This is a genomic window from uncultured Bacteroides sp. (assembly GCF_958445495.1).
Lineage (GTDB): Bacteria > Bacteroidota > Bacteroidia > Bacteroidales > Bacteroidaceae > Bacteroides.
Window position 1 is genome coordinate 57,672 of record NZ_CAUCSQ010000006.1, and the last position, 57,671, is coordinate 115,342.

General features: G+C 44.1%; 35 protein-coding genes (2 of these 35 cut by a window edge). 18 read left to right on the forward strand and 17 right to left on the reverse strand.

Going from position 1 to position 57,671, the window contains the following annotated elements; genetic code table 11:
* Window positions 1-752 carry the 5' portion of a VapE domain-containing protein gene (locus Q5076_RS03585; RefSeq protein WP_303010881.1) on the reverse strand. 538 nt of this gene lie to the left of the window's left edge, so 752 of the gene's 1,290 nt are visible here — the first part of the coding sequence; it begins with the start codon at window positions 750-752; the stop codon falls past the left edge of the window.
* A 324-nt stretch (window positions 753-1,076) separates the two neighbouring features.
* Here Q5076_RS03585 and Q5076_RS03590 point away from each other — a divergent pair, with 324 nt between their 5' ends.
* Window positions 1,077-1,721, forward strand: coding sequence for an HU family DNA-binding protein (locus Q5076_RS03590; RefSeq protein WP_303010882.1), 645 nt, complete (start codon window positions 1,077-1,079; stop codon window positions 1,719-1,721).
* Between the two features lie 118 nt (window positions 1,722-1,839).
* On the opposite strand, the gene Q5076_RS03595 is transcribed toward Q5076_RS03590, so the two are convergent.
* The 14 genes from Q5076_RS03595 to Q5076_RS03660 form a co-directional block, all read right to left on the reverse strand.
* Window positions 1,840-3,969, reverse strand: coding sequence for an alkaline phosphatase family protein (locus Q5076_RS03595; RefSeq protein ID WP_303010883.1), 2,130 nt, complete (start codon window positions 3,967-3,969; stop codon window positions 1,840-1,842).
* A 13-nt stretch (window positions 3,970-3,982) separates the two neighbouring features.
* Window positions 3,983-6,466 (reverse strand): M60 family peptidase N-terminal accessory domain-containing protein, encoded by a 2,484-nt coding sequence (locus tag Q5076_RS03600; protein WP_303010885.1) that lies wholly within the window; start codon window positions 6,464-6,466, stop codon window positions 3,983-3,985.
* A 22-nt stretch (window positions 6,467-6,488) separates the two neighbouring features.
* Window positions 6,489-8,468 carry a LamG-like jellyroll fold domain-containing protein gene (locus Q5076_RS03605; protein WP_303010886.1) on the reverse strand — a complete coding sequence of 660 codons (1,980 nt, stop codon included), beginning with the start codon at window positions 8,466-8,468 and terminating at the stop codon, window positions 6,489-6,491.
* A 21-nt stretch (window positions 8,469-8,489) separates the two neighbouring features.
* A complete protein-coding gene (locus tag Q5076_RS03610; RefSeq protein WP_303010888.1) occupies window positions 8,490-10,379 on the reverse strand; it encodes a DUF5008 domain-containing protein in 1,890 nt (629 codons plus the stop codon).
* Complete coding sequence (locus Q5076_RS03615; RefSeq protein ID WP_303010889.1) at window positions 10,372-11,151, reverse strand: fasciclin domain-containing protein; 780 nt, start codon at window positions 11,149-11,151, stop codon at window positions 10,372-10,374. Before Q5076_RS03615 ends, Q5076_RS03610 begins: the two co-directional genes overlap by 8 nt.
* Window positions 11,152-11,193: 42 nt before the next feature.
* Complete coding sequence (locus Q5076_RS03620; RefSeq protein ID WP_303010890.1) at window positions 11,194-12,726, reverse strand: RagB/SusD family nutrient uptake outer membrane protein; 1,533 nt, start codon at window positions 12,724-12,726, stop codon at window positions 11,194-11,196.
* 25 nt (window positions 12,727-12,751) lie between these two features.
* Window positions 12,752-15,967, reverse strand: coding sequence for a SusC/RagA family TonB-linked outer membrane protein (locus tag Q5076_RS03625; protein ID WP_303010891.1), 3,216 nt, complete (start codon window positions 15,965-15,967; stop codon window positions 12,752-12,754).
* An 18-nt stretch (window positions 15,968-15,985) separates the two neighbouring features.
* Window positions 15,986-17,101 (reverse strand): DUF5007 domain-containing protein, encoded by a 1,116-nt coding sequence (locus Q5076_RS03630; RefSeq protein ID WP_303010893.1) that lies wholly within the window; start codon window positions 17,099-17,101, stop codon window positions 15,986-15,988.
* Entirely contained in the window at window positions 17,091-17,954 is an 864-nt protein-coding gene (locus Q5076_RS03635; RefSeq protein ID WP_303010896.1) for a hypothetical protein, read from the reverse strand. Before Q5076_RS03635 ends, Q5076_RS03630 begins: the two co-directional genes overlap by 11 nt.
* A 13-nt stretch (window positions 17,955-17,967) precedes the next feature.
* Window positions 17,968-19,545 (reverse strand): RagB/SusD family nutrient uptake outer membrane protein, encoded by a 1,578-nt coding sequence (locus Q5076_RS03640; protein WP_303010897.1) that lies wholly within the window; start codon window positions 19,543-19,545, stop codon window positions 17,968-17,970.
* A gap of 28 nt (window positions 19,546-19,573) precedes the next feature.
* On the reverse strand, window positions 19,574-22,543 hold the full coding sequence (locus Q5076_RS03645; RefSeq protein WP_303010899.1) for a SusC/RagA family TonB-linked outer membrane protein: 2,970 nt from the start codon (window positions 22,541-22,543) through the stop codon (window positions 19,574-19,576).
* Window positions 22,544-22,776: 233 nt separating this feature from the next.
* Entirely contained in the window at window positions 22,777-25,629 is a 2,853-nt protein-coding gene (locus tag Q5076_RS03650; protein ID WP_303010901.1) for an MG2 domain-containing protein, read from the reverse strand.
* Window positions 25,629-26,924: a hypothetical protein gene (locus tag Q5076_RS03655; protein ID WP_303010903.1), complete on the reverse strand. Its 1,296-nt coding sequence runs from the start codon at window positions 26,922-26,924 to the stop codon at window positions 25,629-25,631. Before Q5076_RS03655 ends, Q5076_RS03650 begins: the two co-directional genes overlap by 1 nt.
* Before the next feature lie 286 nt (window positions 26,925-27,210).
* Complete coding sequence (locus tag Q5076_RS03660) at window positions 27,211-31,287, reverse strand: hybrid sensor histidine kinase/response regulator transcription factor (RefSeq protein WP_303010919.1); 4,077 nt, start codon at window positions 31,285-31,287, stop codon at window positions 27,211-27,213.
* 255 nt (window positions 31,288-31,542) lie between these two features.
* Here Q5076_RS03660 and Q5076_RS03665 point away from each other — a divergent pair, with 255 nt between their 5' ends.
* The 11 genes from Q5076_RS03665 to Q5076_RS03715 all read left to right on the forward strand — a co-directional run bounded on the left by Q5076_RS03665 (window position 31,543) and on the right by Q5076_RS03715 (window position 46,297).
* On the forward strand, window positions 31,543-33,051 hold the full coding sequence (locus Q5076_RS03665; RefSeq protein ID WP_303010920.1) for a carbohydrate binding domain-containing protein: 1,509 nt from the start codon (window positions 31,543-31,545) through the stop codon (window positions 33,049-33,051).
* Between the two features lie 11 nt (window positions 33,052-33,062).
* A complete protein-coding gene (locus Q5076_RS03670; RefSeq protein WP_303010921.1) occupies window positions 33,063-34,547 on the forward strand; it encodes a family 43 glycosylhydrolase in 1,485 nt (494 codons plus the stop codon).
* Between the two features lie 132 nt (window positions 34,548-34,679).
* A complete protein-coding gene (locus Q5076_RS03675) occupies window positions 34,680-36,422 on the forward strand; it encodes a family 43 glycosylhydrolase (protein WP_303010962.1) in 1,743 nt (580 codons plus the stop codon).
* Window positions 36,423-36,709: 287 nt separating this feature from the next.
* On the forward strand, window positions 36,710-36,979 hold the full coding sequence (locus tag Q5076_RS03680; RefSeq protein WP_303010923.1) for a hypothetical protein: 270 nt from the start codon (window positions 36,710-36,712) through the stop codon (window positions 36,977-36,979).
* Between the two features lie 7 nt (window positions 36,980-36,986).
* Window positions 36,987-37,541, forward strand: coding sequence for a lysophospholipid acyltransferase family protein (locus Q5076_RS03685; RefSeq protein WP_303010924.1), 555 nt, complete (start codon window positions 36,987-36,989; stop codon window positions 37,539-37,541).
* 95 nt (window positions 37,542-37,636) lie between these two features.
* Window positions 37,637-38,413, forward strand: a complete 777-nt coding sequence (locus Q5076_RS03690) for an amidohydrolase (RefSeq protein WP_303010925.1) — start codon at window positions 37,637-37,639, stop codon at window positions 38,411-38,413.
* A gap of 148 nt (window positions 38,414-38,561) precedes the next feature.
* A complete protein-coding gene (locus Q5076_RS03695; protein ID WP_303010926.1) occupies window positions 38,562-40,553 on the forward strand; it encodes a glucosamine-6-phosphate deaminase in 1,992 nt (663 codons plus the stop codon).
* 188 nt (window positions 40,554-40,741) lie between these two features.
* Window positions 40,742-43,648, forward strand: coding sequence for a xanthan lyase (locus tag Q5076_RS03700; RefSeq protein WP_303010928.1), 2,907 nt, complete (start codon window positions 40,742-40,744; stop codon window positions 43,646-43,648).
* Between the two features lie 167 nt (window positions 43,649-43,815).
* The gene (locus tag Q5076_RS03705; RefSeq protein WP_303010929.1) at window positions 43,816-44,133 is read left to right on the forward strand and encodes a hypothetical protein; all 318 of its coding nucleotides are present in this window, start codon (window positions 43,816-43,818) and stop codon (window positions 44,131-44,133) included.
* Window positions 44,130-44,375: a sulfurtransferase TusA family protein gene (locus Q5076_RS03710; RefSeq protein ID WP_303010931.1), complete on the forward strand. Its 246-nt coding sequence runs from the start codon at window positions 44,130-44,132 to the stop codon at window positions 44,373-44,375. Before Q5076_RS03705 ends, Q5076_RS03710 begins: the two co-directional genes overlap by 4 nt.
* 86 nt (window positions 44,376-44,461) lie before the next feature.
* On the forward strand, window positions 44,462-46,297 hold the full coding sequence (locus Q5076_RS03715; RefSeq protein WP_303010933.1) for a YgiQ family radical SAM protein: 1,836 nt from the start codon (window positions 44,462-44,464) through the stop codon (window positions 46,295-46,297).
* Between the two features lie 301 nt (window positions 46,298-46,598).
* On the opposite strand, the gene mfd is transcribed toward Q5076_RS03715, so the two are convergent.
* Complete coding sequence (gene mfd, locus Q5076_RS03720; RefSeq protein ID WP_303010935.1) at window positions 46,599-49,970, reverse strand: transcription-repair coupling factor; 3,372 nt, start codon at window positions 49,968-49,970, stop codon at window positions 46,599-46,601.
* Between the two features lie 196 nt (window positions 49,971-50,166).
* Between mfd and Q5076_RS03725 the strand changes: the two genes are divergently transcribed.
* From Q5076_RS03725 to Q5076_RS03750, 6 genes are all read left to right on the forward strand, one after another.
* On the forward strand, window positions 50,167-50,907 hold the full coding sequence (locus tag Q5076_RS03725; RefSeq protein WP_303010936.1) for a polyprenol monophosphomannose synthase: 741 nt from the start codon (window positions 50,167-50,169) through the stop codon (window positions 50,905-50,907).
* Window positions 50,904-52,241, forward strand: a complete 1,338-nt coding sequence (locus Q5076_RS03730; RefSeq protein ID WP_303010937.1) for a dihydroorotase — start codon at window positions 50,904-50,906, stop codon at window positions 52,239-52,241. Before Q5076_RS03725 ends, Q5076_RS03730 begins: the two co-directional genes overlap by 4 nt.
* 25 nt (window positions 52,242-52,266) lie before the next feature.
* Window positions 52,267-53,175, forward strand: coding sequence for a vitamin B12 dependent-methionine synthase activation domain-containing protein (locus Q5076_RS03735; protein WP_303010938.1), 909 nt, complete (start codon window positions 52,267-52,269; stop codon window positions 53,173-53,175).
* A gap of 67 nt (window positions 53,176-53,242) precedes the next feature.
* On the forward strand, window positions 53,243-53,755 hold the full coding sequence (locus Q5076_RS03740) for an RNA polymerase sigma factor (protein WP_303010939.1): 513 nt from the start codon (window positions 53,243-53,245) through the stop codon (window positions 53,753-53,755).
* A 5-nt stretch (window positions 53,756-53,760) separates the two neighbouring features.
* Window positions 53,761-54,342, forward strand: coding sequence for a hypothetical protein (locus Q5076_RS03745; protein WP_303010940.1), 582 nt, complete (start codon window positions 53,761-53,763; stop codon window positions 54,340-54,342).
* A 95-nt stretch (window positions 54,343-54,437) separates the two neighbouring features.
* Window positions 54,438-55,604: a metallophosphoesterase gene (locus Q5076_RS03750; RefSeq protein ID WP_303010941.1), complete on the forward strand. Its 1,167-nt coding sequence runs from the start codon at window positions 54,438-54,440 to the stop codon at window positions 55,602-55,604.
* Here Q5076_RS03750 and Q5076_RS03755 read toward each other — a convergent pair.
* Window positions 55,588-57,671, reverse strand: the 3' portion of a protein-coding gene (locus tag Q5076_RS03755; protein ID WP_303010942.1) for an AAA family ATPase. The gene runs 784 nt beyond the window's last position; 2,084 of the gene's 2,868 nt are visible here — the last part of the coding sequence; its start codon lies off the right edge, out of view — the gene reads right to left on this strand; the stop codon is at window positions 55,588-55,590. The two genes, Q5076_RS03750 and Q5076_RS03755, sit on opposite strands and share 17 nt — an antisense overlap.

Consider the following 57,671-nt stretch of genomic DNA (forward strand, 5'->3'; position numbering starts at 1 on the left):
TTCGACGGAGCATATTTATCAAATTCATCCAAATTGAGAAGTCCCATCTCCGCCAGTCTGCGTTCCACATTTCCCTGACTTGTCAAATCCACCTTATCCATATAATAACGCCGAAGTACAGGAGGGAGTAAAGACTTACAAAAGGTAGATTTAAAATATCCCTGTTCTGTACTAATGAGCAAGGGAGCTACACTATTCGCATGGTTGCCCATTACCCCCATCCATTGTGCCGTCATCCCCAACATCCAAATACGGAATCCTTTTTCCCACAACGGGGTTTCCGAAACCCGTCGTGCCAAGGCAGACACACGGTCCATGCCATCCCATTCCGGCAATTCATCCAGATAAAGCCTGAAAGGATGATACTCCGCAATACGGGTGGAATAAATGCAACGCGACAAATCACGGTCCCAGCAAGCAATCCCTGATTCATGCGCCTCCAGACAGATTGTATTCAATACACGCTGATTTACAGGTTGAAAACCGTTATTCGTTCTGCCTAGCAGACGGAACTCCGTCTCTTCCGTCAGCATATTATAACGGAAATCATAACGAGACTTCAAGAAATCTTCCACACCCGCCGTCAAATCTTTCATTTTGGATGAAACATCCTTTCTTTTACCTTCCCCGGCTTTTATCGGACTTACCGAAGACTCCGGCGCACACATCATCAACGCCTTGCTCTTTCCACCTTTACGACAGTGATTTACAAATTTCCGCCACAATGCCGTCAACACATTTTTCATTTTCATACTTTTTCGTTTTTAGTATTTAACAGGTGCGAATATAATATCCGGCAGATGGGATTTGCAAGCTTTTAACCTCCTCATTTTCATAAAAATAAACTTATCGTTTTATCCGGTTGTTTCTTGTTTTTCTCCTAATTAAACTTTATCTTTGATGCTGATATTTATGAGTTATCACAGTTATGATAAGATATTATCATAACTGTGATAAAATAGTTTCATTGCAATGATAATTGTTTATCATTATAATGATAAATAATAAATGTCCGGAAGAAAATCAAGAAACATCAGGAAGATAATCTATAAACATCTAAAGAAAAAAGAAAGGCCATGTCAGTAAAATTCGAATTATACAAAACTCCCATGCCGAAGGAGAGAAAAAACAAGGTGAGATACCATGCGCGCCCTATCAGTTACGAAACGGTAGACACAGAAGATTTGATTTACCGGATTCATAGCCGGTGTTCGCTGAGCCCGTCGGACATCATAGCCACGCTGGAAGAATTGAAATATGAAGTAGCCCAATGCCTCAAAGAGGGAAAGAAAGTACATATTGACGGACTGGGATACCTGCAAGTCACCCTTAGTTGCGAAGAGGAAATACGCGACCCCAAAGCCAAACGGGTGCACAAAGTCAAACTGAAAGCCGTCAAGTTCAAGGCTGACAAAGAACTTAAAGCGGAACTCTCCGACATGCATTTCCAACGTTCGAAATACAAGCCGCACTCCGCCGGGCTTTCCGAAATAGAGATAGATATGGAGCTGACGAAATACTTTGCAGAGAATCAGATTATCACCCGGAAAGACTTCCAGCATCTCTGCGGAATGACACAGATTACCGCATACCGCCACATAAAAAGACTGATTGCGGAAAAGAAACTCCAAAACAAAGGGACTACCCATCAACCTATTTACACGCCAGTGCCGGGCAATTACAGAGTTTCCACGGATGTCAAATACAAGGATAAGAAATAGGATAATTATTTGAATGAAGCCCCTGGTGAAAGAACAGCCCTTCACCTGCTATCTCCCGTCAACAAGGGATATCAGAGCAAAGGTGAAGGGCTGCTATTATATTATAACTTTCCCGGAGCTACTCACGGTCACGCCATTCCAAATCACGCGAGTAGTCACCCAAAATCATGCCGCGCCATACTTTTGAATTCGTTTCCCCGTCCAGCGTATATGCAACTCCGTCCAATTTAGAAGTCTTAAAAGCACTGGCTCCCTGGTCACGAGTAGATTCCAGAGGAAAACTGATTCCCAACCATTGAAGAAGAGCAGGCACAGGAAGTACACTCTCCATCATTCTCCCTTCATTTTCCATTGTCTGATAGCAAGTATTGCATAAAGTCGTGTATTTCATCTCACTTAGAAGAACCTGTTGCTGCTTCTCCACATTTTTGCCGTTTTCATTTACAGTTTCCACTGTACAGATTTGAAGTCCTTCCGTAGGCAATTCCCGTTCTACCCGGTTACCTTCTTCATCCAATACGTATTTTTTCACTTTCTTTACCTGGTTTTTCACGATTGTAACAGGATTGCCGAGTTCGTCTACCGTCTCTTCCAACTGCCCCTTATAGAATTTCCAATAACCTATCAGGTTCGGATGTTCTTCTGCCGACAAATTCAACCGGTTACTATACGCTTTTACCTCATCGTCCGTCATGGTCTTGTTCCATATCCGTAATTCCAGAATGTAACGTCCCGCATTTCTTAATTTGTTGCTAAGTACCAAATTCGTATTATCAATGCAGTCGGCGGTCTTTTTGTCAATGTCGGTATCCGTGACTTTCTTTGACGAGGTCTTCCTCAATCCGTCATAATAGGTATAACTGGCGAGTTTGCCCCTTACCCGATATTCTTTTTTCCGGCTTGCCGGAGTCACATTCCCCCACTCGTCTTCTTTCTCGTCGACCGTCACCTCATTCTGGAACAATTCCGAATCATAAAATTTCATGGTAGACGTCAACGTATGAATCATCGGATTAAGGAAGTTCGACCATTGGACATTCGAAGTTCCGTCATCCACTCCCCAGAAGTTGCCGGTAGCCGATGCATAAGTATGGTCGGTCCTCATTTTCCAGGATGACTTAGAAAGGAATTCCAGTCCGTCCTGGTTGGAAGGTACATAACTGCAACTCGCAGAAGGACGGGCCGCCATGATATATTCCACTGTCATCCCATTATTCAATGTATCAATCGAATAAATCTGGCGCATGGTTTTCACTCCTTTCAAGTCAGAAGTCCGGGTGATGGAATCAACGACAATTCCCTTATATGATTTATCGAACCATAATACCTCATCTTCTATCAATCCCGGATTCATTTCCTTGGATACTGAAAAATGCTCGTAATGGAAAATACCGAACATATTACGTTCTTCCAGGCTGTTTCCGCCATATTGCCCGTCGGCCGTGCCTCCGTGGTTGGAAGTAATGATAATCAGCCAGTCCTCATAATAATAATTAGTCCGCGCCCTGACTGCCTCAAGCAACTGCCCGATATAACCATCCATTTTTTTCATCGCTTCTTTATAGCCGCCATTGCTTTCATTCCACCCTCCGCCACTGACCGCAGCATCCAGCACGCCGCGGAAAGAGAGATAGATGACACGGTTACTTTCTTCGTCAATCTGTTGCAGCGCAGTTGCCAGCGTCTCCTCGTCGGAAGCGGTGGTGACATTAGTCGTAGCTTTATCCAACAACTTCTCATTCTGTATCTTCCACGGCGTAACAGCCAACGTATGCATGGATTTGTCATAATCGGTAATATACTGGAAGAAGCCGGGATATGCCTTGATGGACTCATCAAAATCCGGGTCAAAAATCTGGTTGGTGAGATAGTCGTTATCCTGGATGCCGTGACGCATCGGAATGTTCCCCGTCAACATCGACGCACAGGCAACCGCATTCTCTTCTCCGGCCGACGGACGATAATTGTCATCTTTATGCTCTGCCTCCAATCCGCTCCAGGCGTAATAGCTATGGGACAACAATCCTTTCACGGTTCCGTCATCCGGAAATGCATTTTTCGCCAAATCCCCTCCGCCTGCACCTTCCAGATTAATCCAAAGGACATAATTCTTCGTTTCAGCACGGCCTCCCACGTCGTCAAGTCCTTCTTCTACCGATATAGGCGTATCATACTTAGTGCATGCGGGCAGCAGGTTCCCCAACAACATTGCCAGAAAAACCCATTTCGTTATCATTCGTGTCTTCATCTCTGTCTTCATTTTAATAATAATAGGTTCCAAATTCTGCGATTTTCTGTATTCTGTCCAACTCTTTATTGGCCTTTTCCGGACGGTTCGGCTTCTCCTCTACAGGAAATCCCGCCGGCCGGTCTTTAGCCACATGGCTCACACGGTCAAACCGCAAACGTATGCCGCGTACACCGGATATCGTGGAGGGAAGATCGATATAAAACAGGTTCTTACGGTCAGGCCAATACTGTTTCTGTCCCACATATTCCAAATCCCGGTCCGAATCATAGATTGTTGTCCATCCGGAAGTTTCCATTTGCGGATAATTGACAAAAACGGAATCCACATCATTATATTCCAGAGAAGCAGAAGTAACTTCCACTATCACATGCTTAGGCGTAAATGTAAAATTGTCGTAATTTTTCCAGTCTTTATTATAAATGCCTTCTTCTTTCGAATCCCCGAAACCGAAATACACGCCGTCTATATCGAGACTTGCCGTACCTGGCTTGATAACCACCGTATAGGGGAACCGGGGAGTAGTAGCTTTATAGTAAAGGCTGTCTTTCTTATAAGGGAAATGCTCTTCGCCGTCATCGGTCTTATAAGATTTGTAATCATCATGATAAGATATCCACATCGTGGAAATATCACCGTCAAACAGATTGAAAGGCGTTCCGTCCTTTGCCGCCGGACTGAAAGTCTTATTTTCATCAAGATATTTATAATTTCCGGACTTTAAGCCGTCGCCTTCCCCTGAATAAGCGGCCGCTTCCCACCCTTTACGAACATGCAGGAACGGAGTTTTACCGGAATGCGTATAAAACACCTTGCCGTCATAATCGTCTACCTCGTTATATGCCAACGGATTATACTTCCATATCTGTTTTTCCAAATGAGCCTTTTCTATCGATTTATTTTTCACATCGTCTGACACCGTTAATCCCCAACGGTCAAAAACCGGCATAAAATCCCGGTCGAAATATTCAGTCAATGCGGTAAGAAGGGCATCCGTCATACTCAGCCGATTTACAACACTTTTCTGACTTTCCTCCGCCAAAAAGCGATTAAAATAGCCAAAAAACTTCCAGCCGTCTTTCTTCGTCCCCGAAGCGTCGGCCTCTTGTTGTTCATAACCGATAATGGAAGAAAACAAAGCAAACAAGGCTTGCGAGAAAGCAGGATCGTTTTTTGTCGGGATTTCCGACATTTTCATTTTAGCATCCGGGTTATAAACCTTACAGGAATCCTGAGATGCAAACCGGATAGCCTCATCAAAACCAGCCTCCTCCATCACGTAAATGGAAGAGAAATTCATTACATAAGATGCTCCCCATCCCGTAACTTTATAAGAAGGAACCTGTTTGTTGGCCCCGGACATCCACTTATTTTTATACAGGAAATAAAAATTGGGCAATACTTTATAAATGGTAGAAAAACTATTCGGAGTATTTTCCCCCGAAGGGACATAAGACTGCTCATACATCTCCAGGAACAGCCATCCAATCACATGAACGGTATATTCATCACCGGACTTCACCCGTTCGGGGTCAGTAATCACATCAAACATTTCCTGCGAAGACAGCAATTCGATATTGGTATTGTTATAGTATGAATACCGTTCGGTGATAAGATGCACGTCCATCACCGCCCGCAAAGGGAATCCCAGTTTCGGGAAATTGCTGTCCGCCCCGTCCAGGCCGTAGAACTGGTTATAACACTCTACCCAATCGTCCCACAAATCCAGGGCTTCTTTCATCTTATTAACAAATGCGATTCCTTCCGATTCCACTTTTAACTTCAGGAGATTGAGGGGTACGGAGAAAGCGATGTTCGTACCTCTTAATTCTATCCAAGGAACCGTTGTCTTTTTTATTTTTTCCATCCATTCGCCCGGCTCCGTTTCATCCAGCACGAAATCCGGGGCCTCATAGACGTTTTGTATCCTTAGGGTTACCGTCTGCCCGTCTGCTTCACCATTTCCGGAACGTTTAATCCAGAGATATCCTCCATAAGGGTTGCGCAACTCATTAATGCCTTTAAAAAGCGGGACCATCGTCGTAACTTTCGGGTCACGTTCCAAATACGTGTTTCCCGACAAATCGGACAAATCAGTAGTATGTATTCCTATCTGCGCCGTCAGCCCTTTTATATCATCATCCAGGACAATCGTCACTTTCTCGCCCGCACCCGCATACAGTCCTGTACTATAGATGGGAGAAGGAGTAATTTTTAAGTTTACGCTGGATGCGTCTACCGAAAGGCGCGACATCTCTACGGGAAACATTACTTCCGCTTTACGTTCCTCCGTCAACGTATCTACCAAACCGGGAAATATACGCGCACGGCTGTAAAGGCTGACGTCAATTCCTTCTCCTTCATAATAATCGCCTCCCGTCTCCTCTACATAATCATCGGTAGCCGAAACAATTCCTTCGAAGTCTTTATCTTCACATGCGACTGCCCCCCATGCCAATCCGGCAACAAAGAGCATATAAATCAATTTCTTTTTCATCGTAATCAAAAATTAAGGCGTTTCAGTTATTCTCGTTCGAAAAGTTTTTATAGGTAAATTCCCATGCCTTTCCTTCCATATTCCAATCCCACTGTACAAACTTTCCCAGCCACAAGAATATCTGACGGGAGATATCTACCGTATTGAATGTCTTACTGTAATAATTGGGGTCTGCATCAGGTGAAGGATGGAGGGCAGGCGACTGTTCATTGCCGGAAGTCCAGGCGCCATAAGAGCCACGGTCTATTATAAAATCATCCGACTCGTCATCTAACGCTCCTTTCGCATAGTTTTTCATTACTTTCCCCATCATCTCGTCTTCCAAATCACACGGCCAATAACCGACCAGATGTTCCCAAAGTATAAAATCCTCACCCAACTTATGCAAATTAGGAATACCCGCGGACGACTTTACTTCTTCCGCTGTCAACGCTTTGTCATAAAGCTGTAGGTTGGATACATAAAAGTAATTCTTGAACGACACGTTTTTCGTATTCCTCTGCGTTTTTTGTGACTCTGCATCCTCTGTTTCCCCGATACGCAACGGCGCCGTCGTAGAAGGATAGGATGAATTCTGGGCATTGTACTTTTTCATGTCGCTGTTGCTATAATCCGTCTTATTGTTCTCTTCTCCGTCCAAATAAAAGATAATCTGGGTCCGTCCGCTTTTATCCGGATGGGGGGCAAGCGTCACCGTAAGCACATGCCATTGTGCCCAGTCTAGATTGAGCTTGTCCTCATTTTGCGTCTGTAACAGCCAGCGTTTACCGCCGGAACCGAAACAGATGCGCCGTCCGCTGTTGTCGCTATTAAAATGGAAAAACCAGCCGCTCCCTATTTTTGAGTTCTCATTCATGTTGGCGCTTTTCGACAAGATTACATATTTCCTGTTGTCTTGACTGACGCTCGATTTCAGAAAGAACTGAATCGTAATCGGGACTATCTTTCCTTCCTCGTCAAAACGCAATTCACCCGTTTCCGTATTCCCCAACCGGGCGGACTTTACGTAAGTTGTCGGATTATCCACCTTATAGTCATAAGCATACATAGGCGTATTGTATGAATAGGACAAATCCATGTCTCCGGGAGCGACCTGGACTTCCGGCATCAGATTCACGTTATATATCATCGTGAAAGTATTCCTTGTCCGGTCCTTATAATGCGTATCCGGTCTTTCTTCCGTCTCATAGACCCAGTATCCGCCATAATTGGAGGTGACTACAATCATCCAGTTTTCAGCCGCATAATTAGGACGGCTCTTCAACGCATCCCATATTTCACCGATATAACCGTCTAACGTCCGGATGGCTTCTTTTACGGAATTGGCTGGTTCCGCCGTTTCCGTATAATCCGTATAATATGTTCCGTCAACACCTCCCGCCGCTTCAACGACTCCTTTAAACTGCGCCACAATCAAATCCGGGACAACTGAAAGCTGCAACTCTTCCAGCACCCGCTCTTTCACCTCCATGTCCGTATTCACATCTTCCGGAGCATTTATCTTTTCCGAAGCAAAAGTCTGCCGGAAAACGTCGTTTGCCGCATACATGCTGACGGCAGCCCCCGAATCGGCCAGACGGGATGCAAAATTCTCCATAAACCCTTTCGATTCCAGTTCTTCATCCGACTTGATGCCGTGGGTGGTGTTGCCGACCATCAAATTTGCCCAACCGCGGCCATTAGTCAGTTGTTCGTCCTCTTCTTCCCTTATGCGGAGAGTCCCGTCTCCCAATCCGGCATCGGTGTACATGGCATGGGAAATCATAGCTTTCAAATTCGGCGCCATATTGGCATTCCGGACCGTCTGAACCGACTTGCCCGCCGCACCGTCCATCACCACCAGCATCACATGGTTTGACTTATAGTGTGAACCCGACTCCGGATAATCATATTTCAAAGAATCCTCTATCGTATCATTACATGCCGTCATTGCAAACACCAGCATCGTAACGGCACAGCCTTTCAGCAAACCTTTCCCGATTTTATCATATCCTGTTTTCATATCATTTCTACTCATTTAAGGTTATTCTCCTTCCGTTTCTTCTACCACATTCTGTAATTCGATCTTCAGCATCACGATATTATTCATTTCCTTTCCGTCAAAAGAGAAAAAATTTCCCGTCAACAGCAAACCATTGGCATTGTCGGAAGTCAATGAATATTGCGCATCATGCAACTGTCCGGAAAACCTGCCCGGTACATTGAATTTCTGAATGGCATTGCCTTCCATATCAAGGATAAGGAATCCTTGCCGGGTAACTCCGTCATATTTGTCGAACGTTCCGGTAACGACCAAATACGGACTGTGTTGTGCCGAATAGGGAGTAAGGTCCACTATTTTCGCGAAGTTGGCCATCCCTCCTTCCAGCCTGGGTTGTCCGTCTTCTTTGTGAAGCACAAAATCCGGGTCAAGCGTGCCGTCGGGGTTCAGAACGACAAGCCCGCTGACCTTCTGCCCATTGAAAGAAGTAAAATTACCGGTTATAACGATACGTTCCTGTTCCTCTCCGTTTACATCGGTATAGACGGTATGGGTGATTTTACTAATTTCAGAATCGGTTCCGGCATTCACATTTGCAAGAAAGGCCGGCTCTATATTGCCCTGCGCATCGATTTTCACCAGATTATGAACTGTCTGCCCGTCGAACTGCGTAATTTCCCCCACCATGATTACCGACTCGTCTTTCAGCAGGCAGGCGTCGTTGATATGGCCGACAGCGCCTTCTTTCGATTTCGTCTCCGGAGAGGCCGCGTCACGCCGGTAGGTCATATCCAACTCGCCGTTTTCATCCATACGCATCACGGACTTGGCTTCCGTATATACGTCTGAGGCAATGAGCTTATCCTTGTCCACATTGCAAGTAGAATTATCGTAATCCGTTTTGCAATGAGAATCGAAATTCCCTACTGCAATTATCTTTTTTCCTTGAACGGCAAAAGCGCGCACAATCTCATAGCCCAGCCCCGTGCCTCCTACAAATACCGGAACATTTATCTCCTGCAAGGTTCCGTTGGAATCGGAAAATTTCTTCTTCTCTGTTTTTACAGACAAATCGCTATTGAGCAGAAGCAAATTCTTGCAAGTAAACTGTCCTCCCAGATTCGTATAATATTTTTCATAATCGGAAAACAAACCGTACATTATCACCCGCGGCGCTGTTTCTTCATTATCTTCTTTCCAATAATCTAACCCGTTTACCTTACAATACAGGAACTCACCCATATTTTCCACATAATAAGAGCCTGCGTATATCCCGTTATTGACTTTGAACTTATCGGCTGTTCCATAACTTATCGCCCCTGTTTCACTGCTAACCATGGCAAGTCCGCCATAATTTTTGCTATTGCTGGCTTTATAGAAATCGCCACAAAGATAAAATTCAGTAACCTGACTGGTATTCTTCGACCACGGAACACAAGAAAGAATAACTCCCATATAAGGTCCGGTCTTATAATATTCAAATCCCTCGTCAATCGAAACACTTCCGGAAACATTGAAGTAGGGCCCGTAAAAAATCTGGTTTTCCAACACCATATAGGTAGAGCCCGAACTTACATTCTGGGGAATTACCGCTGTCAGAGTGGTATCGGTAGCGGCAGCTATCTCACAAATCTCATCAGAGATGTAAAACTGGAAATCGTATGAATATGTATCTCCTTCCCGATGGATATATTTGGCTAGTCCTTCCGTACGGAAAACGACTTCTTCCCCCGGTCCTGCGGTTTCCGGGTCGGGAGTTTCCGACAACAGTTTCACAGCCAGAGGCTCACGGCCGCCGGCATAGGGATCTTCCTTAATGGAATCTTCTTCATTGGCATTGCATCCGGCAAAAGCCAGCGTCAGGACAACTAAACACAACGCAACCGCTGTCCTGCAAAAACAAACTGTGACAGTCATTATCTTCCTATTCATCGTTCTTTGCATTTAATATATGTTTTTCATACTCTTTCTCTTTTTTCCATACAGCGGCGCGCTTGGCAGACGGATAGGTAATGCCTGCCTGAACGGCTTTCTGATAGAGAACCGACGGAGAAAATCCCAATCTGTGGTCAAGCCGGATAACATGTACGATGCCGTTGTCCGGCTCTATATTGCAGGATGCCACATAAGCGTACAACGGATATCCATAACCGGAATAGGCATACATGATTTGCCTGTATCCGGCATATTTGATGCCGTTGGCCTCACCGTAACATACTCCCATAGTCATCTTATAACTTTTATCGTAGGTAAAGTTCGTCTGTCCCGGATAGGTGCTTATTGCCGCCGTATCTATCTGGGCAATGTCATTCAAACGATATTTTCCTTGCATGACATACATTCCGATAATATCTTCCCATACGCTTTTATCTACTTGCGAAAGGTCTGTCACCTTCTCTTTACCGTCATAATTATATAAATAGTCATTCATATAATCTACACTCCGATCGATGGAAAAATCCGTGGGAGCGAAGAAAGTCACCTCTTCATTGCTTAATATATCGTTCCATTTCGTCATCTTGATTACTTTAACCAAATCTTCGAAAAGGTCGGGACGGGACTCAAGATACTGCATCACATTACCGTCAAAATAAGGATTGCTGACGCCTCCGTCTATCGCATAATCATCATTGCAACCGGCCATCGAAAACACGGACAGCAATATCGCGCATAATCCGCAAACTGTTTTTCCTATATTTTTCATTATTCCCATCATTATATCCATTGTGATTATCCTGTTCATACATTATTCCCAATAAGTGTTTTTAGTCATATAAGGGTTATTGTCCAGCGCACCTTTAAAAATAGGCCATGTCCATGCACCTTGTTTCAGGTTAGCGGTCGTTTCGCGATAGCCGCTCTCGTCTGCAAAGGTCGAGAAACTGGAATCGGTGATTTTCTCCGTTCTCACCAAATCATAAAAGTACTGTCCTTCTCCCATCAGTTCGCGTACACGTTCCCAGTAAATATCCGCGTCCAAATCCGTACCGGCCTCAAAATCCGGAGCTCCCGCCCGCTGGCGAATACGGTTCACTTCCTCCAGCGCTTTGTCTGACTCGCCTAACTTATTAAGCGCTTCCGCATAAAGCAAAATCGCATCGGCAAGACGGAATACAATATAATTGCCTGAATTGGGAATCAATGTGCTTCCGTAATGATCGGCATTCAACATCTTAACGATTTCCACATACGTATCGGAAGACGAACTTCCCGGGTTCTCCTCATCCGAGAAATACAGGTTCTTAAACCAAGAGGACTTTCGTCCGTCTTCCGTTTCCTGGGGATATAACTTCTGCAGGAAGACCTCGCTGTAGCGGAAATCCGGCTTCGTCTTATTCCGGACTTCATATACTACTTTAGTACACCACATATGGTCGGTCTTAAAGATTTCACCCGTTGTAATATTCTGCGCTATTTCAAATAATCCTTCATTGGAATCACCTTTAAAGACGTCACCCATCTGAGACATCGGCTGCAATGAATAATAGGTTCCGTCTACCCAAGAGTCTGATTCAGCCAATCGCTTGACTTCCTCATAATAGGTCTGGGCATTGTCCGGTTCAAAGAATACCAGCCACATATTGATATGCATCATCAATGTGAGCACAGCCCCGCGGTTGGCGCGCAAACTTCCGTTACCGTTACGCCACCGCAGGATGTTCCCTTCCGGATCGCTGTCCAATACCGACTGTAAATCCGCCAAACAATTCTTGAGTACCACCGACTTGTCTGTACGCGGCAACGGCTGGGCAAAAAATGCCTCCGTATAATAAGGGACATCACCGAACAACCGCACCATGAAAAAATAGGCAAGACTACGCATGAAACGGCATTCCGCCCTGTAACGTTCGCGTTCCACATCTGTAATTCCCTGGATATTGGCTATCTCCTGAATCATAATATTGGCGCTCTGCACTACTTTGTACATGTTCTTCCAATTATAAATAGCTCCAAAATCGGACGACTCTCCCTTATTGCTCCCGTCTTTTTTGTCTTTATAACTCCTCATGTCGTTCTGGAGCAGATATAGATAATTGTTTGCATTCTGGTCAAGAATCGGCGCACAACGTATGTCTCCGGCATAAAGGAAGAATCCGTTATCGGTAGTAGCTTTCCGGAAATGCTGGTAAATACTAAGCATAAAAGCTTCCGCATTGGCTTTTTCGCCATACCAGAACTTATCTCCCGGCAGTTTATCGTCATCATCAGTATCCAGATTACATCCGCAGAAAGTGGATGTAAAGATTAAAAGCAAACCTATTGTTATATATTTCAACATAATCTTCTCTTTTTAAAATATTTGATTATAAACCTAATACTACACCGACTGTCCATGTGCGGCTGTTAGGGTAACCGCCCGACGTATCCCGTCCCAGACCGTTTATGCTTTCAGGACTGATGCCGGAATAATTGGAGAAAGTCCAGATATTGTTGACCGACGCCTTCAGAGTAACGGCATCCACCCGCAAATAGTCCAGCCATTTTTTGGGCAAACGGTAAGAAAGGGAAACCGTATTAATCTTGAAAAAAGAACCGTCTTCCAAAAAGAGTGTCTGATTTTCGCGGAAAGGGTCGATTACTTTATTATGGTGATAGTCATAAGGATTAGGATATTTGGCGCCATAACGGTTGTCTTCCGTCCAGAAGTTGTAACGCTCTATAGGAGCCAACGCCGCATCTTTGCGCAGTTTCTCGATTTCTTTCCGTACCGGGCTCGTATATGCATCGAGGGTATTTGCCAGTACTGTGTTGATTGCGTCACGCTTGAATGTAAAAGAGGTGTTCACATGCATGCTGAATCCTTTATATGACAAATTGAAATAAAGTCCTCCGGTCATTAGAGGACGGGCATTGCCCGCTACCACCCTGTCATTCTCGTCAATCACATAGTCGCCGTTGATGTCCACCCAGATAGGGTCTCCAGCTTTAAAATAGGCTTCTTCACTATCATTTCCTTTTACTTTAAGGCGTTTTCCGGTTGCGGGGTTCACCGGTACATCCTCGTCCGTAGCATATACTCCTTTATTGATATAAAGCAACATCGAAGTCGTATTAGCTCCCAGACGGTTGGCTACCCAGGCGTCTCTATCAAGTATCTGACGGGCCTCATTCGGCAACTTGGTGATGATGTCCCTGTTTAGGGCAAAGTTTAATCCCACGCTAAGCCCCCACTTGCTCTGTAAAGGAAGAGGTTTTCCGGTCAATGACACTTCCAAACCGTAGTTCACCAGGCTGACATCCGTACTTGTCACCTTATCGAACCCTGAATGGTCCGGCAACTTAACGCTACTGATTTGATTGTCAATCTGGCGATAATATGCGTCGATATCGGCTCCCAGCCTGCCATTAAACATCGAGAACTCGTAACCTAAATTCCATGTAGTGGTACGTACCGGGTCAAGCTGCACATTGGGCAATTTGTCAAAGTTAATGGGGATGTATGATTCGCCGTTATAAGTGTATGAGTCTTTGACATCATAAGTTCCGTACACATCGTAACGGGTGGCTTTGTATTTCACAACCTGCCCCCAGGTTACACGAATACCCATCCTGTCGAGATTTGCGAAACGTTGCATGAATTTTTCATATCCCAGATTCCACCGGAACCCCAACGAAGGATTGAAGTTCCATTTTGTCCGTTTGCCGTACACCGAATTCAACTCCGGGCTTAATGTAGGCTCAAACACATACCGGTCACCTCCCGCCTTAAAAGAACCGATATTTTTAATGGAGAAGTTCGGAGTGAAAATAACCGAGAAAGTATTCTGGTTTTCGGAGACCTTAGCCGTTCCTTTCGACCTGCCGTGTCCCACAGGCCCTATGATATTATCATTGGGCAGTCCAACCATGGTAATGCTATTTCCCGTGCTTGACTTGTCTTCATAACGGATACCTGCCGTCAACCCCATATTGGCATATTTCAAATCGAACGTACGCTGAAAATACGTATTTATATATATCTTTGAAGAATTATTGCTGACATTTTCCGCAATGGCCTGATACTTGTTGTCCGCATTGCTCAAGATTGCAGGTGTCATTTTTTCCGTTTCGCTCGTATTATAAGAATAATTGAACGTACCCGCCCATTTGATATTAAACGGCAACCGGTATCCTAAATTCAACGTGGTGGAATAGCCGGACTGCACGGTCGAATTGGTCACGCCGAACACTTGCAAGGCATCCACGGAAGCCGAATAGAGAGAAGGAGGAGGCAACAATGACGAAGCGCTGGCGCCGCTCGCCACTCCCGACTGCGATACCGCATTACCGCTACCGGTACTATTATCCGTAAAACTGACTTTCATATCTACCCCGATGGTGAATTTGGAATTCGGAGACGTATAGTTCATATTTCCGGTCAAAGCATATCTATTGAAGTCGGTATTCTTCACGATACCTTTTTCCGTATAATAGTTGCCGTTGACTTTGTAGTTAAACTGTTCATTACCTCCGGAAAAACTTATATTATGGGAATGATTGTAAGTAACCCGGTAGAACTGTTCCTGCCAATTCGTATGATTATTAAAATAAGGGTTCAGGCTATCTGATATGGCAGGCATGAACATGACATCCCAAAAGCCGTGATAAAGCTGTGAGGTATCATTCTCCAATATCTGCCATTTCAACAAATTACGCTCCATGTTTCCAAGAACCACGTCACGAAGCCTGGGTGGAGTGGAAATTGTGAAGTTACCGGAATAAGTCACTTTAGGTTTGGGCGAATTTCCCTTTTTCGTTTCAATCAGAATCACTCCATAGGCTCCTTTCGAACCATAGAGGGAAGTAGCGGCGGCATCCTTCAAAATCTGGATATTGGCTATATCTTCAAAAGGAATCGTAGAAATAGGGCTCACTCCCGAACCGCTGACCAGACCGTTGGCGTCATAATCGCTTACATCGTCCTGAGGAATGCCGTCAACGACAAAAAGCGGCGCGGATGATGCCAAATCCCAATTATTATCATCTGCATTTCCTACAATCGAAATATCCGAGACACCCCGGATATTGAATGTACCCTGCGCTCCGGGAAGTCCGTTGTTCAACTGGATGTCCATACCGGCCACACGCCCCTGCAGAAGTGTCATGATGTTAGATACAGGTGTTTCCGCCAATTCTTCCGTTTTAATAACCGTGTTGGCAGATGTCACACTCGCCTTATTCACTCTCCGGTTACCGACAATCACGGTTTCTTCTATCTGGGTAACATCTTCTTCCAAATACACATTCATGCCTGAAACAGCCTTTTTCACCTTTATAATCGTCGGCCGGTAAGAGACATAACTGAAAACCAACTCTGAACCGACCGGGGCTTTGATTGTAAACCGTCCTTCCAAATCCGACGCCGTTCCGCGAATTGTCTTTTTCGTGTCAGCAGTACGACACCGAATATTTACTCCCGGAAACGTTTCATTATTCCCGGCCTTATCGTACACTGTACCGCTAATTACTACTTCCTGTGCCCCGACACCGGCAACAAGCGAAAATAATAAAAACAACAATAATGTATATCTATTTTTCATCTTTATCATGATTTAAGATTAATTGTCGACAGTAACCTCTTTTATATCACCCAAACGAGGTTTTCCTTTAGCAAAATGAACCAGTATCTCCCAATGAGCCTCTTTATAGATAGCAAAATCGAATACAAAAGAAGTACGCCGCCTGTATGTGGAAGAAATCCCGTACATATAACTCGTCGTAAATTTCACACTGGCTTTTTCCCCTTTTGAATCGGTATAAATGCTGCTGCCTGTAAAAAGGGGCAACGGATATGCCATATCATAGAATACTTCTTTATCGTCTACATGCTTTAAGAAACCTGCCTGAAACAAATTGTTCCAATTGGTTTCATTAAAACGCCGCGGGTCGATGCGTTCCCATGAAGGGCCATAGAAAGATATGGACAAGGTAGTATTGTCCTCTTGCCTGTCTTTATTCTCTCTAAAATAGATATGTATGTCTTCCGGTTCTATCATGTAAGAGATGCTTGTATGGCTGCCGCTCGAAGAGCTCTGCTTTTCTTCATAAAGCATTGTCGAAGTCTCCGGAGAAACGTATTCGGCTATTGCCAGTCCTGTTTCCGAATCATAAATGGAAGGTTCAAAATCGACCTCACGCTTAGGCCTGAGGCGCATCCGCTTGATGATTTTATATCCTCCCGAATTCGACACTTTCATATTAAAGACATAACCGGAATCGGGCTGGCAACGCAAAATCTCGGAATTTGCCTCACTCCACATGACTATCTCACCGCTATGCTTGACAACATCAAACAACCGCCGATATTCGGTTCCCCGTTTAGCATTTATTTCAGCTATGGACTTTTCCGTCCCAAGATAGGGTTTCTTCCACACACGCACCGGATAGTATTCTTCCAGTTCAGGCGCAGGCGTCCCGTCGGTATGCATCATATCGGTGATTTCAAACGTAAGCGGCAATGTAGAATTACTTGTATTGCATATATCCGTATAAAATGTGGTATGTCCCATCACCGGCTCGAAAGAAGTTTGCGTGAATGTCACGTCACGGTCAAACGCATCTTTTTCTTCCGGCAGGAAATTGTTCACACAACCGGTATTCATTACCAATAAAACGGCAAGTAAAGTTATACTGCCTGTTTTTATGCTGCCGTTATCCTTGTTCTTATTTTTCATGACCTACATTTTTAAAATAATGAATAAACTGCCCAAAACCGAACTCATGCCTCGGAATAAGGACATGAATCACTCCATTCACGGCATATATGTCCGTCCATAATACTTTAGTCGGTTCCCACCTGCTTTTCTCCAGCGTGTTGCGCATATCGTAAAAAGTAATGTCTTTCGGCCCGCCGCCTACAAAACCGCTGGCCGGCAATCTGCTATAAGTCAGATTCATCCTGTATTCATGCAAGTCCTGTACTATTTTTCCCTCGGATGAAGATACGGATGCCAATGCTTCCGTATCGTATATGCCCGGAAACATATAACGGCATACTAACGAATCAATCCGGTCTTTATAGATATAAATATCCGTATATTTCTCTTCCGTTTTTTCATCTGTCCGTTCTATTTCTTTGCAATAGTTCAGAAGCTTCTCCAATGTAAGCCCGCCTGCCGCATATTTCTCCGTTTCTGACGTTTCATCGGTAAAGTCACCGGCGTCCACAACCAAATCGTTCAGCCGGCGAAAATCATTCAAGGACTGCAAGGCATAACGGAAACAGCTATCGGGAACAGCCATAAAGGTATATTGACCGCTCTCATCCTGTAAACACTCTTTCAATTCTGCAAATTTCAACTTTACAGGACTGTCTTCATCGGTATAATCCATCAAATATAACAATGAGTCATAAGTGATTCCCAAACCCGGATCACCTTGTTGCAGATATTCATAAATAGTACCGTCAAACCGGCTCGTTCCTTGCGGTTGCAGTTCTTGAATATCGCTATTTACAACAGAAACATCCATACACGAGGAAAGTAAAAGTCCTCCCCATCCGCATACAACAGTTAATAATTTATTCATAGCATCCTATCTTTTATTTCCAATACGCATTTTGTACGATAGCCGGATTCTCCTTTATCACTTTTTCAGCCACAGGCCAGTAGATTCCGCCGTTATTCAGCAATTCCACCATTTTCATATCATCACCCACAATACGCGCCTCTCTGATACGGTCGAACCACCGGTGTCCTTCACCCATCAGTTCCCGACGCCGTTCCTGGAATATTTCTTTCAATAAATTCTTCACATTGCTATCCATATCTTTACTATAAGACAGATTGCGCACATTACGCAACGTACGGAGTTCATTCATGCAGGTTACCGCATCGTCCGGACGATTCAACATAGCCAATGCCTCAGCACGAAGTAACAGGATGTCTTCCAACCGGGAAAAAATAATAAATGAACTGTATGCTCCTAAATTATTCGAGTCGTCTTCTCCGTCCCGTACCACTTGTATCTTGGAAAATAACGGATATTCCAGATTCAACCCTGTCACATAATTGGTAAAGTATTGTACCGGCGACGCTGATTCGTCAATACCGAAACGGTTGTCCGACGTAAACTTGTTCATGAAGATGTTCCTCAACGTATCTACCGACAAATAAATGTCCGGAAGCTGCTTACGTACAATCGGTTCCGCCAATGTCCATGACTCTAGATGACCGTCAACGCCGGTTTCATTCACTTCAGTACCACTATACAGATAACCGAAAGCGACCAGACGCCCTGCCTTATAGTCATTACTGCATTTGGAACTGAACAAACCTGTTTGGCTAGTCAGGTTTTCTGTCGACACATAATAGGGAGTTCCTTTAATATAAGTACCTATATTATCAATCACATAGCCCGCATAGGCTTCCGTATTTACATAATTGCCAATCCAAGCTTCCACGTAAGCTAACAAGGCATAGACCGAAAGGCGGTTGATGAGCAATCCGCTCCATGTATTGCCATCGCCTTCATAGTATTTATCGGACGACGAGCCGAGTTGCAAAGGCAGCAATCGGGAAACTTCAAGCAATTCTCCCCTTACATATTCCAATACAGTCTGTGCATCTGTACGGGCGATTTCCGGAAATGAGCCATTATCATAAGACTGTGTTACCAAAGGCACGTCTCCCCACATCTGCACCATATAGAAATATGCCAACGCACGAAGGGCGCGCGCCTGCGCTACGTCATAGGTGTAATTGGTCTCGGAATAGGCTTTGTCCTTTTCTACTACTTTACCTGCATTCTCTATAAATACGCAGGCGGCATTAATCACTTTATAAAAACGCCTCCAATCGGATATCTGGCGGATATTCTCATAAGGAGCGTCCAGCCTGTTGTCGCGGATGGCCTGCAAATCATCGCGTACACGCACTGTAAAGTCTCCCATCCTCAAATCTCCCGCCGCCCAAAAAGCGTTATTTTCTCCCAAAGCCGTACGCATCAGGCCATAAATTCCAAACAAAGCGGAACGGGTATCTGTCAACGAGTTCCATTGCTGCTCTTGAGTGGCCACATGGAAAAAAGCATCATCATTCTCTAACAAGTCGCTGCATGAAGAAAAGAACAGGATGGAAGCAATCGCCCAGGGCTTCATCATTTTTTTGAGCCATATCATTTGATTCATATATTATAAATGTATTAGATTAAAAATTAAACCTCAATCCGACAATCACCGAACGGGACAGCGGCTGGCCGTATCCTCTATAGTATCCGTCAATATCCACCAGTTCCGGGTCGTCCCCGCTAAAACCGGTGACTGTGAACAAATTACTGCCTGTAACATAAAAATAGATATTATCCAGCTTGCTTTTGGAGTTTTCCTTTTTTTTGCCGCCGCCTTTATAAGCTTTCTTTTTGACGGGCAATGTATAGCCTAACGTCAACGAACGCAATTTCAGGTAAGAAAGTTTTTCCAGGAACATGTCTTGTTCCGCACGGTAAGGCGTGAGGCCGCTCATCTGGTTATATAAAGGGTAATCATCTTTATCGTTCGTATTCTGCCAGAAAAAGATTTCACGCAAGCTTTCCAGAGAGGGCGTATTCTCCAGAGCCAGGAAATTGTAACGTTGCGACGAACGGTAATTTACGGCGTCATGCCCTAAGGCAAAGAAGAGATTTATCCCTAAATCAAACCGGCCCAGTTTAAAGTTATTAATGAAACTTCCCGTCACAGGGGGAAGGCTGTGTCCTGTCAGGACTTTATCATCGTCATTAATCACATTATCGCCGTTCATATCTTTCCACTTCGGGTCATTTTTAGCAAACAAGACGGAATTCATCGAAAGCCTTTCGCCGTTTTGCACGGGAACTTCCGCATCGGAAGCATAGACTCCTTCATTCCGGTAAAGCCAAAATTGGTCTATGGCATGCCCTACCTTCAGTTTGCGGTTGCCGATTACCAGCTCGTCCAGATTTTCAGGCAGTTCCAACAATTCATTTTTATTATAGGCTAACGAGAATGAAGCATCCCATGAAAAACCGTCCGGATTATGGAAGGGCTTTCCCGAAAGTGATATTTCGATTCCCGAATTCCGGATTTTCATGCCGTTGGCATATTTATACTGATACCCGTATTCCCGGCTGACAGGAATCGTTGTAATCAAATCGCAGTCCGTATTGTTATAATACTCAACATCCAACGTCAAACGCCGGTTGAAAAATGAAATGTTCATCCCCGCATTCCATTTATCGGCATAAGGCCATCCGAGCCCGTAGCCTACCCACCCCGTATTATAGGGACGGGCGACTGTAGCGTATCCGTAGTAGGAAGACATCACCGGTTGCCCGATACCGGTCAGCTCTTCTCCCGTATATTGCGGGCCGGCCGCAAACCGGTTGTTATCCTGATAACGCCCTATCCTCGCCCATGCTCCGCGCACCGACCAGTCTGATACGGAAACGACATTTTTCAACAGGTAATCTTTCAGATTCACTGTCAGGCTGGCTGCCGGTGTAAACAGCCACCGGTTATCCTTTTGGACGTTGGACGAACCGTCCGCACGCAAAACGAGCTGGGCGTCAATCAGGTTACGATAGCGATAGTCAACTGAGAACAGTGTACTCACCATATTATTTTGCATCTTATCTACAAAACGTTTCATATATTGGAATCCTCCACTATTGGTAGAGGGCTTTGTGTCATCGTCTCCGTCATAGGCTTGCGTATAGTTATAATGTTGCAGGCTTTTCATGATAATCTCCTGCAGCCCGACTTTCAGGAAATGGGTGTTCCGAATGTCGAACTTATAGTCGGCGGACGACTGCCAAATCAACCGGCGGTTATATCCGGAATAGTTGGAAACATAGTTTACGGATTCCATCAGGGCTTTCGGCCAAAACACATGCCGGACATTCGTATTGTAGTCCAGCAATAAACGAGTGTCTACGTATAATCCTTTCCAATCATAGTTCACCGCCAGGTATCCGTTTAACAGATTGTTCTGGTTGTCATTCTTTTTATACTCTTCGTAAACATCGAGATATGAACGGTAAACAGAAGGTACAGGTGAAAGAGGGGTCGTCAGATCCGGCAAATATTCAATCTCGGCATAACGGTCGCGCAAATTACGGTTACCGTCGCGTGAAACACGTGAGGCGTTAATCAAACAGGACATTCCCAACTGTTCCAGCAGTTTTATATTTAACGCGAAGCTAGCTGTCAGCTTATCAAAACCGGTCTCATCAGCCACTCCGTTATTGCCCGTATAACCGAGCATGAACATATAATTAGAAAAACGTCCTCCGCTTCCCATAGAAGCGCTGAATTTGTAAAGAGGAGCCATGCTGTAATAATCGTCTGCCCACCCCGGTTCACCGAAAAAATTCATGTCGCGCACATCTTTCATCCATGCCGGCATCTTGTTTAAATAGGCAATACGCTGGGCATCGGTAGCGCAATAATCGGTAAAACGCATTCGAAAAGCGTAATCGTTGGCTGCATTTGTCATTTTTACTTCCGGCGGCGGAATGGCTATTCCTCCATTGGCATGGATAAACATGTTGCTGCCTCCATAATAGCCGTCTTTCAGGTTGACCAGAATGGCGCCATTGACAGCAAGCGGTCCTAACTTTGCCAAACGGGCGGCATCTTTCACGACTTCTATAGAGGCTACGTTATCCAAATTCAACCCTGACAATATATTGGTAGCCGTTCCAACCGGATTCACTTCAGTCGACTTAATCCCATATACAAATGCATCATTCGTCAGCAAAGGGATGCCATTGAGATAAACGACCGGTTGCGCGGAAGACATGTCTCCTCTCGAAAATACAGGAGTAGACAACCCGCGGATTAATATATTTTGAATGCTGCCCGGTTCGCCGGTCGTCTCTTGTACATATACGCCCGGCAGTGTCCCTTTCAAATATTGCTGTACGGAGATGTAGGAAGAACGGGATAAATTCCACAAATCAAGCGTGTCTTTAAACTGGTAAAAATTTACATTTTCTACCCTGCAAACAGAATCTGTTTTTCCAATCGGTTGCCCGGCATTCTCATCCGGCAAAATACTATCCTTGGCGAGGAGATATCCGCCACTCCGAATCGCTCTCATCTCGCTTCCGAATCCCAACAAAGCTACAATAGCACAAAAACGAATTATCGCATTTTTCATCTGTTGATTAGACTTTAATATATTATTAAACATTTATTCATAGACGTATCAGACGATTGCAAATGAAAATAAAATATCATTAAACTACGCCCGAATTTGATTCAAAAAGGTACAAATTCAAACCAAACGATGTTTTAAACTTCCTATGGCTAAAAATCATTCAAAAAGGTATAAATATGATTCAGGACCATTAAACCCCTCCGGCTGCAGAACGATTCTTTGTCCTCGTTTCATCATTGCATCAACGCTTTTGCCACATGGACAAACTCGCCATTTTCCGCTATTCCTTCCATTATTAGAAAATAATTGCCCGGCTGGTCGGAAGTATAAAAAGAGAAAGATGCATCACCCCGTTCGTCCGCCGCCAACCTCGGACTCCAATAAAGAGTTGTACGCAAATCCGGAATTTCACTGCTTTTCCCGACCGGCGCACCATACTTGGGTGAATAGAACTCCACCGGTTGCTGATATCCCAAAGGATAGAACGTGGCATTACTCATATTCCGCTGCCGGATATCATCATAATATTTTGACCACCATCCCAAACAACGGGAATCAAAACCGTCTTTTGTCGTTACGTTCAGAATCGCAACTGTTTCCTGCTTCCGGGGAATATGACAATAAGCCTGGCATAAATCACGCCCGGTATTCAAATAGTATTTTTCACTCCATTTCAATGTTCCTCTTAGCAAGGCGTTCGCCTTATCCCGCCCGACATCTTTTACCAGGACCATATTCTCAATATCTCCGGGAGTAATCCAATTGACCAGGATATCCGGTTTACAGAAATTGTCATCCACAAACAATAATATCCTCTGGTTGCCGTAATAGACCATTTCTTCCACCAACTGCGAAGTCCGGGAGGAACTGCTTTCTATCGCATCTGATTCATATCCGCTAAGCAATGAGGTATCTTGGACTGCCAGCAACGCATCCGCCTCCAACCGCGCCTGCATCGCTTCCGTATCTTCCGCCAATGTGGAAACCGTCAGTCCTTGCGATTTCAGCAATGTACGCATATCTTTATAGCGGACTGTCTCTTTGTCCGTGAGCATATGATAATCACGGCTTCCCCACATGGGAGCTTTGACAACAATATCCTGCAACATAAAATGCAAATTGTCTAAACGGGTGATTAATTCCATGTCTTCTTTCAATACGCTGTGCACGGAATCGTCGTCCAACGGAGTTTGGGGATAAAGAGGCATGTTCCGGGGATAGTCTCTGTCAAAGAGTTCTATTTTTCCTGTTCTTTTTGCTTGCAGTTGAACGGCATTAATATGGAAGCCGCTGCCTTCGGCATAAGCAATGCTGTCAAAACAGAAATATCCGTCTTTGTCGGTTGAAACAAACCGGCGGAATCCTTTCAGCTTGCCTGTTCCGGAAATGGAAACAAGATGTTCGTCATTCGACTTCGACAAAAAACCTCCGGCAGCGACCGCGCGCCCCCGTATCGCCATTTCCGTGTGTTTTTCCAACACAGGCATTTTATATTTGCCTTGGATAACTTCCGGCAGTTCATACCGTCGCCATCCTTGTGTCAACATAAGTAAGTCCAGGCTGGTCCTGGCTGCAGAATTTCCTTTTCTAAAATAGAATCCGGGAGATTTTATGGTTCCTTTCAGTTCGGATGTCAGCAATAAATGAGAAAAAATATCATAGCAGGAATCAACTGCCGCAAACTTGCCGTCAACCACCGATACCGAATAGACTCCTTTTAAAGGTTGCCCGTTAAAATCCCGAAGATTGACATTCACTGAAATTGCTTCCCGTTTCTGTGTCGGAGAACCGGCTACGGACAAATCACAAACCGTAGGAAGATAGGAATCGGAAAAGGCCAGGCGCTCACTTAATATCCGTCCTTCTTGGTTCAGCAATAAAAATTGGACAACGCCGGCCGGAAAATATTGCTTAGGAAACAAGTATTTTTTCTGGGGGTCTTTCCATTCTTCCGATACAACGACAATTCCGCGAACATGGGCTACCAGATAAAGGGGTTCGACCGGTGACTTCTCTACCGATAATAAAGAGACTCTGAAATTCTCGCGTTGCGTATCAACCCTCAAACCGTATAACGCCTTTGAATCAACAGAAGGTAACTGAAATTCTTTGCTTTTTCCTAAAGCATCCGTACACTTAACCGTATAGGATTTGCCTGCTTCCGGAGTTAAAACAAATGTTCCCATCCCTTCGTGAAGGGTACGGGCCGAAGCGAGCACTTCACCGGATTCATCCAAAATATCCATACTGACATCCACAGCATTTCCGGTATGCCCCATTGCCTTAAAAGCGACACGGCAGGCTTGGCCCGCCAACAAATACCCTCCTTCCGGATAGAACGTTACATCATAATCCTCATTTCGGGTACTTACCGGAAGAAACCGACTATAGCTGTTGCCTACGGTATCTTTCATGGATAAGAGCCATGAGGAATTGCTTTTCCAATCGTTTTTCCCCCACTTGACTTCCACCCCGTCTTTCATTTCCGTCAATTCCAATTTTACAGCCGGCTTATTCTTTACCGACATATCAGCCCGGCAAAGTTGCAGCGGCTTATCTCCGGAAGCAAACGTTAACGTCATGTTTTGCGTCTTACCGTCACGTTCTGACAAGGCCCTCATATTCACTTTATTCCATGAAATGGAGATAACTCTTACAGGACGTCTGAAAATACATTCGTTCCCGTTTTTTAACATATAACGGGAATATGCGCGTAACGTATAATCGCCGTCAGGCAACTCTTTGGCTAAAGAAAGATAACCGTGGTAAATTCCGTTATCAGGACCTATTAACGCCTGCGATACAACAGAATCCAAAGGATTTGCCAGTTCCACGTATATGTATTTGCCATGCAAAGGCGTATGCAATGCAGCATCGACAATATAAGATCTGAACCACACTGTATCCCCAGCCATATATGTTCCTTTGTCAGTATGTAAATACACTTTTTCTTGTGGGAATATACTCAGTTGCGTCACAAAACGATTCACCAGAGAATCTTTATCGAACTTTTCCGTTTGGCTGTATCCTTTTATTGCGCCTGTCACAGCCAGGCTCATTATCAACAAAAAACAAATTCTTTTCATTATATATCATTCGTTTGGTTTACAAAAACAGGGAATCCGTTATTCACTCCTTTTTTGTCCCGGCTCCATCGGGAAAACACATCTTTTCTGTCTGCCCACTGATTTAACAATTCTACGAATTCTTCCTGTTTCATCTCGGCATCACTGAAATATCTGAAAGACTCAGGTATCTTCATTGTTCCATACATAATTTTACTCCATACATCCGAACGGATTTTACTTCCTTCAAAACGGGGCCGCTTTATATCGGTCAGATTACAGGATTCCTCACTCCAGTAACAAGCGGCGCCGTCGCGCTCGATACGGTCTATTGTCGGTATGGTTATTTTTTCCGGATTGGCAAAATACGCATATACTCCTACCAATCCGTCAGTCACAACAGGATATTCGGTATGAATCTTTCCGGAACTATAATTATTGGCAAATACGACTTTCCATGTGGAAATCTGGATGGGATGCAGGCTTATGTGTCCGGCAATGCCGCCCGCCACATCTCTTGCCATAATCTTTCCCGTATTATAGCAATTAGCCACGGTATCATTAGGAAGTTCTTTCAATCCCGTATTTTCTACAGACTTCTGATAAGGTTCGGTAAACTCGCCTATGATACCTCCTACATGCTCATAACGCCCGATAACTTCTCCTCTATTGAAAGAATTATAAACGGAACCACCCTCAAAATAACCAATCAGCCCTCCCACACAACGATGACCGTAGATTTTGCCGTAGTTACTACATCCGACTATACGATTCTGACCGAAAGAAAAACCGATAAGCCCTCCCGTGAAATTACGTTCACTCTCAATAACAGCTCCATTTGAACAATTCAGAATTTGAGTATTGCACGAGATATAACCTGCAAGGGCGCCAACGTAATTATAAGCAATGATATGGGAATAACGGATATGGATGTTTTTTACCGTTGCTCTCTTCAAGCACCCAAAAAGACCTTGATGAAAAGTTTCGGAACCTGTTTTTATGAATAACCCGGAAATAGTATGCCCGTTGCCATCAAAAGTTCCCTCGAAAGGTGTCTTTAACGTTCCAACCGGAATCCATGACTTCATTTTTGTCTGCCGGTTCCATTTCTGCCATCCGGTCGTATCATTCAGCCAGATATCTGCAGACAGTCTTACTACTTTTCCCCGATATGAATTTCCGCTATTTACCGATTTGGCAAAGGCTTTCAAATCTTCAACCGTAGAAATTATCAACGGGCTCTCTGTATATTGAGCTGCTTTTAGAACAGAAATAAAAGCCATACATATACTCAATATAATCAATCGTTTTTCCATTTACTATAAAATTAAGATTCGTACTCGTATATCCAAAGACAAAATTGAGATTTTTTAAAAGAAACGGAGTACAAGAATCAACCAAATGAGTTTAAAATTAAAGCAACAGTCAAATAATCTATCCAACCTATCGCCGTTAGTCTGAAAATCATTCATAAAGTCCGAAAAACAATAATATTTCAATTCTTAATCAAGTAACCGGCATGTCTGTAGAACACGATAAATACCAGTTATATTTTATCCATATAACTGATATCCGAAGCAAACCATACAATTTTAGATTCATTTATTTTTTAGTATCGACTTTCTGATACTCTTTAGGAGTTACTCCAAACTCCTCTTTGAAACAAGTCGAAAAATATTTCGGATTGGAAAATCCGCAAGCGTATGCCACTTCCGAAACGGAAACCGATTTATTTTTCAACATTTTCACTCCTTGTTTCAAACGGACATTCCGGATAAATTCCACCGGAGACAACCCCACGATAGCTTTTGTCTTCCGGTAAAGAGAAGATTTAGACATTGCCAGAGCATCGGCCAACTGGACAACATCGAATGTGGGCGAAGACAAATTTTCCTGTATGGCTTCTATCACTTTTCTCAAAAATTCCTTATCAATATCAGTGGTATCCAACAAATTGAAGTTTATCTCTTCTATATCGGTACGGAACTCTTCCTGCTTGCTCTTCTTATCTGTCAGGAAATTATCAATGCGCGCTTCAAGCACCTTTAATTCAAAAGGTTTCGAGATGTATGCATTAGCTCCGGCATTATAACATTCAATACGGTCTTCCGCCGTATTTTTCGCAGTTAGCAGAATAATAGGTATATGGCTTGTTTCCAAATTCCCCTTGATGATGCGGCATAATTCCAGACCGTCCATCTCCGGCATCATAATGTCGCTTATAATGATATCGACTTCATTATCATTCATCAGTTCCAAAGCTTCCACGCCATTCTTAGCCATCACCACATGATAGTGCCTGGACAAAATACGTTCCATTAAATATAACAGTTCTTCATTGTCTTCGACCAGCAGAAGCCGAATATCGCTTACGGCGGCATCTGCCATTTCTCCTTCCATCTGTTCCCAATCCAGAATATTACTCTCCGCATTCACATCGCAGGTTCCATTTTCATTTATCTGTTCTTGGGATGACTCTATTTCATTTTCCGTATAACTGTCTTTATCAATCGGAATAATTACCGTAAATGAGGTTCCTTTTCCGACTTCACTTTCCACGTCAATCGTTCCATGATGCAACTCTAGCAAATCTTTTGCAAGCGAAAGGCCGATGCCGTTGGTTTCACTTGTCCTCCAATGCCGGCTTGTATAAAACCTCGTAAATATCTTATCCAAATCTTCCGCAGCGATTCCCCGCCCGGTGTCGCTGACTATAATAGACAGATAGGTATGGCATTCTTGTGAGAAAGTAGATAAAGCTATTTTTATTTTCCCGCCTTCTTCCGTATATTTATATGCATTGGATAAAAGGTTAGAGACTACTTTGTCTATCTTGTCCGCGTCAAAATATCCCTGTACCGTGTCCTCTTCCGGCTCAAAGGCGAAGGCTATTTTCTTCTTCTGAATCAATGGCATAAAATTGGAATTGCAAACACTACGTACCAAAGAGACCACATCTCCCGCAGCGACTTTCAGTTTCATGTTTCCACTCTCGACCTTACGGAAATCAAGAATTTGCTGCAACAGCCTTTTCAATCGGTTCACATTGGCGCGAATCATTTCAAACTGTGGAATCTTATTCTTGTATGTAATTTCCGCATCGTCAATTAAACAAGTGATAATAGTAAGCGGAGTAAGAAGGTCATGAGAAATATTCGTAAAATAGCGCAATTTTGCCTGAACCAATTCTTCCGATTTTTCCTTTTCTATTTGAACGATTCTCAATTCGTGACGCAGTTGCATCCGCCGCTTCGTTCTGTAATAGAAAGAATAACAGAGCAATAAGACAAATATAAAATAAGCTGTATAAGCCCACCAGGTTTCGTAGAAGGCCGGAGCTTTCTTTACCTTTATTTTGGTTACAAGGCTACTCCATAACCCATTTACATCCGTGGCTTTTACACAAAAGGAACGTTCTCCTTTGGGAAGCCGGTTATAATAAGCGAACTGGCGTCCATCCTTTATATATACCCAATCTTTATCTACGCCTTCCATTTTATAGGCATATTGAATCTTGGCCGGAAAACTGTAGTTCAAAGAAGAGAAGTCTATTTCAATATTCTGGTCTTCTGCATTCAGACTTAATGTCTGTTTGAGCAAATTAAAGCGTTCATTGGGCTTTCCTGTCAATAATGATTCATCTCCCATTTTTACATCTACAATATGTGTCCGTATCCTCTTCGGCTCATCGGCCAATTGCTTGTACGGAACAAATACGGCAATACCCCTGTTCCCTCCATAAAACATTTCTCCTGCCGGGCTTTTAAAACAGGAATGCTTCGGGAAAGAATTTACAACGATATCCTCACCTGCCAGATAAGTAATCTGCCCTCCGGTCTTAGGGTCATACTCAATAATCCTCTTGTTTGTAGAAATCCAAAGATGCCCCGTATCGTCCGTCACCATATCCTGTACACCTTCGGTTAAAGTCGGGAATACATCCGAATAATCTTCAATTTCCTTGTTTTTTTGATTGTACAAAAAGACGTAACCTTCCTGGCTTCCCATCCAGATCCGTCCTTCCGTATCCGTACATAAATCTTCAATATTATCACTTATCAAGTGTCCCGACGCCGTATCAAATTTGACGATATTCTCTTTCTTAACCCTAAAATCTTCAGACACGGTCAAACAAAATACGCCATTACGCCTGGTACTAACCCAGATATGTCCCGAATCATCTTCCACCAAACCTGTTATCTCTTTTTGAAGGAAACCTGTTTCTTTTAATATTCCGTGACTGCCGGCCGGTTTTACAAACAATCCCAGCGATGTTACAATCCAGATATTGCATTTTCTGTCTTCATAAAAAAATTGCGGATTATTTCCCGCACCCTTTACATATTCCTGCAGGTTTATGGTAGAAACAAGCCGTATCTGCCCTTTCTCTTTTTTCAAAGTATAAATAACCGGCTGATAGGAAGGTCCAATCCATATTTCATCGTCCAAAGAGGAATATCCGATATAATTGACGGTCTCCATCCCCAACAAACCGCTCAAGCCCGGTATGTCCTTATACCACACAATCTCATCGCTGTTTTTTTTATAAATTCCCAACCCTAAACGATTCTGGTTGATCCAGATGTCATCTTCCTTATCTTTATAAATGGCCTGGATATTAGTCGTTAACCCTATTGTTTTCTTAATAGAGGCTAAAGGATAATTCTGAATAACCGGCTTGTCCATATTGATATAAGCTACTCCTTCATTAAAAGAGGCAATCCATAGATTACCTGCCTTGTCTTTACATATTTCACTAAAGATATTATTCAGTTTTGAGGAGATATTGCTGATATCAATCATTTCCACCGAATTATCGACTCTTTTCCGGATTGCATAAAGTCCGCGAGAACTGACTAACCACAGATATCCGTACTTATCATCCTGCTGAATACTGAAAAAAGTGCCGTTTGAGGATAATTCTCCCGGTTTAACGCTCTTCACCGGTATATAAACCTGCTCATCTTTTTCTTCCGGATAAAATCTGTAAAGGCCCTCTCCCCAAGTACCTATCCAATGTTGTTTTTTATCATCCTGAAACACGCAAAACGGATTGTTTTCCTTCCCTAACTTCGGATATTTAACAAATGTATCTTTTGTCCGGTCATAACGAAAGATTCCTTTTCTCCAGAAAGTCACCCAAATATTATTATCCGAATCTTCATAAATGGAATTCACACTGGTAACCGGTAAAGAGCTGTCATATCTTTTACATACAGAGAAATCACTGGAACATCTATATAAAGCAATATAAGTCCCTACCCAGATATATCCTCTTGAATCAAAAAGAATTGAACGAATCTCCTGATCCTTCAATTCTTCATTATCTATGTGATAAATTTCATAGGTTTTCTTATTCAGGATATTCAATCCTTTCTTTGTTCCAATCAATACACGTTCCCACGAATCCGCAAGGCTCGTAATCTGGTTGTCCGTCAAAAGGTTCGGAGTCGTTTTTCCGGACCGGAAAGTCAACACGCGGTATCCGTCGTAACGGGACAACCCTTCGCGTGTGCCGAACCACATAAAACCTTCGCGATCCTGAAAAATCCTCTGGACGGAATTGGAAGGCAACTGACCGCTCAAAGGAAGTACATCAACGGACAATTCCTGGGCAGTAACGAAGCTCCATATTAAATATAAAAACAGAAATATAATACTCCTTTTCTTTATTTCCATAGTATCCCATAATTTTTAGTACAATATTAAAGCAAAATATATTTTCAAGCAAGCCATTTAAGATTAAATTGAAATGAAACGATGTTTATGAACGATTTTCAAACCTTTTGAATGATTTTCAGACCTCCTAAAATACCAATAAAAACGGCTAATTTAAAATTATACGTATTTGATTAATTCAAGGACTTTTATAATAAATAGTTTCTGCAACTTTGCATACGAGAAAAACAGAATAATCATTTATATTTTTATATCATGAAAGCAATTTATCTCAAAACCATTTTCTTCACATTGTCAATGAGTATCGTCACGAACAATGTCTCGGCAATGTTTTCGCCAGTATCTTCTCACATACCGGAAATTAACCAGGCTAAAGACGATAAGGAAAAAGAAGCCTCTGACGACGAAAATAACGTCAACGAGAGAAATGACGCTCCTTTACTGGTCGTAAACGGAACCGGAAAGTCCGCGACATTTACAATTAACACCGGGAATCTGCAAAAAGACCAGCCGGTGTTGATAACTACCCCGAACGGATTCAGCATAAGCCCGGAAAGCATACCGGCAAATACTAAAAACGCTAAAATTACAGTCACTTTAAACAGTACCCAAAAAGTTACCAAAGGAATCATCGTTCTCCGAAGCGGAGACAGCAGAGCCTACGTCAGAGTCCAGGGTATCGGCACTCCGCTTCCAACTAAAGAAATAGCCAAATCTCCCATCTACAAAGGAGGAAAGGACAAAACTTTTGAGAATACCGAATTCAAGCCGGGGGAAAAAGGGTACACTGTTGAATTTAGAGTAAAAATAAATGAGGAAGGAGATGAATTCCATCCTTATATGGTAGACGGAAAAGGATATGGCATGAAAGGGTTTGTCGCCTCAACCGCAATGGGGGTTTATAATTCCAACAGTCAAAAAGGGTTCAGCAATCCTTTGACTAAAACAGAAGGAGGACTAGGCAAGTTTTACAACAATGATAACCGTATGCATACTTACCGTTATGCAATCACGCCGGACAACAGAGCTTTCGTCTATCGCGACGGATTCCCTATCGACACAATACGTCTGGCCGATTACGGTAACCAACCTGATTTTGCCGTTGCAAACGGGGAACCTAAAGAAAACCTCTTAAAGAATCCCGGATTCGAAGGGGAATACAATTATATGGACGGAGGGAAATTAGTAAAAGCCGTGGAAGGATGGAATATTGCCATCCTTGACCGGTGGAACAGCGAACAGTTCATCCTTCCTCAAGAAATCGACAACGAACAGGACTTTAACAATCATATTTTCCGCATTAAGCCTTACAAATGGGCAGGCGGCTGGGGAAACGGCAATATCAACCAGACTGTTGATGTCGCCCCTAACGAAACATATACATTATCCGCACTGGCTAAAGGGGGATTAGACAAGAAAAAAGGCACGCTAACCGCCAAAATGTTTATCCAGGAAGTGGAAGACCGTGAAAAGAAAGTAGAGGCGGAAATAGCCAGTGATACTTGGGAAACGTATTCTCTGGATTTCACGACATCGCCCACTTGCAAACAGATACGTGTAATCTTTCAAATTCAAGCCGGTAAATGGGGGGCTAATATCTCTCCCCTAGATGTAGACAACGTTAAACTTACCGGAGTATCCAGAGTTTATTCTCCCAAAATCGGTTTCGAGAACAATAATGCCGAAATAGAATATTTCACTTACGATTTAAGCGGCGCTTATGCTCCGGAACAACCTGAAATTACAATCAATATTACAGAATAAATAACAAAAAGATGAAGATTATTCTATTAATTTGTTTTGTACTCTCATTCAATACGGCTTTTTCACAAAATACCCGGATTAGCCCGGGGGAGCTGTGGAATGATACAAACGGGGAACAAATAAATGCACACGGCGGATGCGTGGTTTTTACCAAAGGTTACTACTATTGGTTCGGAGAAGACCGTACTGGGTTCATTTCCAACGGGGTCAGTTGTTATCAATCCAAAGACCTGTATAACTGGAAACGTCTGGGGCTTTCTTTAAAAACAACAGGTGAAGCCAGGGAGGATATGAACGACATATCACAAGGCCGTTTGTTTGAACGTCCCAAAGTCATCTACAATCCCCGAACAAACAAGTGGGTAATGTGGAGCCATTGGGAAAGCGGCAAGGGATATGGAGCCGCACGGGTTTGCGTAGCGACCAGTGACAAAGTTGAAGGTCCTTATACTTTATATAAGACTTTTCGCCCGAACAATAACGAATCGCGCGACCAGACCGTTTTTATCGATACGGATGGAAAAGCATACCATTTCTGTTCAACGGACATGAATACCAACATGAACATATCGCTTCTTAGAGACGATTATTTAGAACCGACCTCCACAGAAACAAAAATATTAAAAGGGCTTAAATATGAAGCGCCGGCTATTTTTAAAGTCGGCGATATCTACTACGGATTATTCTCCGGTTGCACGGGATGGACGCCTAACCCCGGCAGAACAGCTTACAGCACTGACATATTAGGGAAATGGAATACGGGAGCCAATTTTGCCGTAGACAAACTTAAACACTTGACATACAACTCACAAAGTTGTTATGTATTCAAAGTCCCGGACAAAGAAAATGCTTATATTTATATGGGTGACCGCTGGAATTCAAAAAATGTGGAAAAGTCTCACCATGTATGGTTGCCAATCAGCATGCGTTCAGGATACCCGGTAGTAAAATGGTACGCTCAATGGGATTTAACGATTTTCGATGACATGTACCGTTATAAACGGGCGGCGAGCATTGTTTCCAACAATATTTATTCATTGTTGGAAAAGGTGTCGGACCGCTTGGTCTCGAAACCGACCAACGGCTTTTGCATAGCCGACGACAATGATGAAATAAACATCGGTTTTGAATTCATTAAAACCGATACGCCTGGTACTTATAAACTAAAAGATACCAAAACCGGAAGATTTCTGGAATCGCTATTCGGTACTTTGCGCCTGAATCCTGAAAAGAAAAACGACATAGCCCAATGCTGGATATTCAATTTGCAGGAAGACGGTTATTACCGAATACAAAATGCCAAAGACAAGAAATATATAACCGTTTCCGGTTCAAACACATTCAACGGGACAAACTTGTATCTTACCGAATATTCTAAAAAATCAATGCAGGACTTCGCTGTTTATTTTGACTCTTACAAATATAAATATGAGGAAGCGGATATATTTTCCGTAAGTTACAGGGCTGATAACCGAAAGCAAATAGAGGCTAAATAATTTTTTCGTGTGTAATTTTCAGATGTTTGTTGTATTTGCAAATCCGGGGGAGACACTTATACTTTAAATTATTTTTTAATGATAAAAGGCCTCCCCTATTCATTCAGATTATCAAAAATAATTCAGTGTATGATGAATATTATCAAAAATATATGTTTGTTCATTTTTATGTGGATATGCAGCCAACCTGTCTTTTCCGCCGGTACTCTTTCTTCCGGCATCCAAACGGAGAGTAACAGTGACTGGGCTGTCACGGCCACGGTCTTCAGGCTTGCCGGAGAAAAGGAAGTAAGGAATGTGAAGCTCAATTGGATGCAACGGGAGGATGCCGAACTTTATAAAATATATCGGAACGGAGACCTGATAGGAGAAGCTAAAGGCGATACTTACGACGATTACGGCTTGGCTGTCGGCAAAACTTTTACTTATCATGTGGAAGCGTTTAAAGACGGCAGGAAAGTAGCTACGGCGATTTCTCAACAAGCGACAACTTTCACCCCCATTGGCGAAGGGAGAATTTATGATAATTTAAACGGCAAGTATATTACCGAAGAACGTTCCGGCAAACCGCAAGGTATGAAAATCGGAGACCTTTATTTTTCATACAAGATAGAAAATACGGAAAAAGAGGCAGACGGACAGAAAACGAAAGGTTGGCTGGTTACCGAGAGTTATTCCAAAACCGGGCTTGACGGGAGTTGGAGCGTTCCCAGGGAATTGGCCTTCTACCCGAACGTAAAATTCGAAGGCAACGCTTTCCGGTACAATCCCCAAACAGGAAAGGTGGTGTTGTCTTCACATTATGAAGACGAAAAGGGATATACCGCTGCAAAAATCTATCTGGCGCAGATTACTCCGAAAGGCCGACTTGAGGTAGGAACAATGGAACGGCCGTTAGGATACGACTCACGGGACCAATCACTGTTCATCGACGATGACAACACGGCTTATCTCCTTTCCGCCACCAACATGAACAGCGACATAAACATTTACAAATTGGATAAATCGTGGACCAAGCCTGTTGCCCTAGTCAATACAATATGCAAAGGATTGCATAGGGAGACTCCTGCGATTATCAAAAAAGACGGAAAATATTACTTTTTCAGTTCAAAAGCTTCCGGATGGTATCCAAGCCAAACGGTATATACGTCGGCCGGCAAACTGGACGGTGAATGGTCGCCTGTAAGAGAAATAGGCAACAATACGACTTTTGACGCTCAGTTTAACAGAATCAGTACAGTGAAAAACACCTGTGGGGTATGGAGTTATCATTGGGGGGCGCAACGGAAATACCAAACTCCCGACGGCAATTTCCCTAGAATTTCCATCGCTGCATTTAACAGAGGATACGCATCAATGGATTATTACAGGTTTGTCGAATTCAATGACCGGTATGGGCTCATCCCCGTGCAAAACGGAAAGAACCTCACCTTAAACATGCCGGTGACAGCGACAGTGCCGGGAGTAAAAGGGGTGAATGCCGGTTGCATCACAGACGGCGCCGATTTGGACTCTTCCATTTATTTTCAGAAAAGTTCCAATGCAAAAGTCGGTACTCCATACATGTTTGTCATAGACATGCAAAAAAAGGCGCAAATTTCGGAAATAAATTTTTCAACCAAACTTGTCAACGGGTCGGAAGCCGCTTACAAATATACAATTGAAGGAAGTCTGGACGGAAAAAGTTATAAGACACTTGTCAACGGCAGACAAAACTGGCAAGTGGGATTCCTTATTCTGACTATCGAAGACCCGGCATTCTATAGGTATTTGCGCTTGCGTATCTATGGAATTGTGAATGTGCACAAAGGCAATTCGGCTACATGGGCCGACGGTATTTATGAATTTACGGCTTTCGGCACTCCGCAACCCTAATAACTTCAAACGGATATTATTGAAAAGACCGGTCGGCTGTTCAAAAAGGCGATTGGCCTTTTCTCTTTTTATACCGTCTCTTATCCTGTAAACGTCCTATAAACAGGACAACCCGCCAGTTCCGGATACCAGTTCCGCACGCTACAGCGAACAAATGTTTATATACGTATAAAAAGGCATTAAAACCTTTCCCATTTCATTTTTTCCCCGTATTATTCGCTGGAATCAAAGAAAGTCCCTATCTTTACCCCAAGTATTTTTAGTATTCACCATTAAATGTAAAGATTATGGCAAGTAGAAGAGAACTCAAAAAGAATGTAAATTATATTGCAGGAGAATTATTTACCGAATGTTTGGTTAACAGTATGCTTATTCCCGGTGTCGACAAAGCGAAAACGGATGAAGTGATGGCTGAAATATTGAAGATGCAGGATGAATTCGTCACCCGTATCAGTCATACGGAACCGGGTAATGTGAAAGGTTTTTATAGGAAATTCCAAGCTGACTTCAATGCAAAGGTGAATGAGATTATTGAAGCTATCGGAAAATTGAATTAAAAACAGAATGAAGAAAGCAATTTATAGCTTTATCTATTACCGCCTGTTAGGGTGGAAGACTCATGTCACGGTACCTAATTATGACAAATGCGTAATATGTGCCGCTCCACACACAACAAACTTCGACTTATTTATCGGAAAACTGTTTTACGGGGCCTTAGGACGTAAAACAAGCTTCATGATGAAAAAAGAATGGTTCTTTTTTCCACTCGGCATTTTTTTTAAAGCGGTTGGAGGAATTCCTGTAGACCGTAGCCGAAAGACTTCATTGGTAGACCAGATGGTCCGGCATTTCAACGAATGCAAAAAATTCCATCTGGCCATTACTCCGGAAGGGACGCGCAAGGCGAATCCGAACTGGAAAAAAGGGTTTTATTATATCGCCCTCAAAGCGCAGGTGCCTATCGTACTGATTGGTATCGACTACGAAAAAAAGACTATTTCGGCAACCAAAGCTATTATGCCGTCGGGAGATGTTGCTAAGGATATGCGGGAAATCAAACTTTATTTCAAGAATTTCAAAGGAAAACATCCCGAAAATTTTGTTCTCGGCGAATTATAAGCTTACCGCAAGTTGCACAGAGGGATTTGTACCAACCGGTTTATGACAATCGGTGCAGCTTGCGGTAAATAAAAAAACAGCAATTTAACTTCTTCATGGATTCACTTCGGATTTCTATCATACAGACCGATATTATCTGGGAAAACAAGCAGGAGAATCTCCTTTTACAAGAGAAAAAGTTGCAAAGCCTCCGCGGAACGACGGAGATTGCCGTTTTACCGGAGATGTTCTCAACGGGATTCAGTATGCAAAGCAGCGAGCTGGCGGAGCCAAACTCCGGCATAACCGTTACTGTTTTAAAACAATGGGCTTCTCAATTTCAAATGGCTATTTGCGGAAGTTACATAGCAACAGATAACGGATGCTTTTACAACCGGGCTTTTTTCCTGACTCCTGAAGGAGAAGAGTTTTTTTATGACAAGCGCCATTTGTTCCGCATGGGACGTGAGGCCGAATATTTCTCAGCCGGCAACAAACGGACCGTTATTTCCTATCTGGGATGGAACATTTGCCTACTTATATGTTACGACCTCCGTTTTCCTGTCTGGAGCCGGAACATCAACAATGAATACGACCTGCTGATATATGTGGCAAACTGGCCGGCTTCCCGGCGTTTGGCCTGGGACACCCTGCTCCGGGCGCGGGCACTGGAAAATCAATGTTATGTATGCGGCGTCAACAGAGTAGGTACGGACGGACATCATCTCAGTTACAACGGGGGAAGTAAAATTTATTCTGCACTCGGAACGGAAATCGCTTCACTACCGGATGAAGAGGAAGGAATAAGGACGGCTCCCCTTACATTGTCTGCCCTCAGGCAATTCAGAGAAAAATTTCCGGCATGGAAAGATGCGGACGGATTTCAACTGTAACATTTGCTATAAAACAAATGTTAAAAACAGATTGATAGAGCAACAATACCTAGAAATTAGTAGTTATTTATAAAGACTTCTTTTGTATCTTTGTCGTGGAAATACAGTCGCAAAGACGCTAATCTTACATAACTTAATTGACAACTTTATGAAAACAAATCTCAGTTCTCAAATCAGTCTCCATCGGGTCTCCCCCAGATATTACAGACCGGAGAATGCATTTGAAAAATCAGTCTTGACGAGACTTGAAAAAATTCCTACGGACATCTACGAATCTGTAGAAGAAGGAGCTACTTATATTGCTCGCGAAATAGCACAGACCATCCGCGAAAAACAAAAGGCAGGCCGTTTCTGCGTACTGGCGCTTCCGGGTGGAAATTCTCCCAGCCACGTATATACGGAACTGATTCGCATGCACAAAGAAGAAGGACTCAGTTTCCGCAATGTAATCGTATTTAATATGTACGAATATTATCCTCTGTCGTCCGAGGCCGTAAACAGCAACTTCAATGCTTTGAAAAACATGCTGTTGAATCATGTCGATATAGACAAACAGAATGTGTTTACTCCTGACGGGACAATCGCCAAAGATACAATCTTCGAATATTGCCGTTTGTATGAACAACGCATCGAAAGTTTCGGCGGTATCGACATCGCTTTGTTGGGTATCGGCCGCGTAGGTAATATCGCATTCAACGAGCCGGGTTCCCGCCTGAACTCCACCACTCGCCTGATTTTGCTCGATAATGCTTCACGCAACGAAGCATCCAAGATATTCGGTACGATTGACAATACGCCTATCAGCTCTATCACTATGGGAGTATCTACTATCCTCGGAGCGAAAAAGGTTTATCTGCTCGCATGGGGAGAGAATAAGGCGGCTATGATTAAAGAATGTGTAGAAGGGCCGATTTCCGATACGATTCCCGCATCTTACCTGCAGACCCATAATAATGCACACGTGGCGCTCGACCTTTCGGCTGCCATGAATCTGACCCGTATCCAACGTCCCTGGCTGGTTACCTCCTGCGAATGGAACGATAAATTAATCCGCAGTGCAATTGTCTGGTTATGCCAGTTGACAGGAAAACCTATCCTGAAACTGACTAACAAAGATTATAATGAAAACGGGTTAAGCGAACTTCTGGCGCTTTACGGTTCCGCATACAACGTAAACATTAAAATCTTTAACGATTTGCAGCATACCATTACCGGATGGCCGGGCGGTAAACCCAACGCGGACGACACTTACCGTCCCGAACGCGCCAAACCATATCCGAAACGTGCCATAATTTTCTCTCCTCACCCGGACGACGACGTTATTTCCATGGGAGGAACGCTTCGCCGGCTGGTGGAACAGAAACATGAAGTGCATGTAGCTTATGAAACTTCCGGAAATATAGCTGTAGGCGATGAGGAAGTGGTACGTTTTATGCATTTTATCAATGGCTTTAACCAAATCTTCAATAATAGCGAAGACAAGATTATCAATGAGAAGTACGCGGAAATACGTAACTTCCTGAAAGAAAAGAAAGACGGCGATATGGATAGCCGCGATATCTTAACTATCAAAGGACTGATTCGCAGAGGGGAGGCCCGCACTGCCTGCACATATAACAATATACCGCTGGAGCGCTGCCATTTCCTTGATTTGCCGTTTTATGAAACAGGTAAGATACAGAAAAACCCGATTAGCGAGGCAGACGTGGAAATCGTGCGTAACCTTCTCCGTGAAATTAAACCTCACCAGGTTTTCGTCGCAGGCGACCTGGCAGACCCGCACGGAACACACCGGGTATGTACGGATGCCGTATTTGCAGCCATCGACCTGGAGAAGGAAGAAGGCGCCAAATGGTTGAAAGACTGCCGTATCTGGATGTACCGCGGCGCATGGGCCGAATGGGAAATCGAAAACATCGAAATGGCTGTACCTATCAGTCCGGAAGAACTTCGGGCAAAACGCAATTCTATCCTGAAACATCAGTCACAAATGGAAAGCGCTCCTTTCCTGGGCAATGACGAACGGTTGTTCTGGCAGCGTAGTGAAGACCGTAACCGCGGTACGGCTATTCTATACGACCAGTTAGGACTGGCTTCATACGAAGCAATGGAAGCATTCGTTGAATATATTCCGTTATAAAAAAGATTCTTAATTAAGAGAACATAAAACAATGAAAGAAGAGTGGGAGGTTTCGATACTTCTCACTCTTTTTTGTTTATTTTTGCAGGGGAATTTATCCTGATTCTGTAAACTGATACTGATTATCAAGGAGGATTCAGGGATTTTTCATGTAATCTCGCAGTGATAAAACCTAAAAACATTAAACGATGAAAAAGATAATCGTGTTTTTCATATACCTGATAACGGGGATAAATTTCCTCTTTGCCCAGGACATTGAAAGAAATATAAAAGAACGGTTAACCGATTATTTCGGCAATTATGTTTCAACGGCCCGGATAAGTACTCCCAAACTGGATGGTTTCGATATTGACTATGAACATAAGACGATTACGGTTCATGCCTCGGAAAGTTTTGCATGCCAGCCATTCCGTCCGGAAACCGTAGAACGGATATATAACCAAATCAGGGATTTGCTCCCCGGTCCGGTGCACTATTACCGCCTCACAATCTATACGGACGGAAAGCCTATTGAAGAACTGGTTCCTAATTTTTACCGGGGCAAGAAAAAAGACAAAAGCCGAATGCCGTTAAATGCGGAATATAAAGGAACTCCCTGGATAAAAAACGTTTCACGTCCCTATGATATTTCACGCGGGCTGCAAAATCGCCATATAGCAGTCTGGCAAAGCCACGGCAGTTATTTCAAGAATGACAAGGACGAATGGGGATGGCAACGTCCCCGCCTGTTTTGTACAACCGAAGATTTGTTCACCCAGTCTTTTGTTCTTCCTTACGTAATTCCCATGTTGGAAAATGCGGGTGCAATTGTTTATACTCCCAGAGAACGGGATACACAAAAAAATGAGATTATCGTAGACAACGATACTCCCAACGCTTCGCTTTATCTGGAAGTGGGAAGTAAAAAGGCTCATTGGACTACTGCCGCGGCCAAAGGGTTTGCCCAAAGAAAAACGGTTTACAATGACGGCGAAAATCCGTTTACGGACGGAACCTGCCGAATCATACCTACAGAGAAAAAGAAGAAGAAAGCCCAGGCTTTTGCCGAATGGGTTCCGACCTTGCCTGCAAGCGGTAAATATGCCGTTTATGTTTCTTACCAGACATTGCCCAATAGTGTAAGCGACGCCAAATATCTTGTTTTCCACAACGGAGGAGTCACCGAATTTAAAGTAAACCAGAAAATAGGCGGAGGGACTTGGGTATATCTCGGTACTTTCGATTTTGACAAGGAAAATAATGACTATGGCATGGTGGTATTAAGCAATGAAAGTAACGAACACGGGGTCGTATGTGCCGATGCGGTACGTTTCGGAGGAGGAATGGGAAATATCTCCCGCGGAGGAAAAATCAGCGGGCTTCCCCGTTACCTGGAAGGAGCGCGCTATTTCGCCCAATGGGCGGGAATGCCCTACAGGGTATATGCCGGACGGAAAGGGGAAAACGACTATGTAGACGATATCAACACACGTTCCAACACAATTAATTATTTATCAGGGGGGTCTGTCTACAATCCGAAACAGCCGGGATTAGGAATACCGTTGGAAATGACTATGGCATTGCACAGCGATGCCGGATGCAGTAAAACTGACGAATTAATCGGTTCGCTCGGTATCTACACAACCGGCTTTAACGATGGGAAGCTACATGCAGGGACAGACCGTTACGCTTCACGAGATTTGTCGGATCTATTGCTTACTCAGATACAGAAGGACATTCGTTCCAGCTACAATCTTTCCTGGACACGCCGCAGCATGTGGAACCGGAATTACAGTGAGACCCGGCTTCCGGCCGTCCCTTCTACAATCATCGAGCTGCTTTCGCATCAGAATTTTGCGGATATGCGGTTAGGGCATGATCCTAACTTCAAATTTACAGTGGGACGTGCCATATATAAAGGAATCCTACGATTCATTACCAGCCAACACGACAAAGAGTATGTAGTCCAACCTCTCCCCGTAAGTAATTTCGCAATCCGTTTCGGTAAAAAGAAAAATACGCTGGAATTGTCATGGAAAGGAGAAGACGACCCGCAGGAACCGACGGCGCACCCGCGGGAATATGTCGTATATACACGAATCGGATACGGCGGTTTCGACAACGGGACTTTAGTGAGCAAACCTGCCTACACTGTGAAAATAGAACCGGGCCTGGTGTATTCGTTTAAAGTAACGGCTGTGAACCGGGGAGGTGAAAGTTTCCCTTCCGAAATTCTCTCGGCTTACAAAGCGAAACGGGAACGTGAAAAGGTTTTAATAATCAACGGTTTCGACAGGGTCAGCGGTCCGGCAGCCGTCAATACCTTCGATAAAGCCGGATTCGATTTAGACCGTGACCCCGGTGTGCCTTATTTGTCAAATATCTCATTCTGCGGCACACAGACCGGATTTGACCGTACACAAGCCGGAAAAGAGGGGAAAGGAAGTCTGGGATACAGCGAGAATGAACTGGAAGGAATAAAAATTGCGGGAAATACATTTGATTATCCTTTTATTCATGGAAAAGCAATCCAGGCTGCGGGAAAATACAGTTTTACATCCTGCAGTGACGAAGCTGTAGAAAACGGGATTGTCACCCTGGAAGATTATAAGATTGTAGACTATATTCTGGGACTCGAAAAAGAAGATACATCCCAAAAACTGGCTTACTACAAAACATTTTCTTCAGCCATGCAGCGCATCATCACCAGTTATTGCCAATCCGGGGGTAACATATTTGTCAGCGGTGCATATATAGGAAGTGACATGAACGGTACGCAAGGAAACAGAGAGTTTACCCAGAGGATTTTGAAATACGGTTACCAGGGTAGCCTGACAGATAAAAGCTCTAGTCGAATCAACGGGCTCGGACAGACGTTCACTATTCCACGGCTGCCCAATGAGAACAGTTATGCCGTGCCCGCCCCGGATTGCATCGTTCCGGTAGATACCGCTTTCCCTGTATTTACCTATGTCCCCGGCAACCGGAATGCCGGTATTGCCTACAAGGGTGATTACCGGACTTTTGTACTGGGTTTCCCGTTCGAAAGCATCCAATCGGAAGCGCACCGGGCAAACATAATGGCTAGCATATTGGATTTTTTTATACGGAAATAAGATAATCGCCACAAGACAATAAGGGTAACACAGATATGCTTTCCCCCGTGAACATCCATGTTACCCGGCATTGCTCGGGACAAAACAAAAAATATTTTCTTTTTTTATCTGTTTCTCATTTTAAATTCTATCTTTGCAGGAAACAATAACTTTAAAATTAAAGAATAATGTATATTATACAAGCAAATCCCAGCGGTACACGCAGCATAGAAGTATCTACCGAAAACCTAAGAACAATAGAAAAATACTCCCTGTTCCGTCATCTCATCGACAGCACGGGTATTGTAGATGAAGCTGTATTGGATAAATTAAAATTGAATATCCGTTCTCTCATAGCCAGCCAGGAAGAGGACAGCAAGGATTTGCTGGACCTTTGCATTGATGTGATTTACCACAATAATATGAAGGCATTCGGACTGCAACAACTTATCAAGCTTTACCTCACCTGGCTTTCCAGCCCTGAAGCGGAAGAGGAGGAAGAATGACGAGAATAGACACCTGCGGAACAACGGCATACAGTCCGTTGATTCCTGCAATCAAAGCGATATGCAATGCCGTTCCCGGCGAAACGATAGAAATCGTGATGAATCATGCCGGTGCGTTTCAGGATTTAAAAGAATATCTGTCGGAACAAAATATCGGCTTTCGTGAAATTTACGAAGGAGAACGAATGACGTTACAGTTTACTGTCAATAACAAAGATTCAATAAATCACCTGAATAATTGAAATAAATTATTCTAATAATCGAAATCGGACATTCCAATGAATAAAAAAATCATTGGGATGTTTTTTATTATCCGTATCTTTGCGGCATGAAAGAATATCGACTGACCGACTGGTTACCTACAACTAAAAAGGAAGTGGAGCTTCGCGGATGGAATGAGCTGGATGTCATTCTTTTCAGCGGTGACGCCTATGTAGACCATCCTTCTTTCGGGGCTGCCGTTATCGGGCGTATCCTTGAAGCGGAAGGTTTAAAGGTTGCCATCGTCCCCCAACCCAACTGGCGTGATGACCTGCGTGACTTCAAAAAGCTGGGGCGTCCGCGGTTATTCTTCGGCATTTCCGCCGGTTGCATGGACTCGATGGTCAACAAATACACTGCCAACAAGCGTTTACGCAGCGAAGACGCATATACTCCGGACGGACGCCCGGATATGCGTCCGGAATATCCGTCCATCGTTTACAGCCGGATTCTGAAAAGGCTTTATCCGGACGTTCCTGTCGTATTGGGAGGCATCGAGGCTAGTTTAAGACGTTTAAGCCATTACGATTATTGGCAAGACAAGGTGCAGAAAAGTATATTATGCGACAGTGGAGCCGATTTGCTTATTTACGGTATGGGAGAAAAACCCGTGGTAGAATTAAGCAGGGCGGTAATGGCTTGTGGTAATTCCCGCCTGCCGCTAACTGTTTATGATATTCCTCAGATAGCTTATCTCCGTCGTGCGTCAGAATGGACGCCTGCCCCCGACGACATACAGCTTTATTCGCACGAAGAGTGTTTGTCCGACAAAAAGAAACAGGCTAGCAATTTCCGGCATATTGAAGAAGAATCGAACAAATATGCCGCTTCCCGCATCACGCAGGCAGTGGGGAATAAAGTGGTGGTGGTTAATCCTCCTTATCCCCCGATGAGTCAGAAAGAACTGGACCATTCGTTTGACCTGCCCTATACCCGCCTCCCTCATCCTAAATACAAAGGCAAAAGGATTCCGGCATACGACATGATTAAATTTTCCATCAATATCCACAGAGGGTGTTTCGGTGGTTGCGCTTTTTGCACCATTTCCGCACATCAGGGGAAATTTATCGTCAGCCGCAGCAAAGAATCGATTCTACAGGAGGTGAAAAAAGTAATGGAATTACCGGACTTCAAGGGATATCTAAGCGATTTGGGAGGTCCTTCCGCCAATATGTATCAGATGAAAGGAAAAGACGAAACTGTTTGCAGAAAGTGTAAACGTCCGTCGTGCATCCATCCGAAGGTTTGTCCGAATTTAAATTCGGACCACCGTCCTTTACTGGACATTTACCATACGGTAGACCAATTGCCCGGAATCAAGAAGTCTTTCATCGGTAGCGGAGTACGTTATGACCTGCTGCTTCATCGGAGTAAAGATGAAGCGGTTAACCGTAGTGCTGCCGAGTACACCCGCGAATTAATCATCAACCATGTCAGCGGCCGGTTGAAAGTAGCTCCGGAGCACACTAGCGACCGGGTATTGTCTGTGATGCGCAAACCGCCTTTCGAACAGTTCGAAACATTCAAAAAAATATTCGACCGTATTAACAGGGAAGAGAATATGCGCCAGCAATTGATTCCGTATTTCATTTCGTCACATCCCGGATGTAAAGAGGAAGACATGGCAGAACTTGCCGTTATCACCAAACGCCTGGATTTCCATCTGGAACAGGTACAGGACTTCACTCCCACCCCGATGACAGTAGCTACCGAAGCTTGGTACACCGGATTTCATCCGTACACTCTGGAACCTATATTCAGTGCGAAAACCCAACGGGAAAAACTTGCCCAGCGCCAGTTCTTTTTCTGGTATAAACCGGAAGAACGGAAAAACATCATCAATGAATTGAGACGTATCGGCCGTTCTGACCTGATAGACAGGCTATACGGAAAAAAGAAGTGATTTTTTCCTCCCCATAAGACACAGGAATTCTTATGAGTGAGTTACGGAATACGTTTTTAGCATGCGCGACGGCGATTAAACATTAAGGTTCTTCGCCGAAGCAATGGTGTTTGTGGCTATTTCATAAATAAAATAGATAGAAAGAACAGGAAATATACGGCAAATTCAGCACTTCCCGTTTGCCAATAACAGAACGCACATATATCAGTAGTCGAGATAAAAGGCTCTTGCTTCAAACGGGAATGGACAGGGAAACGGTCCGTCGGAACTTTACCTCTTTTATGCAATCCGATGAAGTATGTCATTCCTTCACCGGTAACGCTACAATTTCCCTCAATACGCTGACCGCCGTTTCTACATTGGTGACGTCCTTAATCAACATGCTTCGCTTGCCGTTCTGTTCCCGCAAATCACAACGGCGGGTATATTTCATCATATAGTCAATCACTTTACCGAAAGCTTGACTTTGATAGAACGGGCTATCCGGATTGGATACGAAGAACAAAGTCATACGGCCACCTTTCAAGAAGATTTTCTCCGCCCCCAGGCGCGCTGCCAAACGGCGCAGGGGAACGATACGAAGCAGTTCTTCCGTTTCCGGAGGAACAGGTCCGAAACGGTCTTCCAAACGGGAGCGGAAAGCTTCCACATCTTTGTCTAAAGTCAGGCCGTCCAGTTCGCGATAAAGCAACATCCGTTCACTGCTGCCGGTGACATAGTTTGCCGGCAATAACAGTTCGAGGTCACTTTCCACCTGACATTCATCTACAAATCCTTCTCCGCTAATCTGCCCCTCTTCTTTGATTTCATCCGCATACAACTCCGCAAACTCATCGTTTTTCAACTCGTGGACAGCCTCGGAGAGAATTTTCTGATAGGTTTCATATCCCAAATCTGCGATAAAACCGCTTTGTTCCGCTCCAAGCAAATTGCCCGCACCACGAATGTCCAAATCCTGCATAGCGATATGGATGCCACTGCCCAAGTCGCTGAAATTTTCAATAGCTTGCAAACGGCGGCGTCCCTCTGCCGTCAGAGTACTTAACGGAGGAGCCAGCAAATAACAAAAGGCTTTCTTATTACTGCGTCCCACTCGTCCACGCATCTGATGCAAATCGCTTAACCCGAAATTCTGAGCCTGGTTAATGATAATCGTATTGGCATTCGGAATATCAATCCCGCTTTCAATAATGGTAGTCGCCAAAAGCACGTCATAATCGTAATTGACAAAATCCAGTATAATCTTTTCCAGTTGGGCGGGTTCCATCTGCCCGTGCCCGATTGCCACACGGCAATCGGGGATATGCCGCTCAACCATCGCCTTTAATTCCGGTAAATTCGCTATCCGGTTGTTTACAAAGAAAACCTGTCCGTTACGGCTCATTTCAAAATTAATGGCATCCGTAATGACTTCTTCATTGAATGTATGTACTTCGGTCTGAATCGGATAACGGTTAGGCGGCGGGGTGGAGATAACGCTCAGGTCACGGGCTCCCATCAAGGAAAACTGAAGAGTACGGGGAATCGGGGTGGCAGTCATAGTCAATGTATCCACATTCACTTTCAGTTGCCGCAGCTTCTCTTTAACGGAAACCCCGAATTTCTGTTCTTCATCCACAATCAGCAAACCCAAATCTTTGAACTGAACATCTTTCCCCAAAATGCGATGAGTACCTATGAGAATATTGACATCACCTTCTCTCAATCCTTTCAAAACAGCCTTGGCCTGTGTGGCCGTACGCGCACGGCTTAAATATTCCACCCGGCAAGGCAATCCCTTCAACCGTTCGCGGAATGTCTGGAAATGCTGATAGGCCAAAACTGTTGTCGGAACCAATACGGCGACCTGCTTATTATCGGCCACTGCTTTGAAAGCGGCACGGATAGCAACTTCCGTTTTTCCGAAGCCCACATCTCCGCAGACCAGACGGTCCATCGGACGATCGCTTTCCATATCGTTTTTTACGTCAATAGTAGCCTTGCTCTGGTCGGGGGTGTCTTCATAAATGAAAGAGGCTTCCAGCTCATGTTGCAAAAAACTATCGGGACTATAGGCAAACCCTTTTTCCTGACGCCGCTGTGAATACAATTTAATCAAATCACGGGCAATGTCTTTGATTTTGGTCTTGGTACGTTCTTTCAACTTTTCCCATGCACCTGTTCCCAGTTTATTCAAACGAGGCGCTTCTCCCTCTTTTCCCTTATATTTGGAGACCTTATGCAAAGAATGAATCGAGACAAACACGACATCATCATTTTGAAAGACCAGTTTCAAGACTTCCTGTGTAGTATCCCCGTTCGGTATACGTACCAGTCCGGAAAAACGCCCGATGCCGTGGTCTGTATGCACCACATAATCACCCGGAGTAAACTGGTTCAATTCTTTTAAAGACAGGGCGACTTTTCCCGAACGCGCTTTATCGCTTTTCAGGTTATATTTGTGAAAACGGTCGAACAATTGATGGTCTGTGAAAATGCAAAGACGTAACGTATTATCAACAAAACCTTCATGTACGGTACGCTCTACCGGAACAAACCGAATCTTGTCTCCCCGGTCCTCGAAAATAGCTTTAATCCGGTCTGTCTGCTTCACACTGTCACTACAGATATAGAGCGTATATCCTTTCTGCAGGTAATCTTTGAATGAGCCGGCTACCAAATCAAAATTCTTATGGAAAATAGGCTGGGCGGAAGTATCGAACATCACACTGGCATTCGGCGTACCTGTCGGTTTATTGCCAAACTCCATCCGACGGAAATCAAGCGCCCGTACCGTAAACTCGCCGCTGTCTATCAATTTGCCTTCCAGAGTAATGCCTCCATTCTCTTCGGCTTCCTGTACGGCGATTGCCTGCGGAGTCAACGCCTCGTCATGCACTGCCTGAATACGCTCACGCAACCAAAGAAAATCACGCATCGCCAGAACGGTCTCTTCTGGAATAAAATCCAGAAAAGAAGTGGTGGCCGCTCCCGTCACTGCCAAATCAGGGACAATAGATACACCGCCTTTCTTTTCTCTGGACAATTGCGAATCAACCTCGAAAGTACGGATACTCTCTACTTCATCACCAAAAAAATCAATGCGGTAGGGATATTCCGAAGCAAAAGAAAAAACGTCGATAATACTGCCACGAACAGCATATTGTCCCGGCTCATACACATAATCGACATATTCAAACCCATAACTGTGCAACACATCCGTGATAAAAACCGTATCCACCTTCTCCCCTACACTCAGTTTCAGGGTTTTATCGCTCAACTCTTTGCGGGATACGACCTTCTCCGCCAACGCATCCGGATAAGTAACGATACACAACCCCTTTTCTCCTTTTTGCAAACGGCTCAGCACTTCCGTACGCAAAATTTCATTTGCCGCATCTTTTTGCCCGTATTTAACCGAACGCCGGAAGGAGGACGGGAAGAACAATACGGTTTCCGCCCCCAACACTTGTGTCAGGTCATGGTAAAAATAACCGGCTTCTTCAAGGTCGCCCAAAATAAAAACAAACGGATATCCGCTCTCCCGTACCAACACGGAAGAAAAAAGCGAAGCAGCAGACGCGCACAGTCCTCCACAAAAAATTGTCTGAATAGAAGTGTCTTTCAACAAACGCTTCATGACCGCCGTATTGGGGTGGGCGGCATATTGTTGTTGCAGTTCTGTTATTGTCATATATCGATAAAATTTCATCGCAAAAGTACAAAAAAAGCGGGAACAAGATATTAAAAGCCGTTAGAAAAGAAAACGTATATGCCGTGGCTATTCCATCGTATCGTTTCCCCCGGCCGTTACACACGTTAAATAATCCTTAGTCGGTCCATAACTAAAGGAAAAGAACTATTTTTGTTTCTAAAATTATAATATTTATATGCAAACATCGGATAGCCTCGTAATCATCCCTACCTATAACGAACGGGAAAACATAGAAAATATCATTCGTGCCGTTTTCGGACTTCCCCAACTTTTCCATATTCTGGTAATAGAAGACGGCTCTCCGGACGGAACTGCAAACATTGTGAAAAATTTGCAGCAAGAATTCCCCGAACGTCTGTTTATGCTCGAACGGAAAGGTAAATTAGGATTAGGTACTGCCTATATCGCCGGATTTAAATGGGCACTGGCACATTCATACGAGTATATTTTTGAGATGGACGCCGATTTCAGCCACAATCCGAACGACTTGCCCCGACTGTATCAGGCATGTGCGGAAAGAGGAGACGTATCCGTCGGTTCCCGCTACGTGAGTGGGGTAAATGTAGTCAACTGGCCTATGGGACGGGTATTAATGTCGTATTTTGCCTCCAAATATGTACGGTTCGTCACCGGAATCCCAATACACGATACTACCGCCGGGTTTGTCTGCTACCGCCGGCAGGTTCTGGAAACGATTGATCTGGACCATATCCGGTTCAAAGGATACGCTTTCCAAATCGAAATGAAGTTCACCGCTTACAAATGCGGTTTCAAAATTATCGAAGTCCCCGTCATTTTCATCAACCGTGAACTGGGAACTTCCAAAATGAACAGCAGCATTTTCGGAGAAGCCGTATTCGGAGTGATAAAATTAAAGATTAACAGTTGGTTCCATAAATTCCCGCAAAGAGCATGAAACGTATATTGATTCAAAACGCAGTTATTGTCAACGAAGGAAAAAAAGTATCGGGTTCGGTTGTCATTGAAGGTGAAAAGATTGCCGAAATATCGGTTAACGGAGAAACAGCCGCCATCCCCTGTGACGAAATCATAGATGCAACCGGATGTTATCTCTTACCGGGCGTAATCGACGAACACGTACATTTCCGTGAGCCGGGACTGACGCATAAGGCGGATATCGAAACGGAAAGCCGTGCAGCAGCAGCCGGAGGGGTCACCTCCGTCATGGATATGCCGAATACGAATCCGCAGACAACGACTCTGGAAGCCCTGAACGAAAAATTCGCTTTGCTGGCGGAGAAATCTGCCGTTAATTATTCCTGCTATTTCGGGGCAACCAACAACAACTATCCTTTGTTCGCCCAACTGGACAAACACCGTGTATGCGGTGTGAAACTGTTTATGGGTTCAAGTACCGGCAATATGCTGGTAGACCGTATGGCAAGCCTGCGTAATATTTTCGGGGGAACTGACCTGTTGATTGCCGCCCATTGCGAGGACCAGGGAATTATCAAAGAAAACACGGACAAATATAAGACAGAATACGGGGATGACATTCCTTTGTCTTTCCATCCTGCCATCCGTTCAAATGAGGCTTGTTACCGGTCTTCCGAACTTGCCGTACAACTTGCAAAAGAAGCGGACGCCCGTCTGCACATCATGCACATTTCCACAGCCAAGGAATTAAGTTTGTTTTCACAGGCTCCCTTAATGAAAAAGAAGATTACGGCGGAAGCTTGTGTTTCTCATTTGCTTTTCACGGAAGAAGATTACCCGATATTAGGTGCACGTATCAAATGCAATCCTGCCGTCAAAACCGCAGAAGACAGAAAGGCACTGCAAGAGGCGGTCAACAACGGCCTGATTGACACCATTGCAACGGACCATGCTCCGCACCTCCTGAGTGAAAAAGAAGGAGGAGCCCTAAAAGCTATGTCCGGAATGCCGATGATACAGTTTTCTCTTGTCAGCATGCTGGAATTAGCAGATGAAGGTATCTTTTCCATTGAAAAAATAGTAGAGAAAATGTCTCACAGTCCCGCCCGGTTATATGAAATACAAAATCGCGGATTCATTCATAAAGGTTATCAGGCAGACCTCGTGTTAGTGCGTCCCGACTCCAGATGGACGGTAACAACGGATTGTATTTTAAGCAAATGCAAATGGAGCCCGTTAGAAGGTCATGTCTTTAACTGGAAAATAGAAAAAACATTTGTAAACGGCCATTTATTGTATGACAACGGAGAAATAGACGATACTTACCGCGGAAAGGAACTGAGATTCAGATAAACAGTAATTCGTTTTATTCAAACCTATGAGCATCATTTCATCATACAAAATACATACCGTCGCCCCTTATATAAACTGGATTTACTTTTTCCACGCATGGGGGTTCCAACCGCGTTTTGCAGCTATCGCCAATATTCACGGATGTGATGTTTGCCGTGCTTCATGGTTGACGACTTTTCCTGAGGAAGAACGTCAAAAAGCTTCCGAGGCCATGCAACTGTTCAAAGAGGCAAACCGGATGCTGGACCGGCTCGACCGGGATTATGAAGTCAAAACAATTGTCAAGCTATGCCGGGCAAATTCTGACGGGGACAATATAGTGATTGAAAAAGAAAAAGGGCAATTTGTTACTTTACCTTTATTACGCCAGCAAACGCCTAAAAAAGACGGCAGTCCTTTTCTCTGCCTGAGTGATTTTATCCGTCCGCTTTCATCGGGCATTGCGGATACCATCGGCGCTTTTGCCTCTTCCATCGATGCTGATATGGAAGGATTGTACGAACAAGACCCTTACAAGCATCTGCTCGTGCAAACTCTTTCCGACCGCCTTGCAGAAGCGGCAACGGAAAAAATGCACGAACAGGTGCGAAAAGAGATATGGGGATATGCCAAAGATGAAAATCTAAGCATAGCAGACTTGTTGATTGAAAAATACCAAGGCATCCGTCCCGCTGTCGGCTATCCGTCTTTGCCGGACCAATCTGTCAACTTTTTGTTGGATGAATTGCTGGACATGAAACAAATAGGAATCTCACTGACTGAAAACGGAGCCATGTATCCCCACGCTTCAGTTTGCGGACTTATGTTCTCACATCCGGCATCCGAGTATTTTTCTGTCGGAAAAATCGGGGAAGACCAACTTGAAGACTATGCCAGTCGTCGGGGAAAAAGCGTTAAAGAAATGCGTAAATTCCTGGCGGCCAATTTACAATAGTTTTCATTTTCCGTGATTTTCCTTATTTTTCCACGACTAACTAAACCGGAAAGCAACTCTAAAATCCATGAGAGAACAAACCACCGAGGCAAGTAAATCCGTCGAGCAAGAGTTTTTGTCGGTCATCCGCGAATATGAACGGGTTATCTACAAAGTATGCTATTTATACACCAACCCCAATGCTCCGCTCAATGACCTCTATCAGGATGTGATACTGAATCTTTGGAAATCTTACCCGAAGTTCAGGAAAGAATGCAAAATATCCACATGGATTTACCGCATCGCCTTGAATACTTGTATCAGCTTTTATCGCAAAGAAAAAAACATTCCGGAAATTATCAGCCTCACCAAAGATATCGATTGGACGATAGAGGCACATGACCCGGTCAATGAGATGTTAAGGCAGCTTTACCAGATGATTAACCAACTGGGACAACTCGACAAATCAATCATCTTACTCTACCTTGAAGACAAAAGTTATGAAGAGATTGCAGAAATTACCGGTTTAACAGTAACGAATGTAGCCACTAAACTGAGCCGTATTAAAGATAAACTAAAAAAAATGAAGAAGGAGGAATAAAATATATGGAACTGGAAGAACTGAAAAAATCATGGAATGCTTTGGACGAACATTTGAAGGATAAGGAGCTTATCAAAGAGGAAGAGATTGAAAAGCTGATAAAACATGCCGATAAAGGTATCCATGCCATTGCCAGTCTGAACATCAGGTTACTTATGATATCCTTGCCGGTATTGATTTTGTTCTTGGCGGAAGTCATACTGCATGACAAATTGAATCCTATCTATATCATCATCCTTCTGGCATGGACTCCCGCACTTTGCTGGGATATCGTCACCACTCGCTACCTCCAGCGCACCCAGATAGATGAGATGCCTTTGGTCGAAGTCATCAGCCGGGTCAACCGTATCCATCAATGGACTATCAGAGAACGGCTGATTGCCACCGCTTTTCTTCTGGTATTAGCTATCCTCTCATTTGTCTACTGGCAAATATGGCAATACGGGACAGGAATGATTCTATTTTTCATTCTGCTATGGGGAGGAGGATTGGGATTAATCTTATGGCTCTACCGCAAGAAATTTCTCAATCGTATCCATGAAATCAAAAAGAACCTGGAGGAGCTGAAAATTGTCGACGGACAATAACCGGGCAAATGCATTCCGACAGGTAGGAATACGGGCGGATAGCTCCCATTGCGATTTGTATCATTTATTGTCAAACTATCAAATATCAATCCTATATGTTGCAACGTGTATTCATTTTCTTATTACTTTTACTGATATTGCCGGACATCTTCCTCTATATCAGATTCATCGTACGCCTCACGGCAAAACGGTGGTTACGGATTCTTTATTGGATTCCCACTTTTTCATTGATTACGGGACTTTTTTACTTGGTCTGCTTTCCGGACAATGCCTTTTCCCAACATCAGGCACAGGCTGTCGGATGGTTTTCCATTTTCTTTTTCCTGTTCGCAGCCCCTAAGCTGTTAATCGCTTTTTTCACCATTCTCGGAATACCTTTCCACAAATGGTTCCGTTGTCCGTACACTCCGTTCGTATGTACCGGACTCACATTGGCCGCATTCTGTGTTATCATAATTATATACGGTTCTTTTATCGGAAGAACCCGCTTCGAGGTAAAAGAAGTCACCTATACATCAGACCGGCTTCCCCAGGCCTTTGACGGATACCGCATCGTCCAATTATCAGATATCCATATCGGAAGTTGGCAGGGAAATACCGGTGCTATCCGGAAACTCGTCAATTTAGTAAATGCGCAACATCCCGATTTGATTGTTTTCACAGGGGATTTAGTAAATCACAAAGCCTCAGAATTAGATGGCTTCCAAGAGATATTAGCAGATTTAAAAGCCAACGACGGAATTTATTCCATACTGGGAAACCATGATTACGGTCCTTACTTCCGTTGGAAAAATAAACAAGACCAAGACAATAATCTGACAGACCTCGAACAAAGGCAAACAGCTATGGGATGGAAATTACTGAATAACTCACATGACTTTCTCATCCAAGGCAATGACAGCATTGCTCTTATCGGGGTAGAAAATGAGGGTGAGCCTCCTTTTTCCCAACATGGGGACCTTCCCAAAGCAAAGGCCGGTACCGAAGGATTATTCAAAATACTTTTGAGCCATAATCCGACACACTGGAGGCGGGAAGTGCTTCCGGAATCGGATATCGACCTAATGCTGGCAGGACATACCCATGCCATGCAATTACAGATAGGCAACTATTCACCTTCTGTTCATATCTATCCGGAATGGGGAGGAATGTATCTGGAGGGTACACGCGGATTATATGTCAACGTAGGAATCGGATATGTGGGATTACCTTTCCGTTTTGGCGCATGGCCGGAAATAACGGTGCTTACCCTACGACGGTAAGCACGCTTTTCCCATTGATTCGCTTATGGACTTGTACTTGAACGGCAATTCGTTCACTCATCTCCTGCACATGGGAAATGACTCCGATTTTTCGTCCCTGCATCTGCAACTGTTCCAGCGCTTCCATCGCCGTCCGCAAACTTTCCGCATCCAAAGAACCGAATCCTTCGTCGATAAAGAGGGATTCCACTTTCAGATTATTGCTTGACAGGGAAGAAAGTCCCAAGGCCAACGCTAAAGATATCAGGAATGACTCGCCTCCGGAAAGAGAATAGACGGTCCGTATCTCGTCACACATGTCACAATCAATAACTTGAAGCGCCAACGTTCCAGGAACCTGTTGCAGTTTATAACGTTTGGAAAGATAAGATAAATGTTTATTGGCATATAATAACAGCAAATTCAGGGTGTAGCTTTGCGCTATCACCTTGAATTTCGCCCCATCCGCACTTCCGATTAATTTATTAAGCTTCGCCCAACGTTCGGCAACAACCTGCTTTTCCGCCAGTTCTTTCGTTATCTGTTCCATAACCACCTTATTCTTTGCCTGTTGCAACAGGCGAGCCTCAATCGCGGAAAGGGCACGCTCCGTATTCAGGTTCTCCTCCTGCTGCTGTTTTATTGTTTCAGGCAGTTGTTCGGGCAACTCAATCTTCTCATATTGTTCCCGCAACTCTCCAATTGCCAGTGTAATCTGTTTCATTTCCCCTTGAAGGCCGGAAAGCCGGTTATGCACCACCTCTACTTCTTTACGCGCTTTATCCAGAACAGCATTCAGTTCCTTTTCTCTCCTCGCAACGGCGGCTTCCGCCTCGTCCGCACCTTTCCCTTTCAACAACCGCATACGTTCTTCACGAAGCATCTCCAACGCCTTCTTTATCATCTCAAACCTTTTCTGTTCAGCAGAAGCGGCATTCTGTAAGATTAACAGATGCTCTTTGGCAGACGAAACTTTTTGCATCGCCAGGCGATAGAGAGAAACATTCTTACGAAGCGCCTCACAACGAATACGTATTTTTTTTATCTCTTCGTCACAACGTTGCCATTCTGCATAAAGATTGCGATATTCCAGAATCCGTTCTGCCAGTTCCTTCAAACGGTGCTGTATTTGTTCTTCATCCCCAATATCAATCCCTGTTCCGGCCAATGCCGCCAACTGCTCTCCTACTTGTCCGTCCACCGTCTTTTGGTGTGCCAGGTCACGTTGCAAGGCAATGCCCCGATTGTTTATCTGCTGGCAGTTTGCCATTGCCGCACTATACTCCTGCTCTATATTCCGGAAAAGAGTATCTACGACCTCCTGTTCCCGACGGTAAGGGTGCGCCGTACTGCCGCAAACCGGACAAGCTTCTCCCTCCCGCAATTGCCGACGCAGTGCCTTAACATCTTTTCCCACCGCCATACGTGCATTCTCATAAAGACGCTGGACAGTTTTCAACGCAGCGTCCTGTTCCGTTAACTGTTTCTGGCAATCGGCCGTTTCTTTCTCCAGTCGCTTTATTTCTATCCTTGCTTTTGCCTGCATTTCGGTCAATTGCCGGATATTCTGTTGACGTGCCAACTCTTTCTGCAACTTCACCTGTTTCTCGGCCAGCAGCGGATAACCAAAAGCATTCAACCGAGACAGACGTTCTTCATTCGTCTTTACTCCGGCAGCCAGTTTATCCTCTTCCTGTTCCAACTCCTCTTCTACCTGTTCGAGCTGTAACATTCCGTCTGTTCCCGTCCGGTCCAACAAACGGTTCAGGGAAGAAGAAGCCGCCTCCAACTGTTCCGCAACCATCCGTATTTTCTTCTCCTGTTCCTCTACTTGGCCGCAAGCCGCTTGCCATGCCTGCTGCGATTGCACATATCCTTCCTGCTGCGACTGTATTTGCGCATCCAACTGGCGCGCTTTTCTCAAATCAGGCTGTATAGCCTCCCATTGTACTTTAAAACGCTGCAATCCTTCTTCCTGAGAGGCCAACGTCTCCTGTACGACTTTCATCCTTGCCTGTTCGTCCAGCTCCTCCTGTTGTTTCTTTTTCCAAAGTTCTTCCTGCACTCTTAGTGAACGGACTATATTCT

Bases quoted from the DNA above. Each gene is read 5' to 3' on its own strand.
- Q5076_RS03650 (WP_303010901.1), bottom strand. From the start codon at position 25,629: ATGAAAAGAATTTGTTTTTTGTTGATAATGAGCCTGGCTGTGACAGGC.
- Q5076_RS03680 (WP_303010923.1), top strand. From the start codon at position 36,710: ATGGCAAGTAGAAGAGAACTCAAAAAGAATGTAAATTATATTGCAGGA.
- Q5076_RS03735 (WP_303010938.1), top strand. From the start codon at position 52,267: ATGAGCATCATTTCATCATACAAAATACATACCGTCGCCCCTTATATA.
- Q5076_RS03655 (WP_303010903.1), bottom strand. From the start codon at position 26,924: ATGGAAAAACGATTGATTATATTGAGTATATGTATGGCTTTTATTTCT.
- Q5076_RS03670 (WP_303010921.1), top strand. From the start codon at position 33,063: ATGAAGATTATTCTATTAATTTGTTTTGTACTCTCATTCAATACGGCT.
- Q5076_RS03685 (WP_303010924.1), top strand. From the start codon at position 36,987: ATGAAGAAAGCAATTTATAGCTTTATCTATTACCGCCTGTTAGGGTGG.
- Q5076_RS03600 (WP_303010885.1), bottom strand. From the start codon at position 6,466: ATGAAAAAGAAATTGATTTATATGCTCTTTGTTGCCGGATTGGCATGG.
- Q5076_RS03740 (WP_303010939.1), top strand. From the start codon at position 53,243: ATGAGAGAACAAACCACCGAGGCAAGTAAATCCGTCGAGCAAGAGTTT.
- Q5076_RS03675 (WP_303010962.1), top strand. From the start codon at position 34,680: ATGAATATTATCAAAAATATATGTTTGTTCATTTTTATGTGGATATGC.
- Q5076_RS03640 (WP_303010897.1), bottom strand. From the start codon at position 19,545: ATGATATGGCTCAAAAAAATGATGAAGCCCTGGGCGATTGCTTCCATC.
- Q5076_RS03705 (WP_303010929.1), top strand. From the start codon at position 43,816: ATGTATATTATACAAGCAAATCCCAGCGGTACACGCAGCATAGAAGTA.
- mfd (WP_303010935.1), bottom strand. From the start codon at position 49,970: ATGACAATAACAGAACTGCAACAACAATATGCCGCCCACCCCAATACG.
- Q5076_RS03610 (WP_303010888.1), bottom strand. From the start codon at position 10,379: ATGAATAGGAAGATAATGACTGTCACAGTTTGTTTTTGCAGGACAGCG.
- Q5076_RS03710 (WP_303010931.1), top strand. From the start codon at position 44,130: ATGACGAGAATAGACACCTGCGGAACAACGGCATACAGTCCGTTGATT.
- Q5076_RS03700 (WP_303010928.1), top strand. From the start codon at position 40,742: ATGAAAAAGATAATCGTGTTTTTCATATACCTGATAACGGGGATAAAT.
- Q5076_RS03590 (WP_303010882.1), top strand. From the start codon at position 1,077: ATGTCAGTAAAATTCGAATTATACAAAACTCCCATGCCGAAGGAGAGA.
- Q5076_RS03695 (WP_303010926.1), top strand. From the start codon at position 38,562: ATGAAAACAAATCTCAGTTCTCAAATCAGTCTCCATCGGGTCTCCCCC.
- Q5076_RS03635 (WP_303010896.1), bottom strand. From the start codon at position 17,954: ATGAATAAATTATTAACTGTTGTATGCGGATGGGGAGGACTTTTACTT.
- Q5076_RS03620 (WP_303010890.1), bottom strand. From the start codon at position 12,726: ATGTTGAAATATATAACAATAGGTTTGCTTTTAATCTTTACATCCACT.
- Q5076_RS03625 (WP_303010891.1), bottom strand. From the start codon at position 15,967: ATGAAAAATAGATATACATTATTGTTGTTTTTATTATTTTCGCTTGTT.
- Q5076_RS03690 (WP_303010925.1), top strand. From the start codon at position 37,637: ATGGATTCACTTCGGATTTCTATCATACAGACCGATATTATCTGGGAA.
- Q5076_RS03660 (WP_303010919.1), bottom strand. From the start codon at position 31,287: ATGGAAATAAAGAAAAGGAGTATTATATTTCTGTTTTTATATTTAATA.
- Q5076_RS03750 (WP_303010941.1), top strand. From the start codon at position 54,438: ATGTTGCAACGTGTATTCATTTTCTTATTACTTTTACTGATATTGCCG.
- Q5076_RS03630 (WP_303010893.1), bottom strand. From the start codon at position 17,101: ATGAAAAATAAGAACAAGGATAACGGCAGCATAAAAACAGGCAGTATA.
- Q5076_RS03645 (WP_303010899.1), bottom strand. From the start codon at position 22,543: ATGAAAAATGCGATAATTCGTTTTTGTGCTATTGTAGCTTTGTTGGGA.
- Q5076_RS03715 (WP_303010933.1), top strand. From the start codon at position 44,462: ATGAAAGAATATCGACTGACCGACTGGTTACCTACAACTAAAAAGGAA.
- Q5076_RS03595 (WP_303010883.1), bottom strand. From the start codon at position 3,969: ATGAAGACACGAATGATAACGAAATGGGTTTTTCTGGCAATGTTGTTG.
- Q5076_RS03665 (WP_303010920.1), top strand. From the start codon at position 31,543: ATGAAAGCAATTTATCTCAAAACCATTTTCTTCACATTGTCAATGAGT.
- Q5076_RS03725 (WP_303010936.1), top strand. From the start codon at position 50,167: ATGCAAACATCGGATAGCCTCGTAATCATCCCTACCTATAACGAACGG.
- Q5076_RS03730 (WP_303010937.1), top strand. From the start codon at position 50,904: ATGAAACGTATATTGATTCAAAACGCAGTTATTGTCAACGAAGGAAAA.
- Q5076_RS03605 (WP_303010886.1), bottom strand. From the start codon at position 8,468: ATGAAAACAGGATATGATAAAATCGGGAAAGGTTTGCTGAAAGGCTGT.
- Q5076_RS03615 (WP_303010889.1), bottom strand. From the start codon at position 11,151: ATGAAAAATATAGGAAAAACAGTTTGCGGATTATGCGCGATATTGCTG.
- Q5076_RS03745 (WP_303010940.1), top strand. From the start codon at position 53,761: ATGGAACTGGAAGAACTGAAAAAATCATGGAATGCTTTGGACGAACAT.